39 protein-coding genes, 1 tRNA gene and 4 pseudogenes are annotated in these 57,671 nt (G+C 68.7%); 20 read left to right on the top strand and 24 right to left on the bottom strand.

All coding sequences use genetic code 11. The annotated features are described in order from the left end of the window. Positions 1-57: 57 nt before the first annotated feature. The 3 genes and pseudogenes from ACG83_RS30345 to ACG83_RS44680 all read right to left on the bottom strand — a co-directional run. Positions 58-1,149 (bottom strand): hypothetical protein, encoded by a 1,092-nt coding sequence (locus ACG83_RS30345; RefSeq protein ID WP_161934810.1) that lies wholly within the window; start codon positions 1,147-1,149, stop codon positions 58-60. A 465-nt stretch (positions 1,150-1,614) separates the two neighbouring features. Further along, positions 1,615-5,616 carry a helix-turn-helix domain-containing protein gene (locus ACG83_RS30340; protein ID WP_161934726.1) on the bottom strand — a complete coding sequence of 1,334 codons (4,002 nt, stop codon included), beginning with the start codon at positions 5,614-5,616 and terminating at the stop codon, positions 1,615-1,617. A gap of 196 nt (positions 5,617-5,812) precedes the next feature. Then, positions 5,813-6,001 (bottom strand): annotated as a pseudogene (locus tag ACG83_RS44680) (DDE-type integrase/transposase/recombinase); the annotation flags it as partial. Between the two features lie 293 nt (positions 6,002-6,294). On the opposite strand from ACG83_RS44680, the gene ACG83_RS30335 reads away from it, so the two are divergent. Further along, positions 6,295-8,727, top strand: coding sequence for a WD40 repeat domain-containing serine/threonine protein kinase (locus ACG83_RS30335; RefSeq protein ID WP_054569695.1), 2,433 nt, complete (start codon positions 6,295-6,297; stop codon positions 8,725-8,727). Between the two features lie 567 nt (positions 8,728-9,294). On the opposite strand, the gene ACG83_RS30330 is transcribed toward ACG83_RS30335, so the two are convergent. From ACG83_RS30330 to ACG83_RS30320, 3 genes are all read right to left on the bottom strand, one after another. Continuing rightward, complete coding sequence (locus ACG83_RS30330; protein WP_054569694.1) at positions 9,295-9,516, bottom strand: hypothetical protein; 222 nt, start codon at positions 9,514-9,516, stop codon at positions 9,295-9,297. Between the two features lie 80 nt (positions 9,517-9,596). Further along, positions 9,597-10,463: a helix-turn-helix transcriptional regulator gene (locus tag ACG83_RS30325; RefSeq protein WP_054569693.1), complete on the bottom strand. Its 867-nt coding sequence runs from the start codon at positions 10,461-10,463 to the stop codon at positions 9,597-9,599. Positions 10,464-12,112: 1,649 nt separating this feature from the next. Then, positions 12,113-12,451 (bottom strand): hypothetical protein, encoded by a 339-nt coding sequence (locus ACG83_RS30320; RefSeq protein ID WP_054569692.1) that lies wholly within the window; start codon positions 12,449-12,451, stop codon positions 12,113-12,115. Between the two features lie 489 nt (positions 12,452-12,940). Here ACG83_RS30320 and ACG83_RS47095 point away from each other — a divergent pair, with 489 nt between their 5' ends. Both ACG83_RS47095 and ACG83_RS30310 read left to right on the top strand, forming a co-directional pair. Further along, entirely contained in the window at positions 12,941-13,279 is a 339-nt protein-coding gene (locus ACG83_RS47095) for a hypothetical protein (RefSeq protein WP_235498288.1), read from the top strand. Between the two features lie 1,403 nt (positions 13,280-14,682). Further along, positions 14,683-14,892: a ribbon-helix-helix protein, CopG family gene (locus ACG83_RS30310; RefSeq protein WP_054569690.1), complete on the top strand. Its 210-nt coding sequence runs from the start codon at positions 14,683-14,685 to the stop codon at positions 14,890-14,892. A 9-nt stretch (positions 14,893-14,901) separates the two neighbouring features. Here ACG83_RS30310 and ACG83_RS30305 read toward each other — a convergent pair whose 3' ends face one another. Both ACG83_RS30305 and ACG83_RS48115 read right to left on the bottom strand, forming a co-directional pair. Next, entirely contained in the window at positions 14,902-15,492 is a 591-nt protein-coding gene (locus tag ACG83_RS30305; RefSeq protein ID WP_152991563.1) for a hypothetical protein, read from the bottom strand. A gap of 635 nt (positions 15,493-16,127) precedes the next feature. Further along, on the bottom strand, positions 16,128-16,250 hold the full coding sequence (locus ACG83_RS48115) for a hypothetical protein (protein ID WP_369812934.1): 123 nt from the start codon (positions 16,248-16,250) through the stop codon (positions 16,128-16,130). Positions 16,251-16,513: 263 nt separating this feature from the next. On the opposite strand from ACG83_RS48115, the gene ACG83_RS30300 reads away from it, so the two are divergent. The 4 genes from ACG83_RS30300 to ACG83_RS30290 all read left to right on the top strand — a co-directional run bounded on the left by ACG83_RS30300 (position 16,514) and on the right by ACG83_RS30290 (position 20,789). After that, on the top strand, positions 16,514-16,783 hold the full coding sequence (locus ACG83_RS30300) for a hypothetical protein (RefSeq protein WP_152991562.1): 270 nt from the start codon (positions 16,514-16,516) through the stop codon (positions 16,781-16,783). 197 nt (positions 16,784-16,980) lie between these two features. Then, positions 16,981-17,136 (top strand): hypothetical protein, encoded by a 156-nt coding sequence (locus tag ACG83_RS45565; RefSeq protein ID WP_161934809.1) that lies wholly within the window; start codon positions 16,981-16,983, stop codon positions 17,134-17,136. A gap of 888 nt (positions 17,137-18,024) precedes the next feature. Continuing rightward, positions 18,025-19,353: a toll/interleukin-1 receptor domain-containing protein gene (locus ACG83_RS46210; protein ID WP_083473704.1), complete on the top strand. Its 1,329-nt coding sequence runs from the start codon at positions 18,025-18,027 to the stop codon at positions 19,351-19,353. A 149-nt stretch (positions 19,354-19,502) separates the two neighbouring features. After that, positions 19,503-20,789: a hypothetical protein gene (locus ACG83_RS30290; RefSeq protein ID WP_054569686.1), complete on the top strand. Its 1,287-nt coding sequence runs from the start codon at positions 19,503-19,505 to the stop codon at positions 20,787-20,789. Positions 20,790-20,870: 81 nt separating this feature from the next. Here ACG83_RS30290 and ACG83_RS30285 read toward each other — a convergent pair whose 3' ends face one another. Continuing rightward, positions 20,871-21,086 (bottom strand): hypothetical protein, encoded by a 216-nt coding sequence (locus ACG83_RS30285; protein ID WP_054569685.1) that lies wholly within the window; start codon positions 21,084-21,086, stop codon positions 20,871-20,873. A 980-nt stretch (positions 21,087-22,066) separates the two neighbouring features. Between ACG83_RS30285 and ACG83_RS43055 the strand changes: the two genes are divergently transcribed. The 4 genes from ACG83_RS43055 to ACG83_RS30265 all read left to right on the top strand — a co-directional run bounded on the left by ACG83_RS43055 (position 22,067) and on the right by ACG83_RS30265 (position 29,427). Continuing rightward, entirely contained in the window at positions 22,067-22,849 is a 783-nt protein-coding gene (locus ACG83_RS43055; RefSeq protein ID WP_235498287.1) for a PP2C family serine/threonine-protein phosphatase, read from the top strand. A gap of 189 nt (positions 22,850-23,038) precedes the next feature. Continuing rightward, positions 23,039-25,603: an FxSxx-COOH system tetratricopeptide repeat protein gene (gene fxsT / locus ACG83_RS30275; RefSeq protein WP_083473702.1), complete on the top strand. Its 2,565-nt coding sequence runs from the start codon at positions 23,039-23,041 to the stop codon at positions 25,601-25,603. A gap of 140 nt (positions 25,604-25,743) precedes the next feature. Next, complete coding sequence (locus ACG83_RS30270) at positions 25,744-26,544, top strand: hypothetical protein (protein ID WP_054569683.1); 801 nt, start codon at positions 25,744-25,746, stop codon at positions 26,542-26,544. 126 nt (positions 26,545-26,670) lie between these two features. After that, positions 26,671-29,427 carry a toll/interleukin-1 receptor domain-containing protein gene (locus tag ACG83_RS30265; RefSeq protein ID WP_063793251.1) on the top strand — a complete coding sequence of 919 codons (2,757 nt, stop codon included), beginning with the start codon at positions 26,671-26,673 and terminating at the stop codon, positions 29,425-29,427. Between the two features lie 17 nt (positions 29,428-29,444). On the opposite strand, the gene ACG83_RS30260 is transcribed toward ACG83_RS30265, so the two are convergent. Further along, a complete protein-coding gene (locus tag ACG83_RS30260) occupies positions 29,445-29,876 on the bottom strand; it encodes a hypothetical protein (RefSeq protein ID WP_152991560.1) in 432 nt (143 codons plus the stop codon). Between the two features lie 225 nt (positions 29,877-30,101). Here ACG83_RS30260 and ACG83_RS30255 point away from each other — a divergent pair, with 225 nt between their 5' ends. Continuing rightward, the gene (locus ACG83_RS30255) at positions 30,102-30,323 is read left to right on the top strand and encodes a hypothetical protein (RefSeq protein ID WP_152991559.1); all 222 of its coding nucleotides are present in this window, start codon (positions 30,102-30,104) and stop codon (positions 30,321-30,323) included. A gap of 437 nt (positions 30,324-30,760) precedes the next feature. Here ACG83_RS30255 and ACG83_RS30250 read toward each other — a convergent pair whose 3' ends face one another. From ACG83_RS30250 to ACG83_RS30230, 7 genes and pseudogenes are all read right to left on the bottom strand, one after another. After that, positions 30,761-31,471 (bottom strand): IS6 family transposase, encoded by a 711-nt coding sequence (locus tag ACG83_RS30250; protein WP_054569980.1) that lies wholly within the window; start codon positions 31,469-31,471, stop codon positions 30,761-30,763. A 429-nt stretch (positions 31,472-31,900) separates the two neighbouring features. After that, positions 31,901-32,233, bottom strand: coding sequence for a tyrosine-type recombinase/integrase (locus ACG83_RS30245; protein WP_235498286.1), 333 nt, complete (start codon positions 32,231-32,233; stop codon positions 31,901-31,903). A 32-nt stretch (positions 32,234-32,265) separates the two neighbouring features. Further along, positions 32,266-32,971, bottom strand: a pseudogene (locus ACG83_RS30240) (IS6 family transposase). 88 nt (positions 32,972-33,059) lie between these two features. Continuing rightward, a pseudogene (locus ACG83_RS30235) lies at positions 33,060-33,537 on the bottom strand (IS6 family transposase); the annotation flags it as partial. Between the two features lie 7 nt (positions 33,538-33,544). Continuing rightward, positions 33,545-33,718: pseudogene (locus ACG83_RS44670) on the bottom strand (hypothetical protein); the annotation flags it as partial. Positions 33,719-33,745: 27 nt separating this feature from the next. Beyond that, positions 33,746-34,264 carry a hypothetical protein gene (locus ACG83_RS44665; protein ID WP_152991558.1) on the bottom strand — a complete coding sequence of 173 codons (519 nt, stop codon included), beginning with the start codon at positions 34,262-34,264 and terminating at the stop codon, positions 33,746-33,748. Between the two features lie 258 nt (positions 34,265-34,522). After that, positions 34,523-40,561 carry an RHS repeat-associated core domain-containing protein gene (locus ACG83_RS30230; protein WP_235498284.1) on the bottom strand — a complete coding sequence of 2,013 codons (6,039 nt, stop codon included), beginning with the start codon at positions 40,559-40,561 and terminating at the stop codon, positions 34,523-34,525. A gap of 919 nt (positions 40,562-41,480) precedes the next feature. Between ACG83_RS30230 and ACG83_RS30225 the strand changes: the two genes are divergently transcribed. The 5 genes from ACG83_RS30225 to ACG83_RS30205 all read left to right on the top strand — a co-directional run bounded on the left by ACG83_RS30225 (position 41,481) and on the right by ACG83_RS30205 (position 45,482). Further along, the gene (locus tag ACG83_RS30225) at positions 41,481-42,113 is read left to right on the top strand and encodes a transposase (RefSeq protein WP_054569679.1); all 633 of its coding nucleotides are present in this window, start codon (positions 41,481-41,483) and stop codon (positions 42,111-42,113) included. A gap of 187 nt (positions 42,114-42,300) precedes the next feature. After that, positions 42,301-43,083 (top strand): lytic transglycosylase domain-containing protein, encoded by a 783-nt coding sequence (locus ACG83_RS30220; protein ID WP_054569678.1) that lies wholly within the window; start codon positions 42,301-42,303, stop codon positions 43,081-43,083. A gap of 670 nt (positions 43,084-43,753) precedes the next feature. Beyond that, positions 43,754-43,817: transfer RNA gene (locus ACG83_RS44660), tRNA-Lys, on the top strand. A 693-nt stretch (positions 43,818-44,510) separates the two neighbouring features. Further along, positions 44,511-44,759, top strand: a complete 249-nt coding sequence (locus tag ACG83_RS30210; protein WP_235498283.1) for a hypothetical protein — start codon at positions 44,511-44,513, stop codon at positions 44,757-44,759. A gap of 72 nt (positions 44,760-44,831) precedes the next feature. After that, entirely contained in the window at positions 44,832-45,482 is a 651-nt protein-coding gene (locus ACG83_RS30205; protein ID WP_054569675.1) for an MOSC domain-containing protein, read from the top strand. Between the two features lie 10 nt (positions 45,483-45,492). Here ACG83_RS30205 and ACG83_RS30200 read toward each other — a convergent pair whose 3' ends face one another. Then, entirely contained in the window at positions 45,493-46,317 is an 825-nt protein-coding gene (locus ACG83_RS30200; RefSeq protein WP_054569674.1) for a methyltransferase domain-containing protein, read from the bottom strand. A 347-nt stretch (positions 46,318-46,664) separates the two neighbouring features. Here ACG83_RS30200 and ACG83_RS30195 point away from each other — a divergent pair, with 347 nt between their 5' ends. Together ACG83_RS30195 and ACG83_RS30190 are read left to right on the top strand one after the other, a co-directional pair. Next, the gene (locus tag ACG83_RS30195) at positions 46,665-47,879 is read left to right on the top strand and encodes a cytochrome P450 (protein ID WP_054569979.1); all 1,215 of its coding nucleotides are present in this window, start codon (positions 46,665-46,667) and stop codon (positions 47,877-47,879) included. Positions 47,880-48,201: 322 nt separating this feature from the next. Then, the gene (locus ACG83_RS30190; protein ID WP_054569673.1) at positions 48,202-49,410 is read left to right on the top strand and encodes an ABC transporter substrate-binding protein; all 1,209 of its coding nucleotides are present in this window, start codon (positions 48,202-48,204) and stop codon (positions 49,408-49,410) included. 64 nt (positions 49,411-49,474) lie between these two features. On the opposite strand, the gene ACG83_RS30185 is transcribed toward ACG83_RS30190, so the two are convergent. From ACG83_RS30185 to ACG83_RS30160, 6 genes are all read right to left on the bottom strand, one after another. After that, on the bottom strand, positions 49,475-50,476 hold the full coding sequence (locus tag ACG83_RS30185) for a carbohydrate ABC transporter permease (protein WP_083473700.1): 1,002 nt from the start codon (positions 50,474-50,476) through the stop codon (positions 49,475-49,477). A gap of 13 nt (positions 50,477-50,489) precedes the next feature. Further along, entirely contained in the window at positions 50,490-51,455 is a 966-nt protein-coding gene (locus tag ACG83_RS30180; protein WP_054569672.1) for a carbohydrate ABC transporter permease, read from the bottom strand. 72 nt (positions 51,456-51,527) lie between these two features. Next, a complete protein-coding gene (locus ACG83_RS30175) occupies positions 51,528-52,400 on the bottom strand; it encodes a metallophosphoesterase (protein ID WP_054569671.1) in 873 nt (290 codons plus the stop codon). Positions 52,401-52,538: 138 nt separating this feature from the next. Then, positions 52,539-53,498, bottom strand: coding sequence for a tyrosine-protein phosphatase (locus ACG83_RS30170; RefSeq protein ID WP_054569977.1), 960 nt, complete (start codon positions 53,496-53,498; stop codon positions 52,539-52,541). A gap of 5 nt (positions 53,499-53,503) precedes the next feature. Then, the gene (locus ACG83_RS30165; protein ID WP_054569670.1) at positions 53,504-54,883 is read right to left on the bottom strand and encodes an ABC transporter substrate-binding protein; all 1,380 of its coding nucleotides are present in this window, start codon (positions 54,881-54,883) and stop codon (positions 53,504-53,506) included. A 144-nt stretch (positions 54,884-55,027) separates the two neighbouring features. After that, positions 55,028-56,248 carry an ABC transporter ATP-binding protein gene (locus ACG83_RS30160; RefSeq protein ID WP_235498282.1) on the bottom strand — a complete coding sequence of 407 codons (1,221 nt, stop codon included), beginning with the start codon at positions 56,246-56,248 and terminating at the stop codon, positions 55,028-55,030. A gap of 220 nt (positions 56,249-56,468) precedes the next feature. On the opposite strand from ACG83_RS30160, the gene ACG83_RS30155 reads away from it, so the two are divergent. Then, the gene (locus ACG83_RS30155; protein WP_235498281.1) at positions 56,469-57,404 is read left to right on the top strand and encodes a MurR/RpiR family transcriptional regulator; all 936 of its coding nucleotides are present in this window, start codon (positions 56,469-56,471) and stop codon (positions 57,402-57,404) included. The last annotated feature ends 267 nt before the right edge of the window (positions 57,405-57,671 follow it).

Here is a 57,671-nt window from a genome sequence, read left to right as displayed (position 1 = left end):
ACTGGTGGCTGGCGGGCGAAGCCGGCCAGCCACCGCTCGATTCACGGCGTTGGGAGATCAGTTGCAGGTAGCGGCGTGTCCTTGAGGAATGCTGCTCGTCCAGTTCGTCGGGACCACGGCGAGGCCGTTCTGTGGGTGCAGGGCGAAGAGGCAGGATGACAGTGTTGGATTGTCGACGGCGTGCAAGGCCCCGGCCGCGTACAGGTACTGGCTGGGGGAGCCGACGGCGCGCAGCATCGTGTTCTCGGGTATCTGGGATGGTGCGTGGATCGGGTTGGTGACGTAGCCGACGGGGAGCTGGGTGTAGGTGCGCAGCCCTTCGCTGTCATAGGCGACCGCGTCGTCGTAGCTCAGTGGGAGCGCGGCCCCGCGGATGGAGATGTACTGGGCGAGCGAGCCGGTCTCGGTGAAGCGGGTGTGGTCGGGCAGGCTGCACGCGGCCTGAGGTCCGGTGGGCAGCGTGTCGGCCCAGCTTGCCGGCACCACGGCTACGCCGGGAAGGTTGAAGGCGAACACCAGGCAGGACGAGGTGGCCGGGTCACCGATTGGCTGCCGGACCCCGTTCACGAGGAGAAACTGGTCAGGTCGACCGACCGGACGGATAACGGTGGTGTTGGGCAGGGTCGCCGGAGGAAGGGGGCCGTTGTAGACACCGGTGGACCGGTTTCCTTCGGCGTCGAACGCGACCGCGTCGTTGTAGTTGATCGGCAGCGCGGCACCGCGCATCGATAGGTACTGCTGACCGGATCCGTTCCGGGTGAAGCGCGTGTTCTCTGGGGGAAGAGCGCTGCTCTGGACCGTCCCGAAGCGCCAGGCTCGCCAGTACCAGCCGGCGGGTGCGCCCGGTGCGGTCGTGGCGCGCCAGTCGGGTACTTCGGTGACGAGTCCGGCCCAGTCGGAGCGCCAGGTGCCGTTCACGTAGCCGGGCGCGTTCGACTGGACGATCGAGTAGAGGCCGCCGCCTTTGTTGGCGACGACTACGACGGTGTGGGCGAAGGACCAGTCGTTGTCTCCTCCGTTCGTGCGCTGCAGGACGTCGCCTTTCGCCGCCTCCGCGAGCGGAATCTCGACCGCTCCGGAGTTGGTGTATCCACTGTTGACACCACCAGCACCGAAGGTTCCGCCGGCGGCGGCAACCCACCGCTGCACCGATTTTATGCATTCACCGGGCTGGTTCCATCCGGTCGCCCTCCGGGTGCCGATCTCGTTCCTGCCGGCCTCCGCGACGCGGGCATTGTCGAATGCGCCGACGGCGCTGGCTGGCCGGGCTGTCGGCACCGCCACGAATATTGCCAGGGTTAGGGCGAGCAGAACGGTGCTGGCGACAGTCGTAACCGCGATTCGCTGGGGCGACCGTGGAGCACTGGACAAACATCTGGATTGGTGCGGTGCGCGTACCGTCCCGTCGGCATATGGTGAGCCGTTTGCGTTCAACTTCATCTCCCGAGGCTGGTGAGCCCCTGCGGCTGCGTGGGGCATCGCCAGCGAAACGTGAACGGACCTCTGCGGACAGGGACGGAGCTATGTCCGTGCAAGTCCGTACAACCGGCAGCCCGCTGACCAGCGCCGTGCGGCGGGGTGCATCCGTCGGCCGCCCGAGGCCTATGGTCTCGCTCAGGTGCAGGGGGCGCGGTAGGGAACGCCCGGGACGTTGCGTTCCCATTCCTCGCGTGTGATGGGGTCGCCGGAGACCGAACACACGTAGTCGATAACGCGTTCGGGATCGGTTTGCCAGAGTCGGATCACCGGATCGAGGCCGCCGGCCGCGAGAAGCTGACCGTCTGGACTGAATGCGACGGTGAGGACATCCTCGCTGGAGGCGTTCAGCGTCGCGAGTTCCTCGTGGCTGCTTGTCATTCCCCACAGTTTGATGGTGCTGTCCGTGTTGGCCGCCGCGAGTGTGCCGCCGTCGGGGCTGAACGCAATCCAGAACGGGTGACCACTCGAGGTGGTGAGTGGATCAGCCGCGGGGGTCGGCCGCTGGGGATTGGTGATGTCCCAGAGGCGCACGGTCTTGTCATCCGCGCCGGCAGCGAGAAGGTTTCCGTCCGGGCTGAACGCGACGGTGAATATGGATCCGTTCGGCTCGGTCAGCGGGGCGCCGACCGCGACTGGACGGTTCGGTCTGCTGACGTCCCACAGGCGGACTGTCGCGTCGACGCTGCCGGTCGCGAGCAGGGCGCTGTCCGGGCTGAACGCGACCTGGTAGATCAGCTGGGTGTGTCCGGTGAGGGTCGCGACCAGGCGGCTGCGGTGGGGACTGGTCACGTCCCAGAGCCGAACCGTCTTGTCGTCTCCCGCGACGGCGAGTGTTCGTCCGTCGGGGCTGAAGGCCACGGACTCGACGACCGCGGTGGAGCCCAGCAGCGGCGACCCGAGGAGCACCGGTTTACGCGGGTCGGTGATATCCCAGAGGTGGACCGGTCCTTGAAGGCTGCCGGCCGCGACGATGCGGCCGTTCGGACTGACTGCTGCCGCACCGCTGTAGGTGGTGTCCTTCTGGGCGCTGGTGATCGGCGGATTGATGGCGGAGAAGTGCCCGGAATCCGTCGCCTCGAAGAGGCGGATGGCACCGTCCGCGCCGCTGGTGGCAAGAAACCGCTGGTCCGGGGCGAACGCGACGGTGAAGACGCGGCCGGTTGGGCCGGCGAGGGTGGGAGCGGGGCGGGGCCACAGTCGGGTCGTACCGTCCGCTGCGCCCGTCACCGGCGAGCGGCCGTCACGGGCGAACGCGACAGCGGTGACCGGCTGGGGATGCGGCAGGGTCGCGGTGACCGCGCGGCTGTCGAGGTCCCACATACGTGCGTTGCCGTCCGATCCGCCGGCGAGCAGCGCGCGTCCATCCGGCGCGAACACGATGGCGTTCACGAAACTGGCGGCATCGGTCAGCGGCGCACCTGCGGCCACGGGTCGGTGGACATCGGTGATGTTCCAAAGCCAGACCCCGCTGTCAGCGCTGCCGGCGGCGAGCGTGTCACCGGAGGGACTGAACGCGACGGAGAGGACGCTGCGTGGGGGGCCGGTTATCGGCGTGCCCAGTTGGACTGGTCGCTGTGGATCGGAGACGTCGTAGAGCCACAGGGCTTTGTCTTCGCCGCCGGCCACGAGAGTGCGCCCATCCGGGGAGAAGCCGACGCTGTGCACGTCCTGTGTCGGTCCGGGCAGCCGGCTTCCGATCGGTACAGGCGGGCGGCCCGCGGGAATGCCCCAGAGGCGCACCGTCCCCGCCGCTCCACCCGAAGCCAGCATGCGACCGTCCGGGCTGAAGGAGAGGGAGTACACGGTGCTGTCGAGGGTGAGAGAGCCGCCGGGTACGGGACGGTCCGGGTCGGTCACGTCCCAGAGGTGGACGGACCGGTCCGCGCCACCGGACACGAGCACGCGTCCGTCAGGGCTGAACGCGAGAGCGAATACCGAGCCGGTGGCAGGCGGCAGGTGGGCCTCCAGCCGGGCGTGTCCTTGCGGATCAAGCTTCCAGAGGTGGATGTTCCCGTCGGTATAGCCGGCCGCGATCTGGGTGCCGTCGCGGCTGGTCGCGAGCGCCTGCCCGCCTGTGGCACCGGAACCGAGCAGGCGCGTGGCTGCCGGTATCGCCGAGGCGTCGAGCAGTCCGCCTCGTGCTTCGGCGGTCGGGGCGATCCGGTAGGCGGCAGCGTTGAGCTGCATCGCTAGGGATATGTCGCTTTCCCTGACCTGCTCGGCCCGGATGGCCACCTGGCGGGATAGGGCGAGGTCCCGCTGGTCGTGGGCCTGAGAACGCTGGTGGAACGCGTATCCCGACGACGCGCCCACGAGAAGGAGAAGGACGACGAGCGCGGCGATGGTCTGGTGTAGCCGGCGGGTCCGTCGCAGGCGCGCGGCCTCCTGCGCCAGCGCCGCTTCGACGCTCGCGTCGAGGAAGTCCGCCTCGAGCGGGCTCAGGTCGGCACGATGGGCCGGTTCGTCGGCCCATTCACGGGTCGTCGCCATGCGCGTACCCCTGTGAAGAAGGTCGGCGTCCCGCGCGGAATCAGCCCATTCACGCGCGGCGCGTGTGAGCTGACGATGAAGGAGCAGACCCGAACGATCAGCGTCGAGCCACGCCCCCAGGCGGGGCCAGGCCGTCAGCAGCGCCTCATGGGTGATCTCGACGGTCTCGGCGTCGACCGTGAGAAGCCGGTGATCGACGAACCGGTCGAGGATCTCTGTCAGTTCCCGGCTGTCCTCCTCCGGAAGACCGTCGACGATCTCCGCCCGTCGCAGTCGCCGGCGTGTGTGTGAGGCGCCCTCGTCGAGGTGTACGAGGCGGAGGAGGAGACGACGGACGACGGCCTGCTGCGCCGGAGAGAAGCCATTGAAAAGGTCTTCGGCGGTCCGCGCGACAGCTCCCTGGATGCCGCCGACCTGCTGGTAGTCGGCCACGGTCAGCGCACGGCGGGACCCACGTCGCCAGGTGGCGAGCAGAGCATGTGACAGCAGCGGCAACGCGCCCGCAGCGTGCGCCGCCGCGTCATCGTCCCACGAGGACGGGGCAACCTCCCGCAGGAGAAGCTCGACCAGCCCAGGCTCCGGATCGACGCCGAAGCACCGGGCCGGTTCCACGATCGCCCCACGCAACTCTGGTTCACCCATCGCCGGAATGATGATCGCGGACTCGGCCAGGGCTGCCGCCAGCGTCGGGAAGCGCAGCGCCTGATCGACGAAATCCGCCCGCATCGCCAGAATGACCAGCGGCGCGTACGGAACTCCGAGATCCACTTGCCTGGCCGCGATCTCATGAAGCAGCCTCACGAAGGCCTGCCGTTCCTCCGGATAGGGGCAGGCACGAAACAGCTGCTCGAACTGGTCCACGACCAGTATCAGCCGAGGCTGTCCCGCACTGGACGGGACCGGGCTGGCCTCCCGGTCCCGTCCGACAGGCCCGGCGTCAGTGCTGTCCGCAGCGCTTCCCAGCGCAACAGCCCCATCAGCCCGCCCGCGTGGATCGGCACCGCGCACGGCAGCGGACCATCCACCGATGGCCTCCGAAAGTCCACGGCGGAGCTCTCCGCAGGGATCGGGACCCGGCGTCAGGAATACATGCGGCCATAACGCCCCGTCCTCACCACGCTCCACCCCCAGGAGACTGGGTAGCAGGCCCGCGCGGAGAAAGGACGACTTCCCCGAGCCCGACGGCCCGAGAATGACGTACGGTCCGCTCGTCGATGAGGAGGTCATCCGCTGTGCGACGGACCGGACCAGCTGCTCCCGGCCGAAGAACAGTGCAGCATCATCCGAGGTGTATGTGGCGAGCCCCCGGTAGGGATCCGGACCGCCGACAGCAATCTTCCCCGGGCTCTTGCGGGCTCGCCGCAGCGCGAGCATCCATCGAGCCAGCTCGTCCGGATCCGACACTCCACAGGCTCGCAGCAGATTGGGAAGCGACTCAGCCGGCTCCATCGCGGGGAGATGACGGCCGCTGAAGTATCCGGCAACTGTCGTGTGCGGAACGCCCACTCTCTTCGCCAAATTGCGGATCGTGAGACCAGCCCGTTCTCGGAGCAGGCTCAGTTGCCGGGCGAAATCTTCCTTCGTCTTGATCGCGTCTGGATCAGGCGCGACATCGTCCAGAGACGTCTTTGTTTCAACCTCGGTCATTCTCGATTTCCCCCCGTAACGCGTGCGCCAGCGCGGCAAATCGCACCCAGCCGCACCAAGTCCATCGATCATAGCCGTACAGTGCTAGCTTGAACGCTAAGCGTGACAGGTTGGTGTAGGGCTTCATGTACCACTCGGCGCGGCACTGTTGCGATGCGGAGGAGCTGGGCGTGCCAGCGGCCCGGGCGTCTGCTGGTCAGATGGCTACAACGAGTTCGGTGAACGCGGCTGCCAGCCTCAGCCGCGGGTGGATGTCGATCCCGAGTTCGTAGTGACCGCGGTGGATGTTCTAGACGAGGGCGTGTCCGGCGCTGATGGTCTGGACGGATCGGAGGCGCTTCAGCCCGCGCATCGGCCGGAGTCGTGCTTTGAGTCGGCTGTGGTCGTCGAGTAGGGCCGCCGCGTTCCAGCGGCGGCCCCCACTTTAGAACCGTGCGGGCGCGTTGTTCCCGCACACGGCTCAGGCAGCCCCGTTGGGGGCGTGGGTGTTGCGTCGGCGTCCGGTGCCGGTGTAGAACACGGCCGCCGCGACAGCCCCGGTTTGACGCACCAGAGCCGCCACGTTGTTCTCTGGCAGAATGCCGACAGCGCAGTGCGCGTCATCGGCCGATTACACTTGCCGCACAATGACGGGCATACGGGGCATACAGGGTGGGGCGAGCGTCGCCTCGCCACAGCATGATTGACCGGGACCAGGTAGCTGCGGCGTTACCCGGCTACGTTCTGGGCGCTCAGCTGGGACGGGGTTCGTTCGGGCTGGTCGTGGCCGCGGAGGACAAGCGCATCGGCCGCTCGGTGGCGGTCAAGGTGATACCGGCCGACGGTGGGGACGCCGCCTCGGCCGTGGACTTCGCCGCCGAGGCGCGGGTACTCGCGGCGTTGGATCATCCGCATCTGGTGCGCGCTTACCACTACGTGGAGGCCGAGGGGCTCTGCCTGGTCGTGATGGAACTGCTCGCCGGTGGTACCCTGACCCGCCGACGTGCGGACATGAGCCCTCAGCAGTCCTGCGCGGTCGGCTTGGCGGTGGCCAGCGCTCTCGAACACGCTCATGATCGCGGCGTGTTACATCGAGACATCAAAGGCGACAACATCCTGTTCGCCGCCGACAACACGGTGAAAGTCACCGACTTCGGCATCGCGAAGCTGCTCGAGGGATCGGGGGCCACCGCCAGTGGAATGGCCGGAACCCCGATGTACATGGCCCCCGAACAGATCGAGGCAGGCCGGCTCGGCCCGGCTACCGACCTGTACGCGCTCGGGGTGGTCCTCTACCAGCTCCTTGCGGGCCGGTCTCCTTTCGACCCGCGTCTCTCCCTTGGAGCCCTGGTCCGCCAGCATCTGACCGAACCGCCACCGCCTCTGGACGGTGTTCCTCCGGATATCGCCCAGGTCGTACTTCGTGCTCTTGCGAAGAAGCCCGACGACCGCCACCCCGACGCCCACACCTTCGCGGTCGATCTCGCGCGTGCCGCGGCCGGCGTGTACGGACCAGGCTGGATTGCCGCTACCGGACTGCCGCTCCACCTCGACACAACCGTCCGCGATGCCACCGAGGTCCCGCCTGCTTCCGGCCGCACCGACTGCTGCACGCCCACCACCGAGGACGAGCCAGGCGATGCTCTCCTCCAGCCGCCGCGCACCCGCTGGCGACGGACTCTGAGCGGACTGGCCATCCTGGTCACAGCAGCTGTCCTGGCCCTGCTCCTGCTCCCCGACGGGTCATCGCGGCCGAGCACCGCCTCCCCACAGGCCACCCCGAAGGCCACCCGGCAGGAGACTTCAAGCACCGAGACCGAGGCGCAGAAGAGGTCCCGCCTGCTGGCCGCCGCGGCGGTGGACAACAGCGCCGACCAGCCCGATCTCGCCCGCAGGCTTGCCATCGCCGCCTATCGCACAGCCCCCACCCCCGAAGCCGGGGCCAGCGCCCTCAGGGCGCTCGCCCCTGACCAGCCCCTCGCCTCTTTCGGTGACCTACTTACCCGCGTGGCGTTCAGCCCGGACAGCACGCTACTTGCCACGACCACCATGGGTGAAACCATCCGCCTGTGGGAGGCATCCGCCCGGGGCCACCACACCGATCCGTTGGCGACCTTCACCACGGACCGTGACAACAGCGGGCTGCAGGCCCTCGCCATCAGCCCTGATGGCACCTTGCTGGCGGCAGGTGACTTCGACGGCACGACGCGGCTGTGGAAAACCGGCGACCGGGGCAAGGATGTCCGGCCGGTGGCCACGCTGACAGATCATGCGGACGATATCGTGACCGTGGTCTTCGGCAAGGACAGTACGTTGCTGGCGGTCGCGAGCAACGACGGTCTCACACGGCTGTGGAACACCGCCACCCACGAGGTGCTCGCGGTTTTCGTCAGCCATACCACCCGCCTGGCGGAAACCGTGATGTTCAGCCACGATGGCACGTTGCTGGCGACTGGAGGCGACGACGGCGTCACCCGCCTGTGGAGCACCGCGGACCGTGGGGAGAACACCCGGCCACTCGCCACCGTCCAAGGCAACGACGCTGTCCTCAGCTCCGACGGCAAATGGTTGGCCACCAGCTCTTCCAGTGGAACCACCCGCCTGTGGAGCACCACAATCCGCGGGGAGAACACCCGGCCACTCGCCACCGTCCAAGGCAACGACGCTGTCCTCAGCTCCGACGGCAAGTGGCTGGCCACCAGCTCTTCCAGTGGAACCACCCGCCTGTGGAGCACCGCAGACCGCGGCGAGTACACCCGGCCACTCGCCACCATCCCAGGCGATAACGCGAGCTTCAGCCCGGACAGCAGACTCCTCACGACCGAACAAGGCGTGCAGAGCGGCGAGAGCTACAACACGGCCGTGCTGGCATGGAGCACCGCCGCCCGTGGCCAGCAGACCCAGCCCCTCGCCACCTTCGCCACCAGCGGCGGACCGCTGGCCATCGATCTGGCCTTCGCCCCAGACAGCAGGCTGCTCGCCGTCGTCTCCGCCGACGCCCTCATGTTCCTGTGGGACGTGGACCCCGACCACCTCACCGAGACTGCCTGCGCCGACGAGGCCAACCAGCTCACCGCAGCCGAGTGGACCGCAGTGCTGCCCACCGCCCCCTACACCCGGCCATGCCCGTGACGGACCCCGGGCGGGACGCACCACCGACGCCGTCAATCTTCTGGAACGGGGCCGTCGCCGACTCCGCGCGGGTGCTCGGCGACGAACACCCGAGCACGGTTGCGGCGGCCGGTGTATTGCGGGCGTGGCAGGCCGAGACCAGTCCAGCGAAAGCGACGGATCTCGGCCGCAGCTCTTCTCGTGATCAGGCTGCTGCCGGCCCCCGCGGCCGTCTTCGAGCGTCCTGCGGGCAGGCTGCGAGGCCTCCAGGGCGGAAGACCTGCAGTCAAGATCGACTGGTTCGGCTGGATGCAACAGACCCGCGGTTCAAAGCCCTACCTGTGAGCGAAACCGGGTCAGCTTCGGCTGCTCCTTCTGGTGGTCTGCCCGTCTTCCCGGAACACGACAGACACGGAGTAGGTGGTCGCATGATCGCCCGATGCCCGCATCTCGGTGAACAACTTCCCGACATCGTCGGTGCGACGACCCATCGTCTCGGGTGACTGATGCGGGGCGCCCGCTGGTCGATGCGTAGATCCTTGCGCCGACGAGCGGTCCCAGGGCGTGGAGCGTACGGCTCGGCGTGGCCTAGTCTCGCGTCGTGTTCACGGTGGAGAGTGCGAGGTGTGCGTCCTTGATGAGCTCGATGGGTACACGGACCCAGCCTTCGCCTGTCCCGAGCGTTGGGTTGTCGACAACGTAGCCTTGGACGATGACGTGGCCTGGCTCCGCGGCGAGGAAGACCGCGGGGCAGTCGTTCGCGCCGGAGGGGCAGGTGGACGCGATCGGTTCATCGTTACGGTCGGCCACGCGGAACTCCTCGAGAGCGTGAGATTCCCGGTCCCGAGCGGGACCTTCCCCATCATCCTTGATGAGGCCGCGCGGAGCCGCTATTCCGATTGATCTCTGTGTAGGTTGATGTAGTGATCTAGGTATTTACGGAACAGGGTGTCTCGTTCCGCGGTCGCCTGCCCCTCGAACGCCCTGATCATTCTTTGGTAGGCGGCGAGGTCAGCTGGGTCGTGGATGCGGAGCACGGTGGTCGTGATGTCCACGAGAACAGTCGCGTCATCGAAGAGCGTGAATCCCTGGCCGGGTGGGTAGGCGGCATGAACACCGTCCGGGATGATCGCGATCTTGATGTTGGGGCGGCTCGCCATCTTCTGAAGATGTTCGATCTGCGTCGCCATCTCGATCGGCGTGGTGACGGCGTAGCGGAGCACCGCCTCCATGATCACAAAGGTGAAGCGCTTCTCTTCGTAGAGGACACGCTGCCGTTCGAGCCGTCGAGCGACCTGGTCAACGAGGTTGATCATGTTATTGGAATCGAACAGTTTGCCGAACCTGCTGATGATGGCGGTGGCGTATCCGCTCGTCTGGAGGAGGCCTGGGACGAGGTCCGGCTGCCAGGAGACGATCTCCGTCGAGCGTTGCTCGTACTCCTGGTACATGCTCTGGTAGTGGCCCGCGGGTTCCTCGGCGCTGGGGCCAAGACCGAACTGAGACTCCGCTCGACTGCGGAAGTCGGCGACGACGTCCTCAGCCTGGCCGAGAGCGCGGACGATCGCCTCCACGTCCTCAGGTGTGGGAGTCACGGCCCCGGTCTCGATCCGGGAGATCTTCGACTGGCTCATCGGGAGACGCCCGGCGAGCTGCTGACCGGTGACCTTCTGGCCTCTCCGTAGCGCGGCGAGGTCCGCGCCGAGCCGACGGGTGACTGTGACGCCGCTCGACGGATCGTCGGTCGACTTGTTCATCCTGTCGGCCACCTCTGGGCTCGCGTCGCTGTCGGCCGTGCTGCTCGTCGGCTCGTCCCGACGGAGGTGCGTGTCCGAGGAGCCGAACCGCGAGGCCGGTCGCGCCTGGCCATCGACCGGCGCGTCCGACTGCGTATGACTACCCTGACCTGCGACGACCCGCGATGCGGGGCTGCGGGGTCGCATATTCGCATACCGCAAGCTACCAGCACCTCGAGCTTCACCTGTTGCCGACATCTGTCGTCCACCAGCTCTCGTGACTGATGGTGTCCCCCGTGCCACCCGGTGATCCTGTCGTTCGTGCCCGCCCCGGCGAGACTTAATTATGCAGATGTCTACCCGACGTCGCGGCTCAACGACGGGTTATGCACATAATGCTAGCCTGGAGGTGTGAAGAGCTGTTCGGGTGGGGAGGGGTGGACTTGTGACCGACCACGGAGGACGCACGGCTGCACTTCACCAGCCGAACGTCCGGGAGTGCCTGGATGTTCCTGCACGTGGCCGCTTGACTGTCGCGGTGTTCCGCTCGTTCCGCCGGTCGCGTCGTCGGCCATGCGGGACATGGTGGTCACGGAGACATTGACAGGGGTACTGCGGGTCGACCCGCATGCGCTCTACTCGGCGCAAAATTGGAGAATCGAGGGTCGCATAGTAGTGCATTCCGACGCATGGCCGACGATCTTCGAGTCGGGCCGCGGACCGGCCCATCGACCACCTTCGTTCTTCGCAGGAGCAGCTTCGTGACTACACCCGAACCACCCGTGAGCGAGATCGTCGAGAATGAGCAGCCTCGTGAGGGCCTCGGCGACGTGTACGAGGTCCGCTAGGCGGAGAGATGGCTCCCGCCGCGCGGGCGGGAGCACGGTTGGCCCGACGGCATCACGAACCCACGGGCCGTTGACTGCCCCCGCCGGGACGTCGAAACGCCGCGACCGGCGGCGCATGGGCTTCTGCCGTCTCGTCCCGGCACGGAGTTTGCCCCTGCACTCCGGCAGCGCGGAGCGCGCCGAGGGGCTTGCAGCAACGTGGGCTGACCGGGCGGCCGCCCGTGCACGGTTTTGCGCTCGGTCGCCAGGAGGGCGCGAGCGGCCGCCTCGGCGTCAGGAATGTCGCTCCCACCCCGGCTGCGACGCGCCCAGTGACAATCTGGCCCGGGTGGCGCCCAGCGCGACCGGGAAGGTCGAAGCGATCCGTGTGGTGGTGAAGAGAGGAGCCTGGCCTCGCTCGTGCCGGTCTCCGCAGTGTTCCGCATCGAGGTGCCCTCTACCGACGACGAGATCGTCCGCGTCCGCCGCCACGCGGCCGCGGGACCCGTGGGTCGTTGCGGGAAGGAAGCCGGTGGCGTCCCCGGATCAAGCTCCTGGGGCCTGTCGTTCGACCACGACCCGGATCACCGGCCAACGAGCGTGTCGGGGCCGTATTCGGAGGGGCGGCGCTTACCCGACCGATGGGACCTGGAAACCGCCGAATCGAAGTCCGGAGGCGGGGGCGGTTGCGCCTAGTCGCAGAGCGGCGGGCCACGTTTGTCTTATCGCGCCCGACCAGTGTCCGTGGGGTCGATGGGGGGCGAGACTCCGGAGCGCTGCGGCGGGCCGTGAGCTTCTCACCGGGACCTCGAGGAGGGTCCCGCTGTACTCGGGCCCCGCCCGCTACTCTCCCCGCCGGTTCTCGGAGACAGCGAAGTAGAAGCCGAACGCCGGTCCGGAGAACGCCATGATGGGCACGAACACGCGATCGAGAAGAAGGGTCAATGTCTCGTCGGTCCAGTGCAGGCTCGCCAGGACCATCAACGTGAGTGTGACGACCCAGATGAGCGCGAGGGCCCCGATCGCGAGGAAGCGGCGCGTCGCCTCGGCCGGCTTCGGGGCGCTGACGGACGCGACCGTGGTTGTCTGCGGCGTCTCGTCCTCGGTGATTGGTTCAGCGGGACCGGCGGCATTGGGTCCGGTTCCTTCGTGCGGATCCCTGCCGTCCTCACGGCTCTCCATGATCTACTTTCTGCCGTTCGACTGCTGCCCGGTGTCCTTGAGTTCGTATACCCCATCGAGACCGTTCGGTGCCGGCTCCTCTTCCTCCTTGATCGTGTTGGGTGCTGGACGTTCGTCGGCCGTGTGCGTCACAGGTGCTCCTGCGAGGGGGAGGGTCCCGGTGGGCCTGTGTCGGGACGGCACGCCGCGTCGCGTGCTGAGCGAAGCGTACCCCGACAGGTGGCCCCCGTAGATGCGCAAGCGTCGTACGTCTGACGTATAGCGTTCGTGTCACACGCAGGCAAGTATGCGGCATCTGATCGTGTGCTGCGGGTGTACGGTGCGATGATCATGTGACACTATAGGAGGCCGGGAGCAGCGAGAGGCTCGACGGAATGGAAGTCGTCCGCCGGCGCCGCTTGGTGTTCGACTGGCTACCGAAGGTTGCGTAATGGGCCGAGTTCCGTGTCGGTGCGACGGGGGTCCGCCTTTTCCGTCGGCAGTGTCGCGTTGTCCACGGCGCCGGTCCTCGGGCGGATGGGAGTCCGCCTCGAACGGGACCGTGCCGGCGTCGCATCGCGGTTTCCCTCCACGGTGCCGCACCTCGAAGCCAGCGGAGGCGACGGGGGGGCCTGTGTGATGCCGAGCTACACGCGGCTTACAGTCAACATCAACACCGAGACGGCCGCGGCGCTGAGGCAGGTCGCTGAATCTCGCGGGGTGTCGTACACGGAGGCGGTACGACGAGCCGTCGCACTTCTCAAGCTGATTGAGGACGAGACCCAGAAGGGTCACGCTATCCAGGTGAGCGAGGGCAAGAACGTCCGCAACATCATTCTGCTGGCCTGATCCCGCCGGTTCCTCGCCGGGTCTCGAACGGGCTCCTACGGCCGTCGAGGTCGGGTGCACGTTCCGGGCAACGGGCACACGGTGGTCCTCTCCAGCTAGACGCCGGGTACCTCGTCGCGTTCTATGCGCTTCTCGGACCCTCATCGCACGGCGCGCGAACCCGTGCGATGTCAGGGGCCGAACGTCTGGTGGAGTCGGGGGCAGCCGGCCTGGTAGGGCGACGAGGTCGACCGGTCCTACGGCGAGGCTCTGTGGTCTTCTGGAGGGCCCGGTCGGGCGCGCGCAGACATCGGCGACGAACGCGCGGCCCTGCGAGCGGGCAGATGACCGTCCCCGTGGCGCACCTTGGGCCGAGCCCCTGTCCGCAATGCGGCCATGAACCTCCGACGACATAGTTGTCGTGGTAGATGGTGGTCGCCGTCTGGCTACGTAGCGAAACGGGAGGCGCGTAGGGCCCGCGCCGACAACGCCGGAGCTCGTGGCAGTGCCCGGCGTCGCCGCGCACGCTTACCAAAAGCCGCTCCTGCGGCCAGGGCCGCACGTTCATGACCCGCTGTTTCCGCCGGCCGGCGCCGTATCGATCAACTGGACCTGGGATCACCACCCGCGGGCATCCCCCGGCGACACGCTGGGCGATTCCGTTCGCTGCCACCGTCGTCCGTCGGGCCCGTATCTACCTCACCCGCGGGTCGGTACCGAATCCTCCGGCGGGATAGCGCGCCAGCGGAGGACAACGCTGTCAGGCAGCACAGGCCATCGACCCTGACGCTTGCGGGTCCTCCATGGGCGATTGGGATCATGGCAAGGACAGCCCCCCGCCACGCGGTCCGCCGACCACCGAGCCCAGGCGGTCGCGCGCATCGCGCGGTCCGGGCATAGGCACGGCACTCGTGGCCGTGCCCGTTCGACACGCCCCACCAGCCGCCACAGGGGTCGTGGGCAACACGGACAGTGTTCCTGCACCCCCAATCATCTATCGCTTGCGGTGAGCCTCCGTCACGCTAGGGTCATACGAATGACGTGCGTCAGACACACAGAATAGGTGCGCCTTGGTGTGAAGTGTCACCTTATCGGGGTGTACCGTCGACACGCCGTATGACACTATGAAGGCTACGGGGTGCGAGTTGGGCTAACGCTGCGTGCTAGGCTTGCGTCGCGAGCGCCCAGCTACCGAGAGTGACGGGGTGGATGTCTTGCGTTCGAGAGGGCTGTTGCGTGGCCGACGACGACGCGATCGCTTCGCCCGCTCCATGGCGCCTCGCATCGAGGCGCCTCCTGGCACGCCCCGTCCCACCCTGTTTGCCACCAAGAAACGGGAGGGGGGATCCTTGGGCGACGCGCATCTATGCTTAGAGCCATTTTTTCACTGAACTGGATATCTCTGCCTTCATGGGGGAAGTCTTATGCCCGACTACACGAGGCTCACTGTAAACATTAACTCAGAAACCGCCGCCGCGCTAAAGGAGATAGCGGAACGCAGGGGAATCTCGTACACGGAAGCGGTCCGCCGTGCGGTCGCGATTCTGAAGCTCGTGGAGGACGAGACCCAGAAAGGTCACACGATTCAGATCAACGAGGGAAAGCGCGTTCGCGACATTGTTCTAGTGGCGTGATGGAGGCAATCAGACCGCTTCGCGCCACGCGACGAATGCTGTCGCGATCCGCCCTTCCTGTCGCGCCTTCTCGAACTCCGCTCGCCGGTCCCCGACGCGGTATGTATCGAGCTCATTCGGCGGCTGGGAGATGCCAAGTGCTGTGCCGTAGAGAACCAGGACCTTTCTCTTCCTGCGCGCCGCAGCACCCCAGTCAGGATCAGCCCGTGTCTCCCCCGAGACCCACATAAATCCTCTGTGGTCGTGCAGCGTGTAGCGGTCGTTATTCCTGGTTGCGTACCAGTTTTCCAGAAGTGCGATCCTGGAGTCAGGCAACAGTCGGTTGAAGCCTTCCATGATAATGAATTCGGTTTGTATCTCGCGTGATGTCGAGTCCGGCCTTGACGACCTGATCTCGGCACTGGGTTCGAAGAGGAGTACCGGCACGTCGGGCTCCGATACCGCTGAGCCCAGGTTGATGTGGGTCGCGTTCAGGGCCTGAAGTGCGGAACCCGTGTACGCGAGGACGCAGGTCGCTTGATCATCTGCAACGATGCCGCAACCGAGTAGGTCGAAAAGACTCGGTACCTGACCCCGGCTCGACTCGTCGTCGCCGCTCATCGACATGGCTACCCCCCGGTGCCGTCTCACGCCGCAGCCGCCTCATCCGCGTCGTCGGTCACAGGGACCGATAGCGGGCAAGGATATAGCTTCAAGTGACGAAGTGTATACTTTGGTGAAATCGATGCTGGCAATACGGATCGGTCGCGCGGGCGGAGTCGTGCCACCCCGGATGATCCGTGCCGGCGAGGTAGCGTCGCGATGTAGTGGATCGTGCCTGCTACTGGGGTTAGGTCCGGCGCCAGGGCGGCGATGACCCGGCGACAACACCCGCCAGCGGCACATATTCGTTGGCGTCCATGGTTCACCAGTGGTGAGAGTGGCGATGATCCAGGTCGCGGTACGACATCGTTGACCAGTCGGAATGACGCAGACGACACTGTCGCCGCACCGACCTAGGACGAGGCTGGCCACGGCCTTCACCGGGCTCGACGGTGCCGCCCAGCCCTGCGCACCACGGCCACACCGACCGCTTCTGGAACCGGGCCCCAGGTCCGACACCACGGCCAGCCGTTGCCGCTGACCCGTCGTACCCACCGGTCCCCGGCGTCCGCGACACAGGCGCAGGACTCTCCGATTCCGGTCGGTCCTGAGGCCAAGCCTTGGTAGCGCGCCGGCCTTCGCCGGAACCCGCATCAGCGGGTTCCGGCGAAGGTGGTGGTACCTCCGGGATTTGCGTGACGCACCCGACTGCTGCCTGCGTCCGCGATGTAGACATTTTCGTTTCTATCGATAGCCACACCCGGCGGATACGAAATCCGGGCTTCGGTGGCGGGCCCGCCATCCCTAGGAGCCGCTGGAGCGGCCGCCTCCTCCGTACACGGTGATGTCGCCGTCAGCCTCCGCCCGCGGGATCCAGATTATCGGGATTCCCGTGGTGGCGGACCGGGTCGTTCAGTGTGGCGCTGGTGAAAGCGTTCCTCGGCTTTCGAGGTGAAGACCTGGGCGGTACACATGGTGGACGGGTTCGATTTCCTGGATTTCCGTGTCCAGTGGGAACGAAAACGGGGATTCTGCGCCGGTGGTCCAATTCTTTCGGCATGCCGTGGCGAAACACACCTTCGGCAAGGCGGAACGGTTCGCCTGGTGGCGGCTGATCCGCATGCTACGCCATCGGCACCGCTGGAGATGGACGGACGTCCGCCGGCGGCTCATCGACCCGACCGGGCGGTGGCAACCGATAACGGAGGGTGGGACCGAACTGTTCCGGATCGACGCGGTCACGGTCAGCCGTTGCCGCTACCGGGCCGGCAACATCCCCAACCCCTGGATCCCCGCGCCCACATCCTGACAGGCGGAACTGTGAAGAGCCCGTTGCCGCAAGATCGGCACGGCGGGTTCGGTGAGAGGCCCGGGGAAACGGGCCGGGAGCAATCCTGGCACCGCGCCTCGGGCCTACTCAGCGATCGAACCGGCACCAGCGATTGATCAACCATTGGTGCTGGGGCGCGAGGATCGGGCTGGTGCGATCTCCCTGGTCTTGGGGTCGTGCTGCCGCATCTGGCGAACGTCGTGGTCGACGCGGTCGGGCGGTCGGCGGACGCGACACGCCCGAAGGTGCACGCGCGGGCGGGGCAGGTGGCGTGCCCGGGGGCGCTGGCAAGCGGCGCGGTCAGGCCGGTTGACCTCGGCCATGTCGCCTGAACCCGAGCAGCGACGAGTCATGATCGAGACTTCCGTGAACGGGCTCCGAGTGGAGCATGAACTCGGCTCGAGCGTGCTTCGAGACGAGTCGCGCCTAGCGCGGCGAACTCCACCTCACCCTCACCGGCCCCCCGTATCGGCGCCACCAGCAGCATCTGGCACCCCGACGGCACCCGCATGCTCACCACCAGCTAGGAGAGTCTGCCAGCCGGGTGGAACGGCTGCCCGGTCCGAGCCCGAGCACAGGCTTCTCGGGACTTCTCCGAGATCCTGGCGCTGGCTGGGGCGGCTGTTAGACGACGACGGTCACTCGATCCGGCGGGTACGTATCCGAGACCGGGCACCGAATGTCGGCCGTCACGAGCACCGCGGAGCCGCGTCCCATCCGTCGCGATGTCGCTGAGTTCGAGCACCACAGGGCGCATCGTGCTGCCAGCGCACCCTGTGTCTCCGGCCGGTCGACCGGCCCGGTCCCGTTTCGTACCAGGCAAAGCGCAGCTAGGAGGCGCCGCGGTGGCACCCGCGCACAGGCTCGCCACCGTGGTGCTCGTTCTCCCCGACATCGACCCGCCGGATCCTGGTCTGGTGCCCATCGTCGCCAGCAGTTGGTGCTCGCCGTGACCGGCATAGCCAATCCAGCTGCTCGCCGAGACCTAGAGCCCGCTCCCTCCTGATGGACAGAGGCTCAGAACGGGAGTGCCGTGACTGCCAAAACGAAGCGGCGATCGTAGCCGAAGCTGTGCCTGCCTGACGCCGGTCGAGGTGACCGCCCGCCTTGCCCTCACGTTATGACCGTGCCCGGCGTCACCGGTGCAGCACAACGGCGCTTGACGTGACAGGACGCGTGGCGCGCCAGATTGATCGCGTTACGTGGCAGGGTGAGTGGTTATGAGCTCGGGAGATCCCACCACGGCGCCGGGCGGGCTGGTGGGGGTTGATGCTTTCGTCTCTTACACGGGGGCGGACGAGGTGTGGGCGCTGTGGGTCGCCGCGGTGTTGGAGGCCGAGGGCCAGCGGGTTCGGGTGCAGGCGTGGGACTCACCGGCGGGGACGAACTTCGTGGCGTGGATCAACGAGCAGATGACGCTGGCCGCCCGCACGGTGGCGATCTGCTCGGATGCCTACTTCGCATCGCACTGGTGTACCCAAGAATGGACCGGCGCTCTGGCCGGGAACACGCTGACCCCACTCCGGGTCACCGACTGTGCGATCCCGCCGGTGCTGGCCACCATCGCCTACCGCGACCTGCACGGCGCCGACGAGCCTACCGCCCGCCGCCGGCTGGTCGAGGCCGTCGGCCTGGCCGTCCCGGCCCGGGTCTCTCCCGGTTTCCCTGGGGGGCCCACCCCGGTCCCGGTGGGGGCGGTCTTCCCGGGCGGCCCATCGGGACAGGGCGTGGCGCCGGCGGCCTTGGTCGATCCCCCGACGGGGGCGGTGCGAGTCATCAATGCCGATCCTTACCGGTTGGGGGTGCACCGGGCGATCCATCTGCCCGGCGCCGCCGACGAGACCCTGCCCGCCTACGTCGACCGCGACATCGACCACCAGCCCGTCACCGGGATCCGGGCCCGGCTCCGCACCGCCGCCGGACGGGGTGGGTTCGTGCTGCTCGTCGGCGGTTCCTCCGCGGGGAAGACCCGCTGTGCGTTCGAGGCCATCCGCGCCGAGCTGGGCGACTGGTGGCTGCTACGCCCCACCAGCCCCACTCAGATCACCACACTGGCAGCCGCACCCCCGACTCGCACCGTGCTGTGGCTAGACGAGATCCAGACCTACCTCAACGGCGAGCACGGCCTGACCGCCACCACCGTCAGCGCCCTCCTCGACGCCCCAGTCCCGGTCGTGCTCGTCGGCACGATCTGGCCCGAGCGCTACCGCGCCTTCACCACACCCCCACCCCCCGGCACCCGCGACGACCACCCCCCGGCACCCGCGACGACCCGTACCGGTGGGAACGCGACACCCTGCGCCAAGCCGCCGTCGTCGACATCGACAGCCAGCTCACCCTCACCGAACAGACCCGCGCCCGTGCGGCCACCGGGGACCCGCGGATCCAGGCCGGACTCGACAACCCCGACGACGGACTCACCCAGACCCTCGCCGCCGCCCCTGCCCTGCTCCGTCACTGGACCAGCGCCAAATCCGACGCCCCCTACGCCTGGGCCGTTGTCACCGCCGCCCTCGACGCCGCACGCCTCGGCGTCCGCACCCCGCTGACCGCAGACCTGCTGCGCGCCGCCGCCCCCGACTACTGCACCCCCCGCCAGCAGGCCACCGCCCCGGCGAACTGGTTCGAACACGCCCTCGCCTACGCCACCACCCCCCTGCACGGCGCCACCGCCACCCTCAACCCCGCCGGCATCGGCATGCGCCAGCTCGCCGGCTACACCGTCGCCGACTACCTCCTTCACCACACCACCAGCGCCCGCCACCTTGAGCGCGGCCCCGCCAGCCTCTGGACCGCACTGCGCGACCACCTCACCCACCCTGACGACCTCGAACCCGTCACCACCAGCGCCCTTAACCGGCGGATCTACACCACCGCCATCCCCCTCCTACGCCGTCAAGCCGACGCCGGCGACGGGGACGCCGCCGGCCGGCTGGCCGGGCTGCTGGCCGAGGCGGGAGACCGCGACGAGCTGCGTTCCCGCGCCGACGCCGGCGACCGGAATGCCGCCGCCCGGCTGGCCGGGCTGCTGGCCGAGGCGGGAGACCGCGACGAGCTGCGTTCCCGCGCCGACGCCGGCGACGGGTACGCCGCCTATCGGCTGGCCGGGCTGCTGGCCGAGGTGGGGGAGCGGCAAGCCGCGCTCGACATCCTGCGTTCCCGCGCCGACGCCGGCGACGGATTCGCCGCCCGCGAGTTGGCCGAGCTGCTGGCTCAGGCGGGAGACCGCGACGAGCTGTGCGCTCGCGCCGACGCTGGCGACGGGTTCGCCGCCCGCGGGCTGGCCGAGCTGCTGGCCGAGGCGGGGGAGCGGCAAGCCGCGATCGACATCCTGTGCGCCCCCGCCAACGCCGGCGACTGGAACGCCGCCTATCGGCTGGCCGGGCTGCTGGCCGAGGCGGGAGACCGCGACGAGCTGCGCGCTCGCGCCGACGCCGGCGACTGGAACGCTGCCAGCCGGCTGGCCGGGCTGCTGGCCGAGGCGGGAGACCGCGACGAGCTGCGTTCCCGCGCCGACGCCGGCGACTGGGACGCCGCCGCCCGGCTGGCCGGGCTGCTGGCCGAGGCGGGAGACCGCGACGAGCTGTGCGCTCGCGCCGACGCCGGCGACTGGAACGCCGCCCGCGAGTTGGCCGAGCTGCTGGCCCAGGCGGGAGACCGCGACGAACTGTGCGCTCGCGCCGACGCCGGCGACCGGCACGCCACCTACCGGCTGGCCGAGCTGCTGGCCGAGGCGGGGGAGCGGCAAGCCGCGATCGACATCCTGCGGGCCCGCGCTGACACCGGCGACCGGAACGCTGCCGACCGACTGGCCGAGCTGCTGGCCCAAGCGGGAAAGCGAGACGAACTGCGGGCCCGCGCCGACGCCGGCGACGAGTACGCCGCCGACCGACTGGCTGAGCTGCTGGCCGCGGCAGGGGATGATCGGCTGCGGCGGTTCGGGTTCGACGCGCACGGGCGGATCGCGGATGCGCCCACCTGGTAGGCGGGCGCATGCGGGTACCCGCCTCCGGCCGCCCGCCGTCCTGGTGCCCGGTAATTCTTCGCATCCGGGCGCTATCGACCGCTACAACCCCCGTGCCAGCACCCCGGCCACGACGAGCGCCAGGATCAGTGTGCTGGCAAACGCCCCGCTGCCGGTAAGGGCCGCGCTGGCCATGCTTGCCCCGTCCAGCCGGACCAGGATGCCGGCGACCAGCGCGGCAATGGCAGACACGGCGGCGCACAGCGCCACCACGAGGACCCGGACCAGCAACGGGAACGGGTCGACAGACACAGACACCACGGATCTCCCTCGGACGGCCGTCATCGAAGCGGCTCCGACCCGCGTCGGTCCGCTGCCCTGACTTCCAGCTTCATGGCACCAACCAGCGATGGATCAATCGTGCGAATGCCTGTCACGGCCTGACGGGAGGGTGGTGTCGCAGGACGTACGTCGCCCTCGTGTGCCAGAAGTTGCCAACAGTAGGCTTCGCCGGTCAGGCAGGGCGGTACAGAAAGGCCCGAAGACCGATGCCGAAGATCATCCGTATGCCGGGCGAGGGAGAGCTCCCTCCGGGCCCTCGCCGCGACTTTGTCGGCGAGTTGTTCGTGCACTACCGCGCGGCCGGACGACCCACACTGCGGCACATCTGTATCGAGATGGAGAAGGACTCCGAACGCACCGGTACCGCGAGCCGGGAAACGATCCGCAGAATGCTTCAAGGCAAGACGGTCCCTGCCTGGGCCAACGTGCAGGCGGTCGTCATGGCTTTGGCGCGCATAGCCGGCCGCGATCTGTCGGCCCCGCGGTGGACGAGTCTCTCCGAGGATGACCCACGGACGTTTACTGAGGTCCTAAGACAGCGGTGGGACAAGGCCATGGACGAGGAGCCCTTAACGCTCGGGAGTCCCGCGCCGCCTGGGGACAGCGTCGCTGGTTCCCTTCCCACCAGCGTGCCTGGCTCCGATGGGGTCGCCCCGGCCAGCCCCGACGCGGACGACGAGGAGCCCTTAACGCTCGGGAGTCCTGCACCGCCTGGGGACAGCGTCGCTGGTTCCCTTCCCACCAGCGTGCCTGGCTCCGATGGGGTCGCCCCGGCCAGCCCCGACGCGGACGACGAGGACATCCACATGAGCGGCTGCTCGGACCCGGACGGTACGGGGTGGACGCTGCCGCCCAGTGGACATCCACACCGCCCTGATCCGCGCGACGACGATACGGGATGGAGCCCACCGCCTACCGGTCGCCCGCACCAGTCCGAGCCCGTCTACCGATTGGCGATGGAGAGGCCAGACGATTCCGTCTACCGGCTAGCGGCTGACAACACCGGCCATGGCCTGTCGGGCTACATCGAACCGGCCCAGACCGCGGCACCGACGCTGCGGTTCGTCGCCGCCGGCCGAAGCCGCCGCGGGAAGAAAGGCGGCCCGAACGAGGATGCCTGGGTCGTCTCCGACAGGCTGCTCGCCGTCTCCGACGGCGTCGGCGGCGAGGCCACGGGGCAGATCGCGTCCACCCTGACGGTCACCACCGTCACCGGCTTCCGACCCCAGTACGCCCAGGATCCCGTCGAGGGGCTGCGCTACGCGGTCGCGCGGGCCAACCAGGTCGTGCGGGAGAAGGCCCGGGAGAATCCAGCCTGGCGGGGTATGGCCTGCACGCTGGACATCGTGGTGCTCGGCCGGCAGCAGGCGGTCGGGGAGACCCTGTTCATCGCCCACGTCGGCGACAGCTCGGTCTGGATCCAGACGCAGAAGGGACGCCCTTATCAGATCACAACGCCGCATGCGATCAAGAACGGCCCGCTGCTCAACGCGATCGGACTTGCGGACGGGATCGAAAGCGACATCCTTCCCGAACCTGTGCGGGCCGGTGATCGGGTCATCCTCGGGAGCGGCGGGATCACCAAGATGATGACGCCGGAGCAGTTGCTCGGGCTCATGACCGAGCTCGGCGCCGAGCCCCCGGAGCGGACCGCGGACGCTCTGGTCGAGGCCGCGCTGCTGTCCGGAGCCCGGGATGACACCACGATTGTCGTGGCTGACCTGGTCGTGGCTTCCTAACGGATGACTTGCTCCAGAGCCCGGTAACGCTCGGGGATCCCAGGCCCCAGACCCCCGGCCAAGCCCCCCGAGGCGCCCTACCGGATCGGGCAGCCGCTGCGCGCGCGAGACCGGGTGCTGCCGCCGCGGCGGGGCACGGGAACAGCCGGTGGGTCCGGGCGGTGGCGGTTCGTGGCAGGCTGAACCGCTATGGACACGGGGGCCACGAATGGTGGGGTGGATGTGTTCGTCTCCTACACAGGGGCGGACGAGGCGTGGGCGACCTGGGTCGCCGAAGTGTTGGAAACCGAAGGGCAACGGGTCGCTATCCAGGTGTGGGACTCCCCGGCCGGGGAGAACTTCGTCGTGTGGATCAGCGAGCAGATGGCGGCCGCGGCCCGCACGGTCGCGATCTGCTCGACCGCCTACTTCGCCTCGCACTGGTGCACCCAGGAATGGACTGGCGCCCTGGGTGGACGGAGCATCGTCCCGCTGCGGGTCACCGACTGTGTGATCCCGCCGGTGCTGGCCACGATCTCCTACCGTGACCTGCACGGCGTCGATGAGGCCATCGCGCGGCGGCGGCTGGTCGAGGCGGTCGGCCTGGCCGCCCCGGCCCGGGTCTCCGGGGGTTTCCCCGGCGGCGGCACCCCATCGGCGCCGGAGCCGGTGGGGGTGTTCCCGGGCCGCTTGCCGCCGGTGTGGGGGCCGGTCCCGGCCCGCAACCTGTTCTTCACCGGCCGCGACCCGCTGCTGGCCGGCCTCCACACCCAGCTCACCCACGCCGGTCAGGTCACCGTCTGCGCCCTGCAAGGCACTGGCGGAGTCGGGAAGACCCAGCTCGCCGTCGAGTACGCCTGGCGCCACGTCGACGACTACACCCTGCTGTGGTGGGTCGACGCCGAGACCCGCACCGGGCTGACCGCCGGCCTGGCCGATCTCGCCACCGACCTCGGCGTCGCCACCGGAGACCTGCCCGCCCGCGCCGCCCGCGCCCTGGCCGAACTCGGCCGCCGCCACGGCTGGCTGCTGGTCTACGACAACGTCACCGACCCCGCCACCATCGCCGGGCTGCTACCCCCCGGGTCGGGCCGGCTGATCCTGACCTGCCGCACCCCCGCCATCCGCGTCCTCACCGGTGACGGTCTCCTCGAGGTCGGCGAGTTCACCCGCGCCGAGTCCGTCGCCCTGCTACGCCGACACGCCCCCGACCTGACCGACACCGACGCCGACCAGCTGGCGGACGCCCTGGGAGACCTGCCGCTGGCCGTCGACCAGGCCGGCGCGTTCCTCACCGAGACCGGGATCCCCCCCACCGCCTACCTGGACCTGCTCGCCCACCAGCCCCAGCCGCTGTTCACCGCCGACACCCCGCACCACCCCGGGCTGGCCGCCACCGTCACCGCCACCCACACCCACCTCGCCGCCGCGCACCCGCACGCCGCCGCCCTCGCCGACCAGCTGGCGTTCCTCGCCGCCGAACCCATCCCCCTCACCGCCGCCCCCGCCGGGGACGCGCCCCCCGTCCCGGGGACGCTGGTCGCCGGGGACGTGCTGACCACCCACACCGCACTCGGCGCGCTCACCCGCTACGCGCTCGCGCGGCGCACCGGCACCACCCTGCACTTCCACCGCCTCGTCCACATCCTCCTCCGCGCCCGCCTCACCCCCGACGGGCAACGCCACGCCCTCACCGGCGCCCTCGACCTACTCGCCACCGCCACCCCCGGCGACACCGACGACCCCGCCGGCTGGCCCGCCTACGCCGCGCTGACCCCCCACGTGATCGCCGCCGCCGGCCACCTCACCGACCACCCCGACCTCCCCGAACCCCACCGGTTCCGCCATCTCCTCGAACGCACCTGCTGGTACCTGTACCGGGCCGGGCAGACCCGCACCGCCCACACCCTCGCCCGCACCACCCGCACCCGCTGGACCACCACCCTCGGCCCCGACCACCCGCACACGATCACCATCACGATCACCCTCGCCGCCACCCACGCCGACCTCGCCGACCACCACACCGCCCGCCAGCTGGACGAGGACACCCTGGCCCGCCGCCGCCGGGTCCTCGGCGAGGATCACCCCGACACCCTGGGCTCCGCGAGCAACCTCGCGGTGCGGCTGGCCGAGCTGGGGGAGACGCAGGCAGCCCGCCAGCTGGACGAGGACACTCTGACCCGGCGGCGGCGGGTCCTCGGCGACGACCACCCCGACACCCTGACCTCCGCAAACAACCTCGCCGGCCGGCTGGGCGAGCTGGGGGAGACGCAGGCAGCGCGGGTGCTGGCCGAGGACACGTTGGCCCGGCGGCGGCGGGTCCTCGGCGACGACCACCCCGACACCCTGGGCTCCGCGCACAACCTCGCCATCGGGCTGGGCGAGCTGGGGGAGACGCAGGCAGCCCGCCAGCTGGACGAGGACACCCTGGCCCGGCGGCGGCGGGTCCTCGGCAAGGACCACCCCAACACCCTGGACTCCGCGCACAACCTCGCCGGCCGGCTGGCCGAGCTGAGGGAGACGCAGGCAGCACGGGTGCTGGCCGAGGACACGTTGGCCCGGCGGCGGCGGGTCCTCGGTGACGACCACCCCGACACCCTGACCTCCGCAAACAACCTCGCCATCGGGCTGGCCGAGCTGGGGGAGACGCAGGCAGCCCGCCAGCTGGCCGAGGACACGTTGGCCCGGCGCCGACGGGTCCTCAGCAACGACCACCCCGACACCCAACTGACAGCACTGGTACTGATGTCTCTCTTCGGCAGCGACGCGACCTGACTGCCCGCGACCACTCACAGAAACGATCACCCCTTTAACGGTGGCGGTCGACGATCAAGCAGCTGGCCCACCGGGCCGCCACTCATGCCGCCCTCGACAACCCGTACGCCGTAGTCCGGCTGCTGGACGGACTGAGCCGGGTGAGAGCGGACGAGCAGCTGGCCACCCTGTTGGACCGCGATCCCGCCACCCACGTCACCCTCGACAACCTGTACGACGTGGACCGGCTGCTGGACGGGCTGAGCCGGGTGAGAGCGGACGAGCAGCTGGCCATCCTGGCCCACCGGGCCGCCACCCATGTCGCCCTCGACAACCCGGACGCCGTGAACCGGCTCCTGGACCGGCTGCGTCAGGTAGGAGCGCACGAACAACTGGCCGCCCTGGCCCATCGGGCCGCCACCCACGTCGCCCTCGATAACCCCGACACCGTGGATCAACTGCTGGACCAGCTACATCGGTTGGGAGCACACGAACAGCTGGCCGCCCTGGCCAACCGGGCCATCACCCACGTCACCCTCGACGACCCGGTCGCCGTGGCTGCGTTGCTGGACCGGCTGCACGGGGTGCGAGCGGACGAACAGCTGGCCGCTCTGGCCCACCGGGCCGCCACCCACGTCGCCCTCGGTAACCCGGACGCCGTGGCCGCGCTGCTGGACCGACTGCATCGGGTGGGAGCGGACGAACAGCTGGCCACCCTGGCCAACCGTCTACCTGCCGCAGGGCACTTCGACTGGTTTCTTGATGTCGGGAGTCATCGGAGCGGTTTCGGTTCGGGCGAGAGCCGGACGGGAGTGCTGCTGACCGCTGGTCGTGGGATGACCTGGAGTAGTTCCGACGCATCCTCTGCCTCGGAGCACACGTCCAGGAGATCCCCGAGGTCGTCCCGCCTCGGCAGGAACCGTGCAGTTTTCGCTCGGCGTCAACATCTCCGACAGAGGTAGCCGCTGGGTATCCCAGACCCCAGGCGTTACGGTCCGCAGGGGCCGGTCCATCGCGTATCGGGGTGGTAGCGATTCGTGGCAGGCTGGGTGGCTATGGGCCCGGGGAATCCCAACGCACCGGCAGAAGTGTCATCGGACACGCCGGTCGATGTGTTCGTCTCCTACACCGCGGCGGACGAGGAGTGGGCGCTCTGGGTCGCCGCGGTCCTGGAAGCCGAGGGCCGCATGGTGGTGATCGAGGCGTGGGACGCCCCGGCTGGGACGAACCGCATCACCTGGATCAGCCAGCAGATGACCCGCGCCAGCCGCACTGTCGCGATCTGCTCCCCGGCCTACTTCGCCTCGCATTGGCGCACCCAGGAATGGACCGGCGCCCTCGCCGACAACACCCTCATCCCACTCCGGGTCGACGACTGCGCGCTACCCCCGGTCCTGGCCACCATCGCCACCCGCGACCTGCACGGCGTCGACGAGGCCACCGCCCACCGCCGGTTGGTCGAGGCGGTCGGCCTGACCCGTCCGGAACGCAGATCCGGCGGGTTCCCCGGCCGCCCCGCCCCGGCACCGGTGGCCGTGGTGTTCCCGGGCCAGCTACCCCGCGGCGCGGCCGGCCCGCGGGTCCGGGTGGGGATACCGCCCCGGGTCGCCGACCATTTCCAGCACCGGCCAATCGTCGACGAGCTCACCCGAACGGTCGACGGCGGAGGGACGACGGTGGCGTGTCATGTGCTGGCTGGGATGGGCGGAGTCGGCAAGACCCAGCTGGCCGCACATTACGCCCACCAGATGTGGCAGACCGGCGGAGTCGATGTGCTGGTGTGGGTGGTCGCTGCCAGCCGGGAGGCCATCCACACCGGCTACGCGGCCGCCGCCGCCCGGATCTGCGGCGCAGATCCCACCGACCCTGCCGTCGCCGCCGAGGTCCTACTGGACTGGCTCGCCGCCACCGACACCCGCTGGCTGGTCGTACTCGACGACCTGGCCGACCCCGTCGACCTGGCCGGTCTGTGGCCGCCCACCCGCCAACACGGACATGTACTGGTCACCACCCGCCGACGTGACGCTACCCTCACCGGCCCCGGCCGCCGCCGCATTGACGTCGGCCTGTTCACCCCCGCCCAGGCCACTGCCTACCTCACCGCCGCCCTGGCCGCCTACGGCCGCGCCGACAGCCCTGAGCAGATCGCCGCGCTGGCCACCGACCTGGGCTGGCTGCCCCTCGCCCTGTCCCAGGCCGCCGCCTACCTCGCCGACCTCGACCTCGACTGTGCCGCCTACCGGCGCCGCCTCGCCGACCACGCCCGAACCCTGGCCGACCTCACCCCCGACACCGGCCTCCCCGACGACCAGCGGAACACCATCACCACCGCTTGGACTCTGTCTATCAACCGCGCCAACCAGCTACGCCCCCTCGGCCTGGCCCGGCCCCTGCTACAACTGGCCGCGCTTCTCGACCCCAACGGCATCCCCGAAACCGCCCTCACCAGCCCACCCGCCCTCACCTGGCTCGCCACGGCCCGCCCCGACCAACCCGCACCCACCACCGACGACGCCCGCGACGCGCTGCGTGCCCTGCATCGCCTCAGCCTCGCCGACCACACTCCCGCCCAGGCCGTGCGGGTCCACCAGCTCCTCCAGCACGCCGTCCGCGACACCCTCACCGCCGACCAGACCCACATCCTCGCCCGCACCGCCGCCGACGCCCTCCTGCACGTCTGGCCCGACACCGACCCTGACGGCACCCTCACTCAAACCCTGCGCGCCAACACCACCACCCTGCACGCCACCACCAGGGACCATCTTCACCAGCCCGACCTCCACGAGGTGCTCTCCCGCACCGGGAACAGCCTCGGCGACACCGGCCTGATCGGCGCCGCCATCAATCACTTCCAACACCTCTGCCAACTCGCCCAATACCACCAGGGCCCCGACCATCCCGAGACGCTGGTCATCCGGCGCTTCCTCGCTTTCTGGCAGGGGGAGGCGGGGGATCACGCCGGCGCCGCGACCGCCTTCGAACAGCTACTCGCCGACCAGTCGCGGGTTCTCGGCCCCGACCACCCCCACACTCTGATCACCAGGCACAACCTCGCATGCTCGCAGGGCCATTTGGGGGATCCCGCTGGCGCCGCGACCGCCTTCGAACAGCTACTCGTCGACCGACTGCGGGTCCTCGGCCCCGACCACCCACACGTCCTCGGCACCCAGTACTATCTCGCCTTCTGGCGGGGGGAGGCAGGGGATCCGGTGGGCGCCGCGGCCGCCTTCGAGTACCTGCTGGAGGAGTACCTGCGGGTGCTGGGACCCGAGCACCCCGAAACCTTGGCCACCTGGGGTAACCTCGCTGACTGGCGTGGGGAGGCGGGGGATCCCGCTGGCGCCGCGACCGCCTTCGAGCACGTGCTGGAGGAGTGCCTGCGGGTGCTGGGACCCGACCACCCCTACACCCTGAGCTCTCGGCACAACCACGCCTTTCGGCAGGGCCAAGCGGGGGATCACGCCGGAGCTGCGACCGCCTTCGAGCGACTACTCGCCGACCGACTGCGGGTATTGGGCCCCGACCACCCCAGCATCCTGAACACCCGGCACAACCTCGCCGACTGGCGGAGCCGGGCGGGGGATCCCGCTGGCGCCGCGACCGCCTTCGAGCAACTGCTGGAGGAGTGCCTGCGGGTGCTGGGACCCGACCACCCCTACACCCTAACCACACGGGGCAAGCTCGCCCGCTGGCGGGGGAAGGCGGAAAACCCCGCCGGTGCCACAGCCGCAGGTGAGGTCGTAGCTTCGAACACTGCGGTCGCCCCACCGTCGGTCGACGCCGGGACGGACGACAAAGAAGATCCACAAAGGGTCGGGCGGTCCGGGAACCGACCCGAAGAATAATCCCGAAGCTCCCTGTCTCAAACGACAGCGATGGCGGAGTCCGCGAGGTCCGGCCAGGCGACGATCTTCTCCTCGGCCCCCAGTACCGCCCAGGCGTCCTGGCCCAGGATGTCGACGTGCGCCTCGCCACCGGTGAGACGCAACTCGGACCCTACGGCGTGGGCCGCGACCAGGTTCTCGAGACCTCCCCCGCCGCCGGGCAGGGCGCCCTCAGCGGTGATCGGGCCACCGCCACCGGTGAAGCCCACCGACACACCGAGCGGCGCGAAGGGCTCGAACCGCTCCTCGGACAGCAGCGACCACTCCCCGTCCGGCCCCTGCGAGATCTTCAGGTGGACGGTGAAGCTGGTGCCATCGACGCCCTCGTCAACCTCGACGTACTCGACGGCCGGGCACAGGTCCGGTGCCGGTACCCGGCCGCAACGCAGCTCGAACACCTTGTCGGCCACCGCGCTCACCCCGTCCGGTCGGGCGGGATGACGATCGTGGCACCGGGGACCAGCAGCTCCTCCGGGTCCACGGCCGGGCCGAGGGTGACGCTTGAGCCGGGTCTTCCGAGGTGGCACCTAGCGCCTACGCGAGGATCGCACAGGGGCAGTGGGAGCTGTACTGGCACAGTCCTGCAGGTCCGTTTCGAAGCGTCCGACGAGCAGGCCCATCTGGGGGGCGCGATCGTGCGAGGAGCCCGTGGCGCGGACCGCGTGGCGCTCGCCGGTGGGCTGGTCCAGGCGGTGTTGCTCGCCGGCCGCCGGTTCGTGGACGGACCAGCCCGCCTTGATCGCCACAACATCCGATACGGTCGTGCTCAGCCCGAGGTCGAGCTCGCCTGGCCCGGTCGCGAGTGGTTGGTTCGCGACCACCTTCAGATCCAGGGCGGTGGCTCGGACCACCGGTAGTAGACTCTGAGTCGTTGGATGGCCACCCAAGATCGACGGTCGTCCTACGTATGCGGCCGGGTGTGCACGGCGTGAACCCGGACGACGAACCACCACCCGGCAGCTGCCGGCACCCCGAAACACACAGAGTGCCCGTGAGCTGCACGAACACACACATGGCGGCACTATGCGATACTAGGCGGCAGGCCGTCCTACGGGCTTTTAACCGGCGAGTTCAGGGTTCGAGTCCCTGACGGCCCACATTAAATGGCTTTTTCTGTGCATTTCTAAAGGATCTTCATGGGATTCACAGTTTCGAGCTTTTGAAGTTCCGGAATTCTGGATCCTGTGCTAGGTCGGAGCGTTCGCGGGTTGCCCCCGGAACTCCGACTTCTGCCCCACGGGCGTTGTTGCATTGGGCGGAGGCGGGGCGTGGTGGAGCCGTCTCGGGCGGGCGGTCAGATGGCCCGGGTGAGCTCGGTGAAGGCAGCCGTCAGCTGGTTCCGGGGGTCGGCATCGACGCCCAGTTCGTAGTGGCCGCGGCGGATGTTCTGCACGAACGCGTGCCCGGAGCCGATGATCTGTGCGGAGCGGAGGCGTTTCAGGCCGCGCATCGGCCGTAGTCGTGCCTTGAACCGGCCGTGGTCGGCCTCGATCGGATTGTTCGCGTACCGGTCGTCGACGTGATGAGCGGCGGGGAGCTGTTCGTCGAGGACTCGTGGGTAGGAAGCGGCCCGGTCGGTGGTCACCTCGACGGGCCGCCGGCCGTGGGATAGCGCGCGGGTAAAGAACTGGCGGACCGCGGCAAGATTCCGCTTCTCGGAGGCCAGCACGTCGATGACCTGGCCGAACTGGTCGACGGCCCGGTACAGGTAGGTCCATCGTCCCGCGACCTTCACATACGTTTCGCCGACGAACCAACGATCAACCGGTGTGTGCCGGCATGGCCGGCCCGCGTCGATCAGTAGCGGGGTGAACCGGCGCACCCGCCGGTAGACCGTGGCGTGATCAACCTCGAGGCCGCGCTCGGCGAGGAGTTCCCCGACGTCGCGGTACGAAAGGGCGTACCGCAGGTACCAGCGGACTGCGAGGATGATCATCCCGGGTGGGAACCGGAACCCGGCGAACTCCGATGTCGGAACCGGTGGACGGACACGACGTCGACGCATCATTCGATCATGACCGGTCGAGAGCTGCGGGACAACGGGCTCTGCCGATGCAACAGAGCCCGCCCGGGTTCGCCCGCTACGCGGCGCGACAAACGGAGATCGTTGGCGGGCGACGACACATTGAGCACACGCGCGGACTAACACTCTCGCACCGGACGGTCGTTTTTTCAAACGATGCAGGTCACGACAATGTCGATCAATATTCACGGCGGGTGTGGGCCGGGGAACTCGCCGGTTAAAAGCCGGCTGCTCTGCCAATTGAGCTAACGGCCCTGCGAGAGTCATGATACCGAACTGTGTGTCCTCGGGGTTGCGGCCGGGGTGTCGGTGCGGCTTGTGGGGGTGTGGATGGGGTGGCGGGGGAGGGCGGGTTGTGGTGGCTCGTGGCCGCCCGTCCGCCCTGGGTGGGGCGGACGGGCGGGAGACCGTCTAGTCGATCGCGGTGCTGTGTCGGGGATAGTCGTGGGGGCTGCGGGTGCGGGGGATGAGGCGGGCGGTGTCGCGGGCGATCTCGGCGGCGAGTTCGGGGAGGATCTGGGTGTAGGTGTCGGCGGTGAGCGTGATAGTGGAGTGGCCGAGGAGTTCTTGGACTGCCTTGAGGTCGGCGCCGGCAGCGAGGGCGAGGGTGGCGGCGCCGTGGCGGAGGCCGTGGATGGTGATGGGGGGTAGGTCGGCTTCCTGGAGGAGGGTGTGGAAGCGGTTGGCGAGATGCTCGGGGTGGATCGGAGTGCCGTCGGGGGGCACTGTTGCGTTATGGGGCATCTGGGCATGCCAGCGACCGGAGCGTCTGCTGATCAGACTGCTGTGGCGAGTTCAGTGAACGCGGCAGCCAGCCGCAGACGTGGGTCGGTGTCGACAGCGAGTTCGTAGTGGCCGCGGCGGATGTTCTGGATCAGGGCGTGTCCGGCGCTGACGGTCTGCACGGACCGCAGGCGTTTCAGTCCGCGCATCGGCCGGAGCCGGGCTTTCAACCGGCCGTGGTCGGCTTCAATACGATTGTTCTCGCGGGCGGCGTCGACGTGACAGGCCTCGGGCACCAGGTCGTCAAGGACCCGCGGGTAGACCGGGGCCTTGTCGGTGGTGACCTCCACCGGCCGCCGGCCATGAGACAGCGCCCGGACGAAGAACCGGCGGGCGGCGGCCTGGTCGCGGCGCGTGCTGGCGAGGACGTCGATGACCTGTCCATGCTGGTCAACGGCCCGGTACAGGTAGGTCCACCGACCGGCGACCTTCACGTAGGTCTCGTCGACGAACCACCTCTCGCCAGGCCGGTGTCGACACGGCCGGGCCGCGTCGACCAGCAGAGGAGTGAAGCGCTGCACCCACCGGTACACCGTGACGTGATCAACCTCGAGGCCGCGTTCCGCGAGCAGCTCCTCGACCATCCCGGTACGACAACGCGAACCGCAGGTACCACCGCACGGCCAGGACGATCACCTCGGGCGGGAACCGGTACCCCGCGAACTCCGACGCCGGTGGGCGGACACGACGTCGACGCATCACTCGATCATGACCGATCGACGGCCATGGAACAGCGGACTCCGCCGATGCAACAGTGCCAATGCAGGTGCGGCAGGTCGGAACCACGCGCAGCAGCGATCCACTCGTCGAGCCGGTGGGCGTAGACCGGGGCCTTGTCGGTGGTGACCTCGACCGGGCGGCGTCCATGCGTCAGTGTTCGGACGAAGAAGCGCTGGGCGGCGGCTTGGTCGCGCCGTGTGCTGGCCAGGACGTCGATGACCTGCGCGTGGTGGTCGACCGCTCGGTACAGGTAGGTCCACCCGGCGACCTTGGCGTCCGTCTCGTCGACGAACCACCTCCCGCCAGGCCGGTGTCGACACGGCTGGGCTGCCTCTACCAGCAGGGGCGTGCAGCGCTGCACCCATCGGCAGATCATGCACGTGATCAAGATCGAGGCGGCGTTCGGCGAGCAGCTCCTCGACGTCCCGGTACGACAACGCGAACCGCAGATACCAGCGCGCCGCCAAGGCGATCATCTCGGGTGGGAACCGGAACCCGGCAAACTCCGACGCGAGAAACGGTGGACAGGCACTACGTCGACGCATCACTCGATCATGACCGATCGACGCCGCGGAACGACGGACTCCGTCGATGCAACAGCGCGTGCCCCGCCTCCCCAGAATGCAATAGCGCCAGACCGCTGCCCTCACCCAGTTTCAGGAACACGCTGCGGACGTAGGTCTCGACGGTTCTGGAGGACATGTGCAGGTCTTGGGTGATTCCGGCGTTGGATCGGCCGAATGGCTAGTTGGCTTAGGACCTCCTGCTCGCGCCTTGATACAGCGCTGGCGATCGCTGGCGGTCGATATGGAAGTGCATTGGTCCAGTCGGGTCTATTCCATATTCGGTCAGATCGACCTCGCCGAGCTCGATGTCGTCGAGCGAGACGCCTCTGGCAGTGATGAAGACGGCGATGTCGCCGGGCAGGCGTGCTACGCCTATCTGCTCGCCACGAAATACTGAGACCTTGAAGCTGTGGGGGATTCCATCGATATTTACTGGACGGAGTGTCGAGTCCGCCGTAATGGCGGCGAGGTGTCTCGGCATATTGGCGCCGAGTTCGGAGCTGTTCTGGCCAGGGCTGTTCGCGATGACGACGAACGCATCGAGGGTCCCGTTGGTCACGGGGTCGTCCGGTTGACGATCAACTGGGATGCCGTCCTGGGAGAGTAGAGCAGTGCCGACCACGACTCGCGGGCCTTCATCCCAGTCGCCGTGGCAGAGCTGCACCGACCAAACGAACGATTCTGCGTTTGCGATGAAGTGAAGCACCCAGCCAGCATCACGTCCGGCGTAGCGAGGCGCGTACGGCCGCCAGGCAGGTACAGGCACCGATTGCGTTCTTCCCATGTGACACCAACTCGTAGGTCGAGGAGCCCTCAGGGGCAGTTGTCGCCACATATTAGCATCGCACTCGCCACCTTGGGGGTCGAGTAACGGTACATCTACTGCTGAGGCGTGATCAATAGAAGAGCGTTGGAAGCCCCGGTCGTAGAGGATTCCCTGCGACCGGGGCTTCACCCTTAATTGCTAGATATACTCGGTAATATGGAAGATCTGGCGCTTCTTTGAATTCCCGCTGTGATCCAGGAGTCGGACGGAGAGTGAAATGTAGTTGTATCCTTTATGTAGGCTCTTAAATCCACTTCTTGACGTTCCTCCCCGGCTGCCAACGGGGGTCGCAACTACCCTCCTGCCGTTGTGGCTGATGGTGATCGTGCCGTATCCCAGGGGTAGATACCTGGCGATGCCTACTGCAATGGCCCTGTATTCCATATTTGGATTGCATCCGCAACCGTGAAACTGGTACTGAAGGGTGAATGGCTCCTGAAATTTCGTGCGCCAAGCCTCTCCGGTAAGATCAACATTGTTGTACGGATCCTGGCGGGCGTACTCGTACGGGTTATCTGAGCCACCCTGAACCGGGTCGACGGAGAGAAATCTTCCGGTATAGGGGTTGTAGAGGCGCACGCCCATCAGCGAGATTCCGGAGAGTGTGTCGCGGGAACGCTGCGGGCCACCCAGCCAGCCGTAACGGGTAAACGCAGCGGCGGCATTGTAGGGTTGTCCGAATTCCCAGGTCTCCTGGAAGCTGGCCGGGGCGGTGACGGATGTGCTGTTGTCGACGGTGGCGACGATGTCGCCATGGAGGTTCGTGAGCTGAAGGGTGACGGCGCCGGTATTGTCTTGGACCGCGGCAAGGGTTCCGGTGATTCCGGAGATGTTGCGGGTCCATGCGCCGCCGGTCTGGCCGATCCAGGACGCGCTGTCACCCGAATCGGTCGAATAATGGTTAGTCCAGGTTGTGGCTCCCTGGGTCCATGCCCGGACGCGCTGCGCCGGATCGAGCGCGTAGGTACGGGTCGTAGCGCCTTGCACTTCAGAAGCGATCATGTCGTTGGCGTGGTAGCCGACAGTGAGGGCAGTTCCGCCGGCGTGGGCGGCCGGGACTGTGGTGGTGCGACCGAGGCTGTCGTAGGCGTAGCCGGTATCGGTGATGCGGTCGGCTTGGTCGTAACTGGAGCTCAGTGAGTAGGTGGGTGTGGTCGTGGTTGAGCAGGCGGGACCAGTGGGATTGGTGCCGGCGTCGGGGTAGGAGATGTGCTGGGTACGGTTGGAGTCTGCGTCGTAGACGTAGCGGCGTGATGTGCAGGTCAGGGTTCCGGTGTCGTTTCGGACGTCACGAACGACCCCGAGGCGGCCGGCTGCGTCGTAGAGGTGTTCGCGAGCTCCGCTAGGGGATTCGGTGACCCGGGCCTGGTTTTGGATGTTGTCGATTTGGGTGAAGGTCATCCAGGTGGATGCGCCTTTGGTGTAGGTCAGGGTGGTGGGTCTGGCGATGTTGTTGTAACGGGTTGTGGCAAGAATGCCGTTCGGGTAGGTCTGAGTCGTCGGCTGGCTGTCCCCGTTATAGGTGGCGGTGAAGGTGGATGGGGCGGCACCTGCTCCGACGCCCAGGCTGGTGACGAGGCCGCGGTGTTCGGTAGCGGTGTCGTAGGTGTAGGCGTAGGTGCCCTTTCCATCATCGACGCTGGACGTCTGGCCGTCGATGTCGTAGGTGGTTGTGGTGGTGTTGCCGTCTGCGTCACTCTGGGAGGTGACCTGACCCCAGGTGTCGTAGCTGGTGGTGAGGGTGATGCTGTTCGCTGTCGTCGTGGTGGGTAGTCCCGTGGTGGTGCTGTAGCCGTAGGTGGTGGCGGGGATGGCGACACCGCCGTTGGCTGCCGGAGTTACGGCAACTGCCTTGGAGGCGAGACGACCTGCGGTGTCGTAGGTGTTGGTGGTGGTGCGGGTGGTCGTGGTGCCGGAGGTGATGGTCTCAGTCTCGGCGAGAGGGTCGTTGAGATTGTTGTAGGTGTAGGTTTTGACTGGCAGGGGGTTGCCGGAGGTGGGTTGGGCGGCGGGTCCGGTGGAGCAGGTCAGGCCGGCCCACGAGGCATTGACACAGCCGCCGGTACCCGTTGGGGCGAAGTAGGAGTAGACCGTGGTGAAGGCGTCGGTCCCGGCGGCGTTCGCCTTGGGCTGACGCGATTCGAGCGCTTGCCCGGCCGTGTTGAAATACGTGGTGCGGACGATGTCGGGAGTGGAACCGCCGCCCATCCACGAGGCCACTGTGGTGGGCTGGTGAAGGACCCAACCTGAAGTGGCAGGATCGGCACCGGCCTTCGCCGCGTATCCATTAATCGTCTTGCGCGGGTCGGCGTCTGTGCTGCCGTTCCATGCTGCGGTGGTGATGGTCGTGGGCAGCCGGTACGGTTCAGCCGACGGTGGGGCTCCTTCGTCGTAGTCGGTGTGGACATGCTGGCGGACCGACGAGCGGACGCCGCTGTTGTTGATGTAGCGGTGGGTCGGACCGTACTCGTCAACGGGGACGACACCGTCGACGGAGTAGATGGTGTCGGTGTCGAGGAGTTGTGCGCGGGTGGCGGAGTCGGTGAGGGCGGCGACGGTGGGGTCGGTGTCGGCGGTGGGGACGAGGGCTTGATTGCGGTTTTCAGCGCTCAGTTCCCGCACGGGATTGCCGAACTGGTCGTGTTCGATGGTGGTGACTTGCCAGGCGCCAGCGCCGTAGGATGCGGTGTTTACCTGGCGGCCGTCGCTGTTCAGGTAGAGGATGTCGGCGTATGGCCAGTCAGCGCCTGTGGGCGGGTCGGAGGGGACATGACTGGCGGGGAACAGCGCGACACTCCAGGCGGGAAGGTCTTGCTGGCCCCAGTCGTCGACGGCGGTGGGCGCCATGTTGATGGGGGCGGATCCGCCTGATAGGGCAATATTATAGACAATCTTGCGGGTGGCGGTACCGGCGCCGGCTGGCCGGGGTCGGGTGACGGTGAAGAGTCTGCCGAAGCTGTCGTAGTCGAAGCCCCAGGTTTCCTCGCCTGTGGGGATGTAACCCTGGATGCGGCCTTGGGCGTTGTACCAGTAGAGGGTGGCGAGGTGGTTGCCTGCGGGGGTGTCGAGGCGGGGATCCCACGCGGCTCGGAGGTGGCCGGTGTTGTCGTAGCTGTAGCGGGCGACCTCAATGGGGGTGGTGCCGTTGAGGGCCATGGAGACCGACGAGACCTGGCCGGTGTAGTTGCCCCAGTCGGTGGAGCTTCCACTAGCGCCGGTGGCGGTGGTGGAGGTGGCGTAGGTGAGGGTGAGGGCGCGGCAACCGGCACCGAGGGTTCCGGAGCAGTCGACACCGTCAGGGACGGGACCGAGAATGCGGGTGACTCGACCTTGGGCATCAGTGGTGAAGGTGGAGGTGGTGTTGGAGCCAGGTTCTTCGACGCGGTCGACGACCCAGATGGTGGAGCCGCTGACGGTCTTGGCGTACCAGATGGTCTTGGCGCCGTTGACCTGGGTGAGGGTGAACTTGGTGGCGGAGTCCTTGACGAGTTTGGAGCCGTCGGAGGCGGTATCGGCGACGCCGGTGTACTGGAAGGGATAGCTACCTGTTCCGCTGCGGGTGTAGACCGCCGGAGCACCCTGGGGTGACGTGACGGTGACGAAGCCCTCGGTGGCGGTGTTGTCCGTCAGTGTGCGGTCCCCAGCCCCGGTGTCAGGGCCCGGGATGTTCGATGTCCAGCCCGGGCCAAAGATTCCACTTGGCGTGGTTGTGGCCGCAGCGGGCGTCAGCGTGCTCAGGGTGCGCCCGACGGTCAGCGTGCCGGTGTAGGTCGGCATCGAGACGTCTATGGCCGAGAGCGAGTAGTCGCCGGTGAGTAGCGCGAGTGAGCCCGGGCCGACGTCCGCGGTGGCGTTGGTGTCGCTGAAGGCGTTGCGGGTGAACTGAATGGTGGTCGCGTCCGTGCAGGTGACGACCGCGGCTGTGGTGCGGAAGCAGGCCTCGATCTGGATGGGTCCGTCGGATCCGCCGCCGAGGGTGCCAGGGATGTTCCAGATCTGGTTGTCGAACGTGCCGGCGCCGTTGCGGGGTGCGGGCCAGGTCGGGTGGCTGGTCGTACCCTGGGTGGTCGTTTCGGCCGTTGGGACGTCCGTCCACGCGGTGGAGGGGTTCGTACCAACCCGGTAGCGGTAGGTCACTGACACCTGCGAGGAGGGTGCCTCGCCGCGCAGGGTCGCGAATCGTTGGGTGCGGGACTGCTCGGCGGGCGAGGCGAGTGCGGCGTTGCCGACGCCGAAGTTGTAGGAGATGACAGGGGAAAGGTTGCCGGCAGTGTCGAGGGTGCGTAGGTAGAAAGTGTGGAGGCCCTCGTCGGCGGTCAGCGAGGCGCTGGTCGTGGCGGTCGTCGAGGTGGTCGGGGATGGTTCGTCGAGGCCGTAGAGGAACGCGGCGGTGTCACCGCCTGGTGAGGTCCAGGTGAAGGTGCCCGATGTGGCGCTGGCCCAGCCACCTGATGGCCAGGCGGTGGAGGCCAGGGCGGTGGGGGCTGCGGGGGCGGTGGTGTCGATGGTGAACGGGATCCAGGTGGACCAGTTCTGGGAGTAGTCGGTGCCGTCGTAGGCGCGGACCCGCCACTGGTAGCTGGTGCCGTTGGTCAGTAGCCCGGAGGGGACGGTCCAGGTGGCTTCGCTGTTCTGGGTGACGAACCCGCTGGAGCCCTGGGTGATTTTGGTGGTGCCGGCGGAGTTCCAGACCTCGAAGTCCAGGCGCACGGTGCCGCCGTCCGCGTCGGTCGCAGAGCCGGCGAGCCGTGGCGTGGTCGAGTTCGTCAGGACGGTGGGCGGCGTTCCGCCGCACTGCGCGGAACAGGGCGAGGTCGTGCGGGCGCCGACGGTGGACGGGTAGGAGTTGTACGTGGTCTCGATCCGGGGCGGGGTGGTGGTGTCGCCGGAGGCGAAGAACTTGTACGGCTCCCAGAGCACCTCGTCCGGGGCCCGCAGCGTCAGGGTCTCGGGGGACGGCGTGGCGTTGGTGGCCCAGGCCTGCGCGAGGCCGGTGATGTCCAGCGACACGTCGGCGGAGCCACAGAAGCCGCCCGCGTTGAAGGTCGTGTCGGACCAGTTGATCCCGTCGGCGGTGGGCTGGGTGTTCCAGGTGGTGCCGGAAGTCAGGCCGCCAGATCCCTGGACGACCATCCGCTGGGGGGTGCAGGTGTAGCCGCCGGCCTGGGTGAGTTTCAGGGCGGCGGCGGTGACGTGCTTGCCGTCGATGCCGGAGGTGTCGAACCGCAGGAACGACCGGTGCACCGACCCGAACGCGTTTCCGACGCGCAGATATTCGTAGGTGTCGTAGTTCGTCGTCGCCGACGTGCTGACGACGTCGGTGTCGAGGTTGTCGGGCAGGACCGCGGCCGGGTCGATGGTCACCGGGTACTGCCGGTCCTTCGCGGTCAGCCATGCCTTGTCCGGGCGCAGGGCCAGCGCCGGGGTGGCGGTGGTGGCTCGTTCGAGGACGGCGTCGACGGTGCGGGTCCGGTCCGGCAGTCCGGTCTTCGGGTCGAGGTGGGCGTCCCACATCAGCGGGGTCGGCGAACGCGCGGCGAGCTTTCCCCCGGCGGACAGCCGCAGCTCACCGCCGGAAGTACGTTCCGCGGTCACACCCTTCAACCGCATCGGCAGCCTCAGCGCCGCCTGCGCCGCGGCCGGGGTGTGCGCCACGATCTGCACGTCGTAACCCGTCGGGGTGACCTTGACCCGCAGATCGGTGTCCTTCGCCACCCCCTTGTACAGGGCGACGTTGTCCTTCAGCTCCGGCACGGGCAGCGCGGCCGGCCATGCGAACGCGACGTCGCGGTCACCGTCGGTCAACGTGGCCACATCCGCGCCCGGCTTACCCCCACCGCCAGACAGGGCAATGGTCGCCTTCGCGGCCTTCGGCGTCACCTCGCCGTCGACGAGGACCAGGGTGGTGTCGACGGGCTGCCAGCGACCGTCGCGCTGGACCCGCACCACCCCCGACGCCGACTCCACGGTGATGGACCCGTTCGGGTTCACCAGCGTCCGTGTCGACTCGGTGGTCAACGAGGTGACCTCGATGCGGCGCTGTTCCGCGCGCGCGGCGAGCTGAGCTGTCACCAGATCCGGGCGCTCGGCCGGCGCCTGCGGTGCGTCCTTCCCGTTCTCGGCCGGTGCCGCGGACGCGACCCCGACAGCGGGAAGGAACTGAGTGATGGTCGCCATCAGAAGCGCGATTAACAGAACGGACAGAGAACGGATGATTGACCTGCGACGACGTACGGGGAGCACCCGCATAACGCCAACTCCGATCCACCAGGAAGCCCTTCTCAGGGCACGCGGAACTGGCGCGGCCACCTCAGGAGAAAACAGAGACCGCACCAGGTCGTCGAAAAATGGCAGAACGGAATCTATTTGCGCAAACGGCGGTCGTCGCACCATTCGCCGGTCGACTACACACGGCGATCGCCCAGTGGGCGCGACTTCAGCCTTGGCTACCTAACGCTACGGAGATCCGGGGGTGGATCAGGACATTTCGGCCCCCTCGATTGCGGACTAGACGGCATCGAGTGACCCTCACGTTGAGGGATGCCCACGTAACGTAGTGAATGTTAGGTCGAACACACAGAAGTGCGTTACCTGGCAGAAACAATACCGGTGTAAGTCTCGGGAAGGTCGTGGCGTGCCTCGGTCGCTCCGGCCTGACGCGTACGACGTCGTTCCCACCAGCCCCGTCTCCGGCCCACTACCCAGCGCCACGTCCAGGTCGGCCGTCGGCGTTCACTCCACATAGCCCGCGTCGGCCGACGAGCCGGACGCGCACGGTGAGGGCAGTAAGGACCTTCCCGTGCTGATTTGCTGACAGGGCAACCTGGCGCGTGCCATAGTCCTACCTCGTACCTTTCGCGAGGGCGACGCTGCCCTCGGTCGCCGGCGACATTCCCCGGCCGTCCCTTCCGCGATGCGTGCATCGTCGCGCGCCCGAGGAAGGTAAATGCGAGGCGCATACGTCATGCATTTATCGGCATTTCGAGATCCGGATGTCGCCGCCTCCCTCAGAGTCTCCAAAATCCGGACCGGCGCTTCGCCGCGTCGTTGACAGCTCAGCAGGCTCGCCTACCCCAACGCACAGGAGCACATCGTCATGGGCCGTCCGACCAGGTACCCGCCGCCGTTCCGGGCCCGCGCGATCGCCTACGTCACCCACATCCGCGCCGACCACCCCTCCACCTGGCAGGCCATCAAGACCGTCGCCGACGCGCTCGGCATCAGTGCCGAAACCTTGCGCAGGTGGATCCGCCACGCGGACACCACACCCGACCAGCACCGGCAGTCATCCCGCCACCAAGCCGAACTCAGACACCTGCACGAACAGAACACCCGGCTCCGCCAGGAGCTCTACCTCCTGCGGGCCTCCAGCACCAACCCCGCACCGTCGCTGACCGCGGACCCCACCGCGGGCGCCACGCCACCGTCCATCCCGACGGTGTCTCCACGGCCGGCCGTGGCGAGCCGACCCGGACCCGCCGGCACCCTGTCGAAGGAGCGCGCGGGTGAGCCGACCCCGATCACCATCCCCCACCCCGCCACACCCGACATCGCCGCCAACAAGACCTGGGCGCGACCGCTCACCCGCACCGACGCGCCCGAACCTGGCGCGGCACACGCTCTCTTACACCCAGCCCCTCCATCCGTCCCCCGCCCACAACCCTCCCGCGGCACGCGGCGGACGACACCGGCGAGCGCCCCAGAGCACCTCCCGGCACCGCCGCCGTAGCCGCCACCAGCCCGCCCACCGCCTGCAACGCACCACCCTCGTCCGCAAGGGGCTGATCCGCGGCGCGCTCCTACCAGCCGCACTCGCCACCAGCCTGCTGCTGTTCTGCACCGCGGCCGGCCCCCGCGACCCCGCCGACAAGCTCGACCCGGCTGGCACCGGCCCGGCCCGCCCCGGCAGCTGGACCATGCCCACACCCACGCCCGACGGTGGCGACGGCACCTCCCCACCCGTTGCCCCGAGCGTCCAGGACCTGGCCGTCGCCGCCGCCTCACCCGCGACCATCACCAGCACCGTCACCCTGACAGCCGCCGACCAGGGCATCCCCGCCCGGCTCCTGGCCGCCTACCAGCAGACCGCCAACCAGCTCACCGAGACCGAACCCCACTGCCACCTGCCCTGGCAACTCCTCGCCGCCATCGGCAAGGTCGAATCCGGCCACGCCGCCGGCCGCCCGATCAGCTCCGACGGCACCATCACCCGCCCCATCCTCGGCCCACCCCTCAACGGCACCGCCGGCGTCGCGCTCATCCACGACACCGACCACGGCGCCCTCGACCACGACACCACCTACGACCGCGCCGTCGGCCCCATGCAGTTCATCCCCACCACCTGGGCCGCCTCCGGCCGCGACGGCAACAACGACGGCCTCAAGAACCCCCACAACATCCACGACGCCACCCTCGCCGCCGCCTACTTCCTCTGCGCCCACGGCCGCGACCTCACCGACCCCACCCAGCTCCGCGCCGCGATCCTCGCCTACAACCCGTCGAACGCCTACCTCCGCACCGTCCTCACCTGGATGAACGGCTACCAGCACACCAACCCCACCGCCCTACCCGATACCCCGACCTCGTGGACACCCCCAACCCCCACCCGCCCGCCACCTCACCCGCACACCCACCGACCACAGAACCGGCGCCTTCCCCCGATCCCGACCCGCCCACGCCAGCCTCATCCCCCACCCTGAGGACCATCCCTGGGGTCACGATCATTCCGCTCACCCCGCGGACACCAGACCCGACACCACCAACCACACCCTCAACGCCCGTCACGCCGAACTCGCCAGCCACCTCACCATCGGTCACACCACTGGCACCTTCACCACTGGCCCCCGAGGTGTCACCGTCGATGACCGGCGACGGACTCGACGAGTCGCCGTCGCCGGCCGAGGACCCAGTCGGCGACCCAACCGCCACACAGCCGGCCGGGCGACTCACCCAAACACCTACCGCCACACCATCCAGCGGATCCGACTGACTGGACCAGGTCGACGGGCCCCGACACGCTCGCCGACGAGGCCCGCGCTGGCTCCGGCCGTAGGCGCCTCCAAGTCAGCCAACGCCTTGTCTGGCAACGTTAGGGAGTCGCCCGAGGTCGAGCTGCCTCGCCCGGTCGCAAGTGGTTGGTTCGCGACCGCCTTCAGATCCGGCGCCGGCTTGGACCACCTCGGGGACGGTAGTAGACTCATGCCTGTTCGGTGATCGACTAAGATCCACGGTCGTCGGACACGCGTGCCGGGGGGGTGTGTACGTCGTGAACCCAGACGACGAACCACCACCCGGCAGCCGCCGGCACCCGCGACATGCAGAGTGCCCGTGACCTGCACAAACACACACATGGCGGCACTATGCGATACTAGGCGGCAGGCCGTCCTACGGGCTTTTAACCGGTGAGTTCAGGGTTCGAGTCCCTGACGGCCCACGTCGCAAGGTGGTTTCCGCGCATTTGCCAAGGGTTTCCTGGGGTCTTGTGGTTCGATCTCTCCCGGCCCCGGGAACTTGCGGATCCGATCTCGCGGCACCCGCGGATCCTGCCGTAGCCGGGCTATTTTCTCCGCATAGCGGCTGTGGCGAGCATCCCTGATCCAAAAACGCACCTTCGATCAGCAGGCGGGTCGTCGACCGGCGTCCCCATCCCGAAAGTGAGATTCTCATCGCTATACCCACTGCTCAGTTCTCCGCACCGGACACGACACAACCCCGGCCGCGCCAGGCACTGCCACCGCTGACCAGCAACCTCTTCCAGGCGCCCGACTTCGGCGAGACCCACGCCGACGCTCCCGACGCGACGGAGCCCGGGCCCGGATCCGGATCCGGATCTGCCGACCGCCGCCCTTCGGGCCAGGCGAAACCGACCTTCACCGCCACACAGCGCCGTCCGCCGCGTTCCGGTAACCGTCGGGCATCGACACGGACGCGAGCCCAGGGCCAGTCCGGCGGTAGGTTCTCCCCACGCAACCCCTCCGCGTGACTTCCTGATCAGCGCCACTGCATTCAGCTCGAGTCGGCGCGGTCAGGCCGTCCAGTTCTGCTTGCTCAGGCCGGGAGCTCCGCCGAACTCGGAGCTGTTGGCTGTGACGACGCCAGACCACCTGTGGGTGGGTGATGCTCCATGATGGGCGGCTTCGCCCGGCACCATGGCCAGATGGACGCCGACCCGCTGATGACCGTTATCGAGGTGGCCAATCACCTGCGCCTGACGGCGTCGTCGTGGCGTGCCGAGGTCGCGGACGGAACCGCGCCGGCCCCGGACGAGCCGGATGACGACAAGCCCGTCCACCGTCGCCGCCCGCGTTGGCGCCGTTCGACGGTGGATGCCTGGAATGCGCAGCGACGTCTCCGCGGCCAGTCGCAGGAAGCCTAGGCGGCAGTGGCAGGGGCCACTGGCAGGGAAGGCACGTCGCCCTCCGGGTGTGACAGCCGTAGCGTTGGCGCCGTGAAGGTGCTCTCCGTCAACGTCGGCAGGCCGCGCCCCAACCTCTGGAAGGGCCACGGTTCGACCGGTATCGACAAGCGGCCCGTCGCCGGCCCGGTCGCCGTCACCGCCCCCGGCCCCAAAGGCACCGGGGCGGTCGGGCTCGCCGGCGACCGGGTCTACGACGTGAAGCACCACGGTGGCACTGACCAGGCCGTCTACGCCTACGCCCGTGAGGATCTCGACGGGTGGGAGGCCGAGCTGGACCGGCCGCTCGCGAACGGCGTCTTCGGGGAGAACCTCACGACAGCCGGCCTCGACGTCAACGGTGCCCTGATCGGTGAACGTTGGCGCGTCGGGCCGGACGTCGTCCTCGAGGTGTCGTGCGCGCGGATCCCGTGTGCGACGTTTCAGGGCTGGCTGGAGCGGGACGGCTGGATCAGGAGGTTCACGCAGGCGGCACTGCCCGGCGCCTACCTTCGTGTGATCGAGCCCGGAGACATTCGCGCCGGCGATCCGGTCGAGGTCGTGCACCGGCCTGACCACGACGTCACCGTCGCGCTCGTCTTCCGTGCGATGACACGTGAACCGGAGCTGCTGCCGCGGCTGCTGGTCGCCGACGCGCTGCCGGAGGAGAGCAAGGACCGGGCCCGCAGGCGTACGACCGCATAGGCGATCGGCCTCAGGGCGCGTCGAGCCGCGGTCGGCGCGCCCAGGCCGCGAACATCGGCACGCTCACGACGAGGCGGCTTTCGTCACGGCTGACGGCCCACCACGCCTCGACCTCGCCCTCGGTCAGCAGACCCGCGGCGACGATGTCTCGCTGGAACCGTTCCACGAGCAGCCGCCAGGCGAGCCAGGAATCGGTGCCGCCGAGGGTCTGGACGCCCTGGTACTGCGCCGACTCGTCGGTGAGCCCCAGGCTGAGCACATCGCCGAGCAGCCGGCGCCCGTAGGTCGCGTCGAAGCCGGCTGCCTCGCCACCGGCCGCACCGGCCATGACCTTCTGCAGGGCCCGGATCATCGCCGTGTGCACCGGTGCGGCCGGGACGAGGAGGTCGGCGCAGGTCCAGTCGACCTCCTCGACCAGCAGCCAGCCACCTGGCGCGACTGCCTCTGCGAGCCGCCGCAGCGCGTCCGGGTGCGGGTGGAGGTGCGCGACCAGAAGCCGCGCGTGGACGAGGTCGAAGCTGCGCCGGGGCAGGTCGTCCACCATGACGTCCATCCGCCGCACCTCGACCTGCGGTGGCAGCTGGTCGAGGAAGCGGGTGTCACGGTCGACGGCGAGAACCTGGCCGGCCGGGCCCACAACCCCGGCGAGGGCTCGGGCAACCGAGCCGGTGCCCGCCCCGGCCTCGAGGCAGCGGTGCCCCGGCCCGATCCCCAGGCCGGCCACCAGCCGCATCGTGCCCGGATCCCACATGTGTGCCATCGCCTCGAGGCGTGATCGCTCGTCCGGATGCGCCTGGTCCAGAACGTAGGAGGACGACTGAGCCTTTTCCGTCATCGACTCGCACCTGTTTGGTCGGTTGATTAAGCCTTCTCCACCGTCGGATCCGAGCCGCAGCAACAGCGCCTGACGAGTGTGAGATGGAAAAGGCTCATTGTTGATCAGGCCGGATGGATCCTCCTCGTATTCTTTCGTGGCTTGCGGATCTCTCCTCGGTCATCCGCGCTTCCTATTGGCTCATAGGTTTCCCTGCCTGGTACGGAGAACCAGCGCGGCCGGTGCCCGGAGCGCTGGAATGATGGCGGTTCTGATCACGGCAGTGTTTCCGGTGCCGCCAGTGCCGCCGGTGCCGGATCCGGCACCGGAACCGGTCGGCGGAGGATGCTCTGAGAGAGGACGTGGACGTGTCCACTGTTCCGCAGGTTGTCTTCGACGCCTTCCACCCGGCGCACCGGTCGAACCCCTACCCCCGGTACGCGGCCGTCCGTGAGTACACAGCGCTCTACCCGCTGCGGCCGGACATCCTCATGGCGACCCGTTACCGGGAGTGCGCGGCGGTCTTCGCGGACCCGCTGTGGGGGCACGGGTACGAGGACGGCATAAACCCGTTCCGGCCGGGCGTAGATCCCGACGACGTTCCCGGGTCGATGCTGCGGATGGATCCGCCGAACCACACCCGGGTGAGAGGCCTGGTCAAGAGCGCCTTCATGCCGCGCACCACGGCCGGAATCCATGATCGGATCGAGAGTCTCGTCAACAGGCTGCTCGACGCGGCGATCGAGGCCGGCGAGGTGGACCTGATGGAGGCGTTCGCGCGTCCGCTGCCGCTGACCATCATCGGAGACCTGCTCGGCATACCGCGCGAGGACCACACCCTGGTCCAGAAGTGGTCGTTGGAGATCGTCCGCGGTACGGACCCGGACATCCTGCAGACTCCCGAGAGCCTGGCTCGCAGGCCGGCGGCCATGGCGGAGTTCGAGGCCTACTTCGCCGCGCTGCTCGCCCGGCGGCGCGTCGATCCGCGCGACGACATACTGACCGGGCTGTGTGCGGCCCAGGACGAAGGCCAGCTGAACGGCGGTCGCGAGCCGCTCGGGCTCGCCGTCGGGCTGCTGATCGGCGGCTACGAGACGATCTCGGACGTGATCGGCAAGAGCGTCGTCGCCCTGCTGCGCAACCCCGACCAGGTCCAGCGGTGGCTCGCCGACCCGGATCTGGCGGCACCCGCCGTCGACGAGCTGTTGCGGTACGAGCCGCCGGTGCAGTTCACCCACCGGGTGGCACTGGCCGAACGCGAGGTCGCTGGGCACACGTTCGCCCGCGGCGACGGCATCGTCATCCTGACCGCGGCCGCGAACCGCGACCCGGACGTGTACACCGACCCGGACCGCCTGGACATCACCCGGTTCGCCGGCCGGGCCCCGGCGCCGCGCCACCTTTCGTTCAGCGGTGGGCCGCACTACTGCCTCGGCGCGCACCTCGGCCGGCTGGAGACCGAGATCGCGATCGACACCCTCCTGCGCCGTGCGCCCGGCCTGGCACTGACCGACGAGCCTGGCTGGCGTGACACGGTCGCCATCCACGGCCTGGACACGCTCCCGGTCCGCCTTCGGGCCTGAGCCTCTCCAAACCTGAGCCTCTCCAAACCTGAGCCTCTCCAGGCCTGAGCCTTGCCAGGTGCGAGGTTTGCCAGGCCTGAGGCTTCCCAGGGCCGAGCCACGAGGGAGCCGGCCGGCCTCACCGCCCACCGCCGTCCTGCCAGGTGCGGCTGATTGCGAGGGGCAGGCGGCGTATTAGCATGCGGGCTGCACCAAAAGCCGGGCGGGCATTGGTGGCTGCGGAGCGGCTGTGCCACGCATTCGAGGAAGGGGCCTTCTCTGCGGCGACCGGGGGGTTGGCTCCACTGCCGATTGCGGTGTTCGTCTCGGAGAGCAAACGACCATGAAAAAAGCAACAAGGATTTTACGAACTGTTGTGGTGGGTGCCCTGCTGGCCGTGGTGGCGGCCTGTGGGGGGTCGTCCGACACGAGTGCTCCGGAGGCGTCCTGCACCAGTCCCGGTGTCACCGCGGACAAGGTCGAGGCCGGCGTCGTCATTTCGGATTCGGGGAGCGGCAGCGATGCCTTCTCGTCCGCCCGTGCGGGCGTGAACGCAAGATTCAGGCTGGCCAACGCAAACGGCGGCGTCCACGGGCGCGACATCGAGTACACCTGGCGGGACGACGCAAGCCAGCCGGAGGAGAGCGTCAGGGCCGCCAACGAGCTCGTCCAGAAGGAGTCCGTCTTCGGTATTCTTCCCATCACCACGGCGCTGACCGGCGCGCTGGACGGGCTGCAGAAGGACGGCGTTCCCGTCGTGGGGTTCGCGCTGCCGTCGTGGTCGTCCTACAGCAATCTCTTCGCGTACAGCTACATCTCGGATCCGACGGCCATCGGCCGGTATTTCATGAACGCCGGCGCCACGAAGGTCGGCTTCGTGATGACGGGCACGGCCGAGTCCACGACGCAGGCCGCGCAGAAGTACCTGCGGGCGTTCGCGGCGATCGGGCTGGACACCACGGACATGACGCCCTACGTGGCGAGCGTGGACAGTCCGACCCAGATCATGGGCAGGCTGAAGGACGCGGACGTCGATGCGCTGATCGGCTTCACCGTTCCCACCGACCTCGCCAACCTGATCGGTGCGGCGCGGGACATCGGCATGCCGCTCAAGGCGACGATCTCGCTCACCGGCTATGACCAGACGGTGCTCCAGTCGCTGGGCCAGAAGCTGGCCGGCGTCTCGTTCGACGTGCACTTCCGCCCGTTCGAGTCGCCCGACGCCGCCATTGACACCTACCGGAAGGCGATGGCGACCTTTTCGCCCGAGACCCAGTCGGACCAGCAGTGGGCCATGTGGGGCTACATCTACGCCGACATGTTCGTGAAGGGGCTGGAGGTCGCGGGTGACTGCCCCACCCGGGACAGTTTCATAACCGGGCTCAGGCAGGTGCACCAGTACAACGCGGGCGGCCTGATCGAGACGGTCGACTTCGCCACCAACGCGACGCAGCCGGCGCCCTGCATGTCCTTCGTGCAGATCAACGCGGCGGGGTCCGCGTTCGAGCTCGTCAACGAGCGCCTGTGTAACGACGGTACGACCGGCCAGTAACCGCTACCCGCGCGTCCCGGTGCGGCCGACGTCGCTGTCGGCCGCACCGAGCACTGGCCGCGGGTCAGCGCAGCCCGGAGCGGACGAACGCGTCGATGACCTGCCGCTGCATCACCAGGTAGATGGCGAAGATGGGCAGGCAGGCCAGCCCGGACGCCGCCATGATCGCGCCCCAGGCGTCGCCCTCGGCGCCCAGGAAGCTGCGGATGCCCAGCTGCACCACCGAGTTCGCGCGGGGCAGCACGAGCGCGGGCCACAGATAGTCGTTCCAGGCCGTGATGAACAGCAGGATCGACAGCGAGGCGAGAACCGGGCGCAGGTTCGGGATCACCACGGTCCACAACGTCGTCCAGGACCCGCGTCCGTCCATCTTGGCCGCGTCGAGCAGCTCGCGGGGAAAAGCCTGCATGTGCTGGCGGAGCATCAGCACGGCCAGCGCCGAGCACAGGTTGGGCACGATCACGCCGGCGAGGGTGTTGAGCAGCCCGATGTTCGACAGCACCAGGTAGTTCGAAACCATCGTCACCTGGAACGGCACCAGCCAGGTGGCGACGAAGAGCAGGAACAGCAGCCCTTTCCCGCGGAAATCCCACGCGGCGAACGCGTACGCGGCCAGCAGGCAGACGAGGAGCTGGCCCACCGCGGTCACCGCGGCGATCACAAAGGTGTTCGCGAGCAGGGTTCCGACGTCCAGGGAATCGAAGACGATCCGATAGTTCTCCAGGCTCAGCGGCCACGGGAACAGCGAGTTGTCGTTGACGTCGCCGGGGCGTCGGAACGAGCTGGCGAACATCCAGTAGATGGGGAACAGGCTGAACAGGCTCAGCACGATCATCAGCAGATGGCGGCCGGATGCGGGCAGCCAGCGCCGCCGCGAGGTCCCGGCCGCGGCGCCGTCTCCTGTCTCCGCCGTGCCCGCCCCCGCCGAGCAGGAGACCGCGGCAGCTGCGTCTTCCTCGGCAACTGCGTCCTCCTCGGCAGCGCCAGCCGAAGAACGGGCAGCTGCCGAGCGAGCGGCTGTGCCAGTCGAGGCGGAGGGTGCGGCGAGGGGCTCGGAGATGCTCATTTCGCGGAGTTCCTCAGTCGTCATGGAAGCTGAAGCGGTCAGCGAGCTTCACCAGGCCGGCGGCGAGCAGACCGAAGCAGCCGAAGAACACGAGCCCGGCGGCGGAGGCCAGTCCGGAGTCCATGCTGCGGAAGCCGAACTCCCACAGCAGGTAGTAGACGTTGGTCGTGCTGTCCGCCGGGCCACCCTGGGTGAGCACGTCGATCAGCGGGAAGGTCCACTGGCCTGACAGCAGCACCGTCATCAACAGCATGAACAGCAGGGTCGGCCGCAGCAGCGGCAGCGTGATCCAGCGCAGGATCTGCCAGCGGGACGCCCCGTCCATCTCGGCGGCCTCGGCGTAGTCGGGGCTGATCCCGGACAGCCCCGCCGAGACGACGAGCACCGCGAATCCGAGCATCTGCCAGGCGCAGATCGCGAGCACGGCCGGCAGCGCCGTCGACTCCTCCCGCAGCCAGTTGTGATCGCCCAGCCCGAACAGGCGGTTCAACAGCCCGGACGGGTCATACAGCCAGCGCCACACGGCCGCGGTCGCCACCGGCGCGACCAGCATCGGGACGAAGACCATCGCGCGGTAGGCCGTCCGGCTGCGTTCCCCCAGCCGGCGGGTGACCAGCGCGATCACCGTGGGCAGCACGATGGAGAACGGCAGCAGGCCGAGGACGTACCAGAGGGTGTTCAGCGCCGCGCCGCGAAGCTGCGGGAGCTGCAGAACCCGCTGGAAGTTCGCCAGCCCCACGTAGGTCTTCGGCGAGGTGGGCAGCAGGTTCCAGTGGTAGACGGACAGCTGCGCCGCCTCGACCAGCGGCTTGTAGGTCCACAGCACCAGGCATGCCAGCGCCGGGAGCAGGTAGAGATAGGGCGGTGCGGCGCCGCGTAGCCGGTGGGCCAGGCCCGGCCGGGTGGCCGAGACCTGGCCAGGCCCGGCCGGGCTCGTGGGCGCCGCCGTCGCCGCGGTCAGCGCGGCTTCGACGAACACGGGTCGTGCTCCTTACTCTCCGCTTGCTTCCTCGGTCTTCTCCACCGCGTCAGCGGTGCCCGGACGGATGGATCAGGCGGAGGTGAGCCCGTACTCCGCGGCAAGCTCGGCCATGTCGGCCAGGTTCATCTCGTAGACCGCGGCACCCGGGTCGACCGGTACCGAGGTCGCGACGGCGCCGAGCGGGAAGACGTCCAGCCGGGTGTAGAAACCGCCGGTCAGGCCGGCGAACTGGTCGGCGGGGCCGAGGGTGCGCGCGCTGTAGGCGGTCGCGCCGGCGACCCACACCGGCACCCCGCCGATGCTCCCGGCGGAGGCGTGGTGCGCGTGCCCGCAGACCACGATCTTGACGTCGCTGCCGCGCAGGACGTCGGCGAGCTCGGCCGACTGGCTGAGGATCATCCCGTTGAGCATCTCGACGGGCGAGGGCACCGGCGGGTGGTGCAGGGCGAGTACCGTGCCCGCGGGCGCGGCGGTGGCGAGCTCGTCGGCGAGCCAGCCCAGCTGCGCGTCGGAGAGCAGGCCGGCGTGCTCGTCCGGCTCGGTGCTGTCGAGGACGATGATGCGCAGGTCACCCGCCCAGTGCACGTAGTCGTGCGGGGTGTCGGCGGTCGGCTCGGCGCCGAGCAGCCCTTCGCGGAACGGCCCGCGGCTGTCGTGGTTGCCCATCACGTAGAGCACCGGCGCGCCGATCCGCTCGGCGACGGGCTCGACGGTGTCCCGCAGGCGGCGGTAGGCGTCGAGCTCGCCCTTGTCGGCGAGGTCGCCGGTGAGCAGCAGTGCGTCCACCTGGACGCCGGACTTCTCCACCTGCTCCAGCGCGGCGACCAGGTTGGCGTGGGTGTCGACCTTGCCCATCATCAGTGAGCCCTCGGGCACGATGTGGGTGTCGCTGATCTGGATCACGGTGTGGGTGAGCTTCTGCGGCTCGGGAATCAGGAACATGGTTCGGCCTTCCGTGCGAAGCGGAGTCGAGGTCTGCGCGGGGGAGACCTGCGCGGGAGAGGCGTCAGGCCGTCGAAACATCGTCGGTCACCGGTTGTCGCCGGTCACCGGCTGTTGTCGGCTATCGGCTGCTGTCGGTCACTGGTTGTCGTCGGTCAGCAGTGCCTCGACCAGTCGGTCGAGGGCCTGCGGGGTCGCGCCGTGCGCCAACAGGTAGCCGCGGACGTCGCCGTGCCGGGCCCGGATGCGTTCCAGCGTGTCGAGGATGAGCTGGGGCGGGCAGGCCATCACGTCCGTCGGGAGGCCGCCGGAGCCGGGGCCGGCGCCGTCGCCGGCCCCGGTCAGCTGCCGCACCGCGGCGATCGCCTCCTCCCGCAGGTAGCGGGCCGTCAGCGCGAAGTCGGCGGCGATGGTCTCGTCCGGCACCCCGCACAGGTCGAGGACCATCGCGACGACCATTCCCGTCCGGTCCTTGCCGGCGCTGCAGTGCACGATGCCGGGCAGTGCACCGGGTTCGGCCAGGGCGAGCACCGCGGCGGTGAGCCGGTCGCCGCGGTTGTCCACGGCGAAGTCGTAGATCGCCTGCAGGCTGACAGCGGCGCCGGCGCCGCGCAGGACGTCCATCGCCGCGTTGGCGCCGGCCGCCGCCGCGGCGCCCGGGGCGGCGGCGGCTGCCTGTGCCGTGTTGGCCTGGGCCGTCGCGGGGGTGGCGTCCGTCGGGGCGGCGTCCGCCGGGGGAACCGTGTAGATCGGTACCCACACCGAGCGGGCCGGGAGCTGCCCCAGCGCGTCCGGTTCCTGCGCGCGCTCGCCGGCTTCCCGCAGGTCGATGACCGAGCGCAGGCCGAACTGGGCGAACCGGGCCCGGGCGGTGTCGGTCAGGGCGTGCATCGCGCCGCAGCGCAGCAGCGTGCGCCAGCGCACCCGGCGCCCGTCCGCGGTGCGGTAGCCGCCGACGTCGCGAAGGTTGACGGCGCCGGGCAGCTCAAGCCCGCGCCGGTCGCTCTCGGCGCTCTCAGCGATCTCGACGGTTTCGGCGCTCTCGGCGCTCTCGGCGCTCTCGGTGACCTCGGTGTTCTCAACGGTGTCGATGGTCATCTCGCTCACTTCGTTGGGAGGAGATCGTTGGCCTGACGCTGGGCCTCGGCCAGGGTGGACTTCGCGTCCTTGCCGCCGTAGACCGCGCTTTCGACCGCGGTCATCATCAGGTCGCCGATCTGCTGGTAGTCGTCACCGGGGAAGGAGACCCACGGCTTGAGCCGGGTCAGCTGCGCGAGGTTCGGCTTGATCAGGGGGTTCTTGTCGGCCCAGTCCTTGAGCGTGGCCGGGTCGTCGACGAGGCTCGGCCGCAGCGGCAGGTAGCCGATCTTCGACGAGATCACGGTGTAGGCACGGTCGCTGGTGAGGAACTTGATGAGCTCCCAGCTGGCCCGCTGCTTGGCCGGGTCGGTCGAGAGGATCGTCAGGCCGGAGCCGGAGTTCGTCGGTACCGCGGCCTTCGAGCCGAAGCCGGGCTCGGCCGCCGCCCGCAGCTCCCAGCCCCCGGCCTGGGACTGCTGAATGAACAGTCCCTGGACGGCGCTCGTCTCCAGAAGCATGCCGAGGTCACCGCGACCGAACGTCTCGAACGCCTGCGCCTGCGACAGGTTCGGGCTCACACCCGCCTTGACCAGGTCAGCCGCCATCTGGACGGCTCCGACGGCCCCCGACTCGGCGAACGTCAGCTTCGTGCCGTCCTCGGAGAGCACCCGGCCGCCGTTGGAGAGCACCAGCGACTGGAAGCACCAGTCACCGGAGGACTTCGTCAGGCAGTCGATCAGGACGCCGCCCTTGCCGGTCTTCTCCTTGATGGCGGTCGCGGCCGTCTTCACCTCGGCCCAGGTCGTCGGGGGCTTCTCCGGGTCGAGCCCGGCCTGCCGGAACAGGCTGGCGTTGTACCAGAGCACCGGGGTGGAGAAGACGTACGGAACCGCGTAGGTGTGCCCGTTGACGTCACCGAGTGTGCGCGCGGACTCGGCGAAGGGATGGTCACCTTCGAAGTTCGCCTGGACGGCGTCCTTGCCGACCAGCGTGTCGATGGGCTGGGCGCCCAGGCTGGTGGCGGCGAAGCTGAGCGCGTTGAAGGTGACCTGGGCGACGTCCGGCGGATTGCCGGCGAGGGCCTGGTTCTTGATGCTTCCGACGATGTCGGTCTGGCTGGCGCCCTGCGGCGGCTGCGCCTTGACCGTGATGTTGGGGTGTTCCTTCTGGAACTCGGCGAGCAGGCCCTCGATCGCCGGCTTCCAGGTGCCGGTGGACGTCAGGTTGTAGCTCTCGAAGACGATCGAGACCTTCTGGTCCGCGGAGAGCTCGGGAATCGTGCTGGTGGATCCGGCGGCGTCCGTCGTCGAGGCGGCGGGTGAGGACGATGTCGCGCAGGCCCCGGCGGTCAGCGCGACGAGCGCGATGCCGGCCGCGGCGAGCGACAGGCGTGGTCTGGCCACGTGATGCTCCTCTGCATGATGGCGTGGCGAATGAAGGGTGATCGAACGAACGGGATGAACGGGACGAACGGGAAACGTTGATCGCGGGGAAGCGGCGGCCTGGCGTCTCGGCGGCCTGGAGGTCCGGAGGCCTGGAGGTCCGCGTCAGACCGCGGCGGCGACGGGCTGCTGCGGCAGGTGCTGTGTACTCGGTGTGTGCCGCGGGCTGGCGTCGTCCGGGGTGGGCTGCCAGGCGAGGCGGCGGCCGCTGGTGCGGTCGAAGAGGTGCACCTGGCCGAGGTCGACGGTGAGCGTGACGGCGTCGCCCCGGCTCAACCCGACCGGGCGCGGCCCGCGCAGCGCGACCGGCTGGCCGCCGATCTCACACCACGCGACCTCCTCACCACCGAGGTTCTCGACGCCGGTGACGACTCCCCGCAGCCGTGCCCGCTCGGCCGATCCGGCTGGCGCGGCCGACCCGGCTGGCGTAGCTGTGTCGGCGGGCGCAGCCGAGCCATCGGCGTCGCGGACGACCCGCAGGTGTTCCGGGCGCAGGCCGACCGTCACGTCCCGGGCGGCGTCCGAGCCGGCCCACAGTGGGATCTCCAGGTCCGTGGCCGCCACGCGCAGCCGGCCGGCGCGTTCGGAGATCCGGGCCGAGAGCAGGTTCATCGGCGGCGAGCCGAGGAAGCCCGCGACGAACACCGAGGCGGGATTGTCGTACACCTCGGTCGGGGTGCCGATCTGCTCGAGACGTCCACCGTTGAGCAGCGCGACCCTGGTCGCCATCGTCATGGCCTCGACCTGGTCGTGCGTGACGTAGACGAACGTCGAACGGAGGCGGTGGTGCAGCGCCGACAGCTCGGTCCGGGTCGCGGTGCGCAGCTTGGCGTCGAGGTTGGACAGCGGCTCGTCCATGAGGAACGCCTGCGGTTTGCGCACCAGCGCGCGGCCGAGGGCGACTCGCTGGCGCTGCCCACCGGAGAGCTCCTTGGGACGTCGCCCCAGCAGCGCGGTGAGCTCCAGCTGGCCGGCGACCTCGCGGACCCGCTCGGCGATCTCCCGTTTCGGCAGCCGGGCCGCGCGCAGCGGGAAACCGATGTTCCGCTCGACGGTGAGATGGGGGTAGAGCGCGTAGCTCTGGAACACCATGGCCAGGTCACGGTCCCGCGCCGGCGCGTAGGTGATGTCGGTGTCTCCCAGCAGAACGCGCCCCGCCGTCGGCTCGATCAGGCCGGCGATCATCCGGAGCAGGGTCGTCTTGCCGCATCCGCTCGGTCCGAGCAGCACCAGGAAGTCGCCATCGGCGATCTCCATCGAGATGTCCTCGACAGCGTGAACGGACCCGAACTGCCTGGTAAGGCCCTCGATCCTGATCCCAGCCACCCGGCCCCCTTCGTGTACCACGGTTTCAAGATTCGAAACTGTCATGGCTTGCTGTTACATGAGGAAGGGTCGGCCAGCCAGATGAACAAACCGGGACGGACGGAGGAACGGGCGCGGTAACTTGCGCGACGATGCAGGTCAGAGGCATCCGCCCGGCTCTGGTCACGGAAATCTTGATCGTCAGTACGCCGGGTCGCCTGAGCCGTGTATGAAATGCTGCATGGCGACACCCGGGAACGACACGTCCACCGCGCCGGCAGGGGCCCCGCTGCCCGGCGGGCTGTTCGCCGTCGTCCAGGCCGCGCTGCCGGGGCTGATCCGCAGCGAACGGCGAGTGGCGGAGGTGTGCCTGGCCCAACCGGACGATGTCGTTCAGTGGTCGGTCGCCGAGCTGGCCGCGGCGGCGGGAGTGTCGACGGCGACCGTCGTACGCGCCTGCCAGCACCTCGGATTCCGGGGCTTCCAGCACATGAGGCTGGAGCTTGCCCGCCAGGCCGGGGCTCTCTCGCTGCGTGACGCGCGGGCACCGCTCCCCGACGACCCGCCCGAGCGGGTCGTCGACGCAGTCTTCGCGACCGCGGCGGAGGCGCTGACCGACGCCCTCGGGCCGCTGGACCGCAGCGCGCTCGCGCCGGCGGTCGACCTGCTGGTGCACGCGAACCGGCTGCTGCTCGTCGGCAACGGCGGCTCGGCGCCGGTCGCTCAGGACGCCGCGCTGCGCTTCATCACCATCGGCCGACCGGCCGAGGCCCCGACCGACTCGATCACGCAGGCGCTCGCGGCCCGGCTGCTGGCCCCGACCGATGTCTGCATGGTGATCACCAGCAGTGGGGCGAACGAGCCGACCCTGCGGGCGGCGGAGGCGGCGCGTGCCGCGGGCGCGCCGGTGATCGCGATCACCAGCTACTCGGCGGGGCCGATCACCGAACTCGCGACGGTGCTGCTGGTGGTGGGAACGCCAGGCCTGCCCCTGGGCAGCGAGACGATCGCCAGCAGACTGTCATCGTTGCTGCTCCTGAACGCACTGCAGCTCGCGGTGATGCTCCGGATTCCCGCGGACGCCTCCGCCCGCAACGCGGTCGCGATCAAGGAAGTGCTCGACCACCAGCTGCGCACCGAGGCTCCGTCGTCGCCACGGCGACGGACCACCCGTTGAGATCTGCGGGGCACGGCCTGAACAGCAACGCCGCAGGGCGTGCGAAGCGAGTCGGACGGATGTCCACTCGTATTCGCACGCCCTGCGGCGCGACGCGACTGTGCTGACGCGGGGGTCAGGCCGCGTTTCCAGCGGAGTGCCCGGACTGCCTTCCCCGGGCCCGGTGCCTGCATGGCACCGGTGATCTTTACGGCTTCTCGATGAGCGGAACCGGTCAGCCGGTGTAGTACGGAACGCCGGGCACGGCCGACAACGCCGCCGGAGCCG

Origin of the sequence: Frankia sp. R43, from assembly GCF_001306465.1 — a bacterium.
Taxonomy (GTDB): Bacteria; Actinomycetota; Actinomycetes; order Frankiales; family Frankiaceae; genus Parafrankia; species Parafrankia irregularis.
This window is presented reverse-complemented; position numbering and strand designations above follow the sequence as displayed.

What these genes read in the sequence shown, in the direction of transcription:
- ACG83_RS30340 (WP_161934726.1), bottom strand. Translation starts at nt 5,616, where the DNA reads ATGACCGAGGTTGAAACAAAGACGTCTCTGGACGATGTCGCGCCTGAT.
- ACG83_RS30335 (WP_054569695.1), top strand. Translation starts at nt 6,295, where the DNA reads ATGATTGACCGGGACCAGGTAGCTGCGGCGTTACCCGGCTACGTTCTG.
- ACG83_RS30325 (WP_054569693.1), bottom strand. Translation starts at nt 10,463, where the DNA reads ATGAACAAGTCGACCGACGATCCGTCGAGCGGCGTCACAGTCACCCGT.
- ACG83_RS30320 (WP_054569692.1), bottom strand. Translation starts at nt 12,451, where the DNA reads ATGGAGAGCCGTGAGGACGGCAGGGATCCGCACGAAGGAACCGGACCC.
- ACG83_RS30310 (WP_054569690.1), top strand. Translation starts at nt 14,683, where the DNA reads ATGCCCGACTACACGAGGCTCACTGTAAACATTAACTCAGAAACCGCC.
- ACG83_RS30305 (WP_152991563.1), bottom strand. Translation starts at nt 15,492, where the DNA reads ATGAGCGGCGACGACGAGTCGAGCCGGGGTCAGGTACCGAGTCTTTTC.
- ACG83_RS46210 (WP_083473704.1), top strand. Translation starts at nt 18,025, where the DNA reads ATGAGCTCGGGAGATCCCACCACGGCGCCGGGCGGGCTGGTGGGGGTT.
- ACG83_RS30290 (WP_054569686.1), top strand. Translation starts at nt 19,503, where the DNA reads ATGCGCCAGCTCGCCGGCTACACCGTCGCCGACTACCTCCTTCACCAC.
- ACG83_RS43055 (WP_235498287.1), top strand. Translation starts at nt 22,067, where the DNA reads ATGGAGAGGCCAGACGATTCCGTCTACCGGCTAGCGGCTGACAACACC.
- fxsT (WP_083473702.1), top strand. Translation starts at nt 23,039, where the DNA reads ATGGACACGGGGGCCACGAATGGTGGGGTGGATGTGTTCGTCTCCTAC.
- ACG83_RS30250 (WP_054569980.1), bottom strand. Translation starts at nt 31,471, where the DNA reads ATGCGTCGACGTCGTGTCCGTCCACCGGTTCCGACATCGGAGTTCGCC.
- ACG83_RS30245 (WP_235498286.1), bottom strand. Translation starts at nt 32,233, where the DNA reads ATGCCCCATAACGCAACAGTGCCCCCCGACGGCACTCCGATCCACCCC.
- ACG83_RS30230 (WP_235498284.1), bottom strand. Translation starts at nt 40,561, where the DNA reads ATGGCGACCATCACTCAGTTCCTTCCCGCTGTCGGGGTCGCGTCCGCG.
- ACG83_RS30225 (WP_054569679.1), top strand. Translation starts at nt 41,481, where the DNA reads ATGGGCCGTCCGACCAGGTACCCGCCGCCGTTCCGGGCCCGCGCGATC.
- ACG83_RS30220 (WP_054569678.1), top strand. Translation starts at nt 42,301, where the DNA reads ATGCCCACACCCACGCCCGACGGTGGCGACGGCACCTCCCCACCCGTT.
- ACG83_RS30210 (WP_235498283.1), top strand. Translation starts at nt 44,511, where the DNA reads ATGGGCGGCTTCGCCCGGCACCATGGCCAGATGGACGCCGACCCGCTG.
- ACG83_RS30200 (WP_054569674.1), bottom strand. Translation starts at nt 46,317, where the DNA reads ATGACGGAAAAGGCTCAGTCGTCCTCCTACGTTCTGGACCAGGCGCAT.
- ACG83_RS30190 (WP_054569673.1), top strand. Translation starts at nt 48,202, where the DNA reads ATGAAAAAAGCAACAAGGATTTTACGAACTGTTGTGGTGGGTGCCCTG.
- ACG83_RS30185 (WP_083473700.1), bottom strand. Translation starts at nt 50,476, where the DNA reads ATGAGCATCTCCGAGCCCCTCGCCGCACCCTCCGCCTCGACTGGCACA.
- ACG83_RS30175 (WP_054569671.1), bottom strand. Translation starts at nt 52,400, where the DNA reads ATGTTCCTGATTCCCGAGCCGCAGAAGCTCACCCACACCGTGATCCAG.
- ACG83_RS30170 (WP_054569977.1), bottom strand. Translation starts at nt 53,498, where the DNA reads ATGACCATCGACACCGTTGAGAACACCGAGGTCACCGAGAGCGCCGAG.
- ACG83_RS30155 (WP_235498281.1), top strand. Translation starts at nt 56,469, where the DNA reads ATGGCGACACCCGGGAACGACACGTCCACCGCGCCGGCAGGGGCCCCG.